The 54,393-nt window shown below is 55.9% G+C and carries 45 protein-coding genes (1 of these 45 cut by a window edge); 15 read left to right on the top strand and 30 right to left on the bottom strand.

The window, feature by feature from the left end:
- From GSQ94_RS04590 to GSQ94_RS04565, 6 genes are all read right to left on the bottom strand, one after another.
- Positions 1 to 201 (bottom strand): hypothetical protein (locus GSQ94_RS04590; RefSeq protein ID WP_158942137.1); only part of this gene is annotated, 201 nt, incomplete at its 3' end.
- A gap of 406 nt (positions 202 to 607) precedes the next feature.
- Positions 608 to 1,303 carry a hypothetical protein gene (locus GSQ94_RS04585; RefSeq protein WP_158942136.1) on the bottom strand — a complete coding sequence of 232 codons (696 nt, stop codon included), beginning with the start codon at positions 1,301 to 1,303 and terminating at the stop codon, positions 608 to 610.
- A gap of 1,577 nt (positions 1,304 to 2,880) precedes the next feature.
- Positions 2,881 to 3,879: a hypothetical protein gene (locus GSQ94_RS04580; protein ID WP_158942135.1), complete on the bottom strand. Its 999-nt coding sequence runs from the start codon at positions 3,877 to 3,879 to the stop codon at positions 2,881 to 2,883.
- 17 nt (positions 3,880 to 3,896) lie between these two features.
- Complete coding sequence (locus GSQ94_RS04575) at positions 3,897 to 5,003, bottom strand: adenylosuccinate synthetase (protein WP_158942134.1); 1,107 nt, start codon at positions 5,001 to 5,003, stop codon at positions 3,897 to 3,899.
- Positions 5,000 to 5,572, bottom strand: a complete 573-nt coding sequence (locus tag GSQ94_RS04570) for a hypothetical protein (protein ID WP_158942133.1) — start codon at positions 5,570 to 5,572, stop codon at positions 5,000 to 5,002. The genes GSQ94_RS04575 and GSQ94_RS04570 overlap by 4 nt, the downstream gene beginning before the upstream one ends.
- Before the next feature lie 12 nt (positions 5,573 to 5,584).
- Positions 5,585 to 7,159 carry a ribonuclease H-like domain-containing protein gene (locus GSQ94_RS04565; RefSeq protein WP_158942132.1) on the bottom strand — a complete coding sequence of 525 codons (1,575 nt, stop codon included), beginning with the start codon at positions 7,157 to 7,159 and terminating at the stop codon, positions 5,585 to 5,587.
- A gap of 91 nt (positions 7,160 to 7,250) precedes the next feature.
- On the opposite strand from GSQ94_RS04565, the gene GSQ94_RS04560 reads away from it, so the two are divergent.
- Positions 7,251 to 7,655 (top strand): helix-turn-helix domain-containing protein, encoded by a 405-nt coding sequence (locus tag GSQ94_RS04560; RefSeq protein WP_158942131.1) that lies wholly within the window; start codon positions 7,251 to 7,253, stop codon positions 7,653 to 7,655.
- A 358-nt stretch (positions 7,656 to 8,013) separates the two neighbouring features.
- Here GSQ94_RS04560 and GSQ94_RS21775 read toward each other — a convergent pair whose 3' ends face one another.
- Both GSQ94_RS21775 and GSQ94_RS04555 read right to left on the bottom strand, forming a co-directional pair.
- Positions 8,014 to 8,256 (bottom strand): SEC-C metal-binding domain-containing protein, encoded by a 243-nt coding sequence (locus tag GSQ94_RS21775; protein WP_371417440.1) that lies wholly within the window; start codon positions 8,254 to 8,256, stop codon positions 8,014 to 8,016.
- 593 nt (positions 8,257 to 8,849) lie between these two features.
- Entirely contained in the window at positions 8,850 to 9,212 is a 363-nt protein-coding gene (locus tag GSQ94_RS04555) for a DUF3892 domain-containing protein (RefSeq protein WP_158942130.1), read from the bottom strand.
- A gap of 365 nt (positions 9,213 to 9,577) precedes the next feature.
- Between GSQ94_RS04555 and GSQ94_RS04550 the strand changes: the two genes are divergently transcribed.
- A complete protein-coding gene (locus GSQ94_RS04550) occupies positions 9,578 to 9,982 on the top strand; it encodes a helix-turn-helix domain-containing protein (protein ID WP_216843010.1) in 405 nt (134 codons plus the stop codon).
- Positions 9,954 to 10,496: an ImmA/IrrE family metallo-endopeptidase gene (locus GSQ94_RS04545; RefSeq protein WP_158942128.1), complete on the top strand. Its 543-nt coding sequence runs from the start codon at positions 9,954 to 9,956 to the stop codon at positions 10,494 to 10,496. The genes GSQ94_RS04550 and GSQ94_RS04545 overlap by 29 nt, the downstream gene beginning before the upstream one ends.
- Before the next feature lie 871 nt (positions 10,497 to 11,367).
- Here GSQ94_RS04545 and GSQ94_RS04540 read toward each other — a convergent pair.
- Positions 11,368 to 11,625, bottom strand: a complete 258-nt coding sequence (locus GSQ94_RS04540) for a hypothetical protein (protein ID WP_158942127.1) — start codon at positions 11,623 to 11,625, stop codon at positions 11,368 to 11,370.
- Between the two features lie 161 nt (positions 11,626 to 11,786).
- Between GSQ94_RS04540 and GSQ94_RS04535 the strand changes: the two genes are divergently transcribed.
- The 4 genes from GSQ94_RS04535 (at position 11,787) to GSQ94_RS04520 (ending at position 20,121) form a co-directional block, all read left to right on the top strand.
- Positions 11,787 to 12,095 (top strand): hypothetical protein, encoded by a 309-nt coding sequence (locus tag GSQ94_RS04535; RefSeq protein WP_158942126.1) that lies wholly within the window; start codon positions 11,787 to 11,789, stop codon positions 12,093 to 12,095.
- A gap of 577 nt (positions 12,096 to 12,672) precedes the next feature.
- The gene (locus tag GSQ94_RS04530; RefSeq protein ID WP_158942125.1) at positions 12,673 to 16,797 is read left to right on the top strand and encodes a hypothetical protein; all 4,125 of its coding nucleotides are present in this window, start codon (positions 12,673 to 12,675) and stop codon (positions 16,795 to 16,797) included.
- 791 nt (positions 16,798 to 17,588) lie between these two features.
- Entirely contained in the window at positions 17,589 to 17,981 is a 393-nt protein-coding gene (locus GSQ94_RS04525) for a hypothetical protein (RefSeq protein WP_158942124.1), read from the top strand.
- Positions 17,982 to 18,354: 373 nt separating this feature from the next.
- Positions 18,355 to 20,121 (top strand): hypothetical protein, encoded by a 1,767-nt coding sequence (locus GSQ94_RS04520; RefSeq protein WP_158942123.1) that lies wholly within the window; start codon positions 18,355 to 18,357, stop codon positions 20,119 to 20,121.
- Positions 20,122 to 20,498: 377 nt separating this feature from the next.
- On the opposite strand, the gene GSQ94_RS04515 is transcribed toward GSQ94_RS04520, so the two are convergent.
- The 6 genes from GSQ94_RS04515 to mnmE form a co-directional block, all read right to left on the bottom strand.
- The gene (locus GSQ94_RS04515) at positions 20,499 to 21,755 is read right to left on the bottom strand and encodes a hypothetical protein (protein ID WP_158942122.1); all 1,257 of its coding nucleotides are present in this window, start codon (positions 21,753 to 21,755) and stop codon (positions 20,499 to 20,501) included.
- Positions 21,739 to 22,536 carry a ParA family protein gene (locus tag GSQ94_RS04510; protein ID WP_158942121.1) on the bottom strand — a complete coding sequence of 266 codons (798 nt, stop codon included), beginning with the start codon at positions 22,534 to 22,536 and terminating at the stop codon, positions 21,739 to 21,741. Before GSQ94_RS04510 ends, GSQ94_RS04515 begins: the two co-directional genes overlap by 17 nt.
- Positions 22,533 to 22,739 carry an AlpA family transcriptional regulator gene (locus GSQ94_RS04505; RefSeq protein WP_158942120.1) on the bottom strand — a complete coding sequence of 69 codons (207 nt, stop codon included), beginning with the start codon at positions 22,737 to 22,739 and terminating at the stop codon, positions 22,533 to 22,535. The genes GSQ94_RS04510 and GSQ94_RS04505 overlap by 4 nt, the downstream gene beginning before the upstream one ends.
- 71 nt (positions 22,740 to 22,810) lie before the next feature.
- Positions 22,811 to 23,773, bottom strand: a complete 963-nt coding sequence (locus GSQ94_RS04500) for a hypothetical protein (RefSeq protein WP_158942119.1) — start codon at positions 23,771 to 23,773, stop codon at positions 22,811 to 22,813.
- A 12-nt stretch (positions 23,774 to 23,785) separates the two neighbouring features.
- The gene (locus tag GSQ94_RS04495; RefSeq protein ID WP_158942118.1) at positions 23,786 to 24,964 is read right to left on the bottom strand and encodes an integrase arm-type DNA-binding domain-containing protein; all 1,179 of its coding nucleotides are present in this window, start codon (positions 24,962 to 24,964) and stop codon (positions 23,786 to 23,788) included.
- A gap of 184 nt (positions 24,965 to 25,148) precedes the next feature.
- The gene (mnmE, locus tag GSQ94_RS04490; protein ID WP_158942117.1) at positions 25,149 to 26,552 is read right to left on the bottom strand and encodes a tRNA uridine-5-carboxymethylaminomethyl(34) synthesis GTPase MnmE; all 1,404 of its coding nucleotides are present in this window, start codon (positions 26,550 to 26,552) and stop codon (positions 25,149 to 25,151) included.
- 622 nt (positions 26,553 to 27,174) lie between these two features.
- Here mnmE and GSQ94_RS04485 point away from each other — a divergent pair.
- The 4 genes from GSQ94_RS04485 (at position 27,175) to GSQ94_RS04470 (ending at position 34,953) form a co-directional block, all read left to right on the top strand.
- Positions 27,175 to 30,600: a carboxypeptidase regulatory-like domain-containing protein gene (locus GSQ94_RS04485; protein WP_158942116.1), complete on the top strand. Its 3,426-nt coding sequence runs from the start codon at positions 27,175 to 27,177 to the stop codon at positions 30,598 to 30,600.
- A gap of 104 nt (positions 30,601 to 30,704) precedes the next feature.
- Entirely contained in the window at positions 30,705 to 31,397 is a 693-nt protein-coding gene (locus GSQ94_RS04480) for a DUF2461 domain-containing protein (RefSeq protein WP_158942115.1), read from the top strand.
- Positions 31,398 to 31,518: 121 nt separating this feature from the next.
- On the top strand, positions 31,519 to 33,597 hold the full coding sequence (locus GSQ94_RS04475) for a S9 family peptidase (RefSeq protein ID WP_158942114.1): 2,079 nt from the start codon (positions 31,519 to 31,521) through the stop codon (positions 33,595 to 33,597).
- 6 nt (positions 33,598 to 33,603) lie between these two features.
- Positions 33,604 to 34,953, top strand: a complete 1,350-nt coding sequence (locus GSQ94_RS04470; RefSeq protein ID WP_158942113.1) for a hypothetical protein — start codon at positions 33,604 to 33,606, stop codon at positions 34,951 to 34,953.
- Positions 34,954 to 35,048: 95 nt separating this feature from the next.
- Here the strand turns inward: GSQ94_RS04470 and GSQ94_RS04465 are convergent, their stop codons facing one another.
- The 5 genes from GSQ94_RS04465 to GSQ94_RS04445 form a co-directional block, all read right to left on the bottom strand.
- Positions 35,049 to 35,957 carry a sugar phosphate isomerase/epimerase gene (locus GSQ94_RS04465; RefSeq protein ID WP_158942112.1) on the bottom strand — a complete coding sequence of 303 codons (909 nt, stop codon included), beginning with the start codon at positions 35,955 to 35,957 and terminating at the stop codon, positions 35,049 to 35,051.
- 167 nt (positions 35,958 to 36,124) lie between these two features.
- Complete coding sequence (locus GSQ94_RS04460; RefSeq protein ID WP_158942111.1) at positions 36,125 to 38,404, bottom strand: patatin-like phospholipase family protein; 2,280 nt, start codon at positions 38,402 to 38,404, stop codon at positions 36,125 to 36,127.
- Between the two features lie 220 nt (positions 38,405 to 38,624).
- Positions 38,625 to 39,677 carry an LLM class flavin-dependent oxidoreductase gene (locus GSQ94_RS04455; protein WP_158942110.1) on the bottom strand — a complete coding sequence of 351 codons (1,053 nt, stop codon included), beginning with the start codon at positions 39,675 to 39,677 and terminating at the stop codon, positions 38,625 to 38,627.
- Positions 39,678 to 39,900: 223 nt separating this feature from the next.
- Entirely contained in the window at positions 39,901 to 41,640 is a 1,740-nt protein-coding gene (locus GSQ94_RS04450; protein WP_158942109.1) for a peptide-N4-asparagine amidase, read from the bottom strand.
- A gap of 181 nt (positions 41,641 to 41,821) precedes the next feature.
- Positions 41,822 to 42,643 (bottom strand): alpha/beta fold hydrolase, encoded by an 822-nt coding sequence (locus GSQ94_RS04445; RefSeq protein ID WP_158942108.1) that lies wholly within the window; start codon positions 42,641 to 42,643, stop codon positions 41,822 to 41,824.
- Between the two features lie 56 nt (positions 42,644 to 42,699).
- On the opposite strand from GSQ94_RS04445, the gene GSQ94_RS04440 reads away from it, so the two are divergent.
- Positions 42,700 to 43,062, top strand: coding sequence for a hypothetical protein (locus tag GSQ94_RS04440; RefSeq protein WP_158942107.1), 363 nt, complete (start codon positions 42,700 to 42,702; stop codon positions 43,060 to 43,062).
- 47 nt (positions 43,063 to 43,109) lie between these two features.
- Entirely contained in the window at positions 43,110 to 43,406 is a 297-nt protein-coding gene (locus GSQ94_RS04435) for an HU family DNA-binding protein (RefSeq protein WP_158942106.1), read from the top strand.
- 223 nt (positions 43,407 to 43,629) lie between these two features.
- Here GSQ94_RS04435 and GSQ94_RS04430 read toward each other — a convergent pair whose 3' ends face one another.
- The 8 genes from GSQ94_RS04430 to GSQ94_RS04395 form a co-directional block, all read right to left on the bottom strand.
- Positions 43,630 to 44,346 (bottom strand): isoprenylcysteine carboxylmethyltransferase family protein, encoded by a 717-nt coding sequence (locus GSQ94_RS04430; RefSeq protein ID WP_158942105.1) that lies wholly within the window; start codon positions 44,344 to 44,346, stop codon positions 43,630 to 43,632.
- Between the two features lie 21 nt (positions 44,347 to 44,367).
- On the bottom strand, positions 44,368 to 45,669 hold the full coding sequence (locus GSQ94_RS04425; protein ID WP_158942104.1) for an amidohydrolase family protein: 1,302 nt from the start codon (positions 45,667 to 45,669) through the stop codon (positions 44,368 to 44,370).
- An 84-nt stretch (positions 45,670 to 45,753) separates the two neighbouring features.
- The gene (locus GSQ94_RS04420; RefSeq protein ID WP_158942103.1) at positions 45,754 to 46,668 is read right to left on the bottom strand and encodes a ParB/RepB/Spo0J family partition protein; all 915 of its coding nucleotides are present in this window, start codon (positions 46,666 to 46,668) and stop codon (positions 45,754 to 45,756) included.
- A 95-nt stretch (positions 46,669 to 46,763) separates the two neighbouring features.
- Positions 46,764 to 47,741 (bottom strand): ParA family protein, encoded by a 978-nt coding sequence (locus GSQ94_RS04415; protein WP_158942102.1) that lies wholly within the window; start codon positions 47,739 to 47,741, stop codon positions 46,764 to 46,766.
- Positions 47,742 to 47,916: 175 nt separating this feature from the next.
- Complete coding sequence (rsmG, locus tag GSQ94_RS04410; protein ID WP_158942101.1) at positions 47,917 to 48,519, bottom strand: 16S rRNA (guanine(527)-N(7))-methyltransferase RsmG; 603 nt, start codon at positions 48,517 to 48,519, stop codon at positions 47,917 to 47,919.
- Between the two features lie 87 nt (positions 48,520 to 48,606).
- Positions 48,607 to 49,386, bottom strand: a complete 780-nt coding sequence (locus GSQ94_RS04405; protein WP_158942100.1) for a gamma-glutamyl-gamma-aminobutyrate hydrolase family protein — start codon at positions 49,384 to 49,386, stop codon at positions 48,607 to 48,609.
- A gap of 73 nt (positions 49,387 to 49,459) precedes the next feature.
- The gene (locus GSQ94_RS04400; RefSeq protein WP_158942099.1) at positions 49,460 to 50,344 is read right to left on the bottom strand and encodes a 1-acyl-sn-glycerol-3-phosphate acyltransferase; all 885 of its coding nucleotides are present in this window, start codon (positions 50,342 to 50,344) and stop codon (positions 49,460 to 49,462) included.
- Positions 50,341 to 51,828: a folylpolyglutamate synthase/dihydrofolate synthase family protein gene (locus tag GSQ94_RS04395; protein WP_158942098.1), complete on the bottom strand. Its 1,488-nt coding sequence runs from the start codon at positions 51,826 to 51,828 to the stop codon at positions 50,341 to 50,343. Before GSQ94_RS04395 ends, GSQ94_RS04400 begins: the two co-directional genes overlap by 4 nt.
- A 236-nt stretch (positions 51,829 to 52,064) precedes the next feature.
- Between GSQ94_RS04395 and GSQ94_RS21620 the strand changes: the two genes are divergently transcribed.
- Positions 52,065 to 52,199, top strand: a complete 135-nt coding sequence (locus tag GSQ94_RS21620) for a hypothetical protein (RefSeq protein ID WP_256369961.1) — start codon at positions 52,065 to 52,067, stop codon at positions 52,197 to 52,199.
- A 191-nt stretch (positions 52,200 to 52,390) separates the two neighbouring features.
- Here GSQ94_RS21620 and GSQ94_RS04390 read toward each other — a convergent pair whose 3' ends face one another.
- Together GSQ94_RS04390 and GSQ94_RS04385 are read right to left on the bottom strand one after the other, a co-directional pair.
- Complete coding sequence (locus tag GSQ94_RS04390; RefSeq protein WP_158942097.1) at positions 52,391 to 53,017, bottom strand: FMN-dependent NADH-azoreductase; 627 nt, start codon at positions 53,015 to 53,017, stop codon at positions 52,391 to 52,393.
- Positions 53,018 to 53,163: 146 nt separating this feature from the next.
- A complete protein-coding gene (locus GSQ94_RS04385) occupies positions 53,164 to 53,493 on the bottom strand; it encodes a hypothetical protein (protein ID WP_158942096.1) in 330 nt (109 codons plus the stop codon).
- Between the two features lie 220 nt (positions 53,494 to 53,713).
- Between GSQ94_RS04385 and thrS the strand changes: the two genes are divergently transcribed.
- Positions 53,714 to 54,393, top strand: partial view of a threonine--tRNA ligase gene (gene thrS / locus GSQ94_RS04380; protein ID WP_158942502.1) — the beginning only. 1,339 nt of this gene lie beyond the right edge of the window; 680 of the gene's 2,019 nt are visible here — the first part of the coding sequence; its start codon is at positions 53,714 to 53,716; its stop codon lies beyond the right edge, outside the window.

The raw sequence follows: 54,393 nt of genomic DNA, 5'->3' as shown, positions 1-54,393 counted from the left end.
CGAGATGATCAAGGGAGGAATACCCAGACGTTCGACACCTTGGGTGTAGCCAGCGCCGCCGTTGGTGAGAGGGGTAAGAGGCATCTTCCACTGCGACTCGCCTGACATACCGTTGCCATGCACCAGCGCCAACTTCTCATCGAGAGTAAGTTGTTTTAGGACCAGCTCTGAACGTTCCCCTGGAGGCAGGTGTGAATCCATCCAGGGCCGGCTGGTTTCCTGAGCGGACGCGATGCCGGCTCCAATGACGACTGCTGCAACGACTAAAAGACAAAATTGTGACTTGCATCTCAGCATCGTGTCTCCAGGTCCCCCGGCGATGCTGCGCTGGCGAGAATCAAGGCCAGAAGAAATCGCGGCAGTGCGAAAAGGGCTACTCACGATTACAGAATCTAATATGAAGAAGGTGATGCAAAAGCTTCAACGGGTCGGAGCATGCCGCTCTTCCAATAACTGTCTATTTTGCTTGAAGTTGCCATCGGATTATTCGACCATCTTGGGCATGTATCATACGGCTCAATCACTGAGATCGACCCAAAGAATTGGCAGCAGACAACGCCGCAGACAACATGGAGTCATAGTGTTATCGATCGACAGTCCAGGAGACCTACCGCCAGGTCTCGACAGCGAGAACGGTGGGAGGACCAGCGTGGCCTTCGATGACATTCGTTTCGATCACCGCTTCCATGTTGAGTTGGTCCCAGTTCTTAGGCGCCTTCTTCAACATCTCATCGAGATACGCAGGCTTAAAAACAACCTCGCCGGCAGCTTCGGTGCCCTCCCCTAGAATCCCTGCGATGATAATGACAGGCTGGCCCGTTACGTTGTCATGAATCCTGGCGATGATGGCGTAGTCCTTTGCCAACTTCGTGTAAGGCACCTGCCATTGGAGGGTCCAGAATCTCTTCTCGGGACTCTTACGGTCTACGAGCCTCCGCACCTGCGAATCGTACTCGAATCCGAACGGTAGATCCTGAGTAATCCGCATAGTCCAAACGTTATCGAAGGCGCCAATGAGCACGACCGGACCTTCGCGTAGCTGGGCATAGCCGATCTCTGAATCGGAGACAATCCGAAAATCGCCGCCTTTCGGGACAAGAGGAACAATAGATCGCGCCAGCGTGATCACGTCCGAGACATCGAGATGGCCATACATGGGCATCCCGTTTGGTGTCGTGCGCTCTCGATCGACTGCATCTATCGGTTGCCCAAGGCAATAGGTAACCTTGCCGGAAGCCGCTGTCACCGGTTCCCAAAAGCGTTCCAGGTTCGACGGCTTCCGATGGATTTGGATACGGCCCATTCCGAATCCTGCGATCAGGGCAAACAACGATACTATTGAGATGGGTATCCATCGATGCCTGGTCCGCAATGTTGGAGGCGGGGCTGCTTCGGCAGATTTAAACTTGGTTGTGGGGGAATCCTGGGATGTCGGCCCGTTCCTCTGCGAGACCACCGATTCGGATTCGAGGTTCACGGAGGCCGTTGGATCACGGAACGAGGGAACGTATGAGCCTGCCGAAAGTTCGACTATCAGCTCTCCGAAATGATCCGTGTTGTAGTAGTACTGGATCAACCTCTTACGGACTTCGGCCGCTGTCGTACGGACCACTGGATCAAGGTTTACATCGTAGTTTGGCTCACGTCCAAAGGCCTCGACACCTATCGTCCGTTCCTTTAATTCGCTCGCATTGCCAAGCAACGTTTGCTCGACCGTGTAAGCCAGAAATACGGGATAGCGCTTGCTATTTGCGAATAGGGGGTGTGCAAGGAGCCGTTTCAGTTGATCGCGGACAGCACTGGCATCTGGCGCAAGACTATGTCCAGCCTCTTTTTCGGATTGTGGCAACAGCGGCATCGTGAGTTCTGCTGATTCTCTTCCTGCTTTTCCCGGTTTGACGACCTGGTTGCGTCCATCACGATGCGTCGCCGCGCAGAAGCAAGGACGGAGAACCGTCACCGACGGCCTAGAGCTAGGGACCAACGTCAACCCTCATTATTCCATATTGACAACTAGATTTTGGGGTATCACACATTCCTTTTAGATCAGTCGGTCACCAATGGTAAGTCTCTCAAATGGGTCAGCGACTGTAGGTGTAACGCTCAAGCTGGGCTACGACGGCTCTGTAGAGAAGGCCGGTACGGAGATGGGAAGAGTAGTAGACACAGAATCAACTCACGAATAAGGGAGTGAGTGAAATCCCGTTCAACAAAAGGAACTTTAACCAAATTCTGCTACTAGCTGCTGGTGGTAAGCAGTTCTTCTATAGTTCTTCTATTTCATCTAGTACCAAGGCTTCCGCCAAGTCCCAGGAACGACCCCGCTTCTTTCTGCTCCAACCGCAGAACAGCGATTTCCTTGAAGCGACAAGGAATCGCTATCATTTGCCGATGCAGAAGCTTATAAGAACAGATAAGTGTCTATTTTTTATATGTTTACTGCCCATGATGCCTCTGTGTGGACAACTTAGTGGACAGACTAACAGTTTATTTTCGAGTAACGGCTGTTCGCCCAGAGTGAACGCAGACCTCCGCGCGCCTTATTGAAAAGCTTGACAGCAATTTTTCGACGGAATCGAAGATGTCTACTTAGCAGTTTCAACATTAACCAGATGAGTTGTCCTAGTGCAAAAGACAGCGATGCGAGAAAGAGCAGCATCGTTAGCCAAAAAAGTCCTCGGTTTTCAAAGTCCGAATCTTGCAATCCTAAATAGAAATACCAGCTTTGAGGAGGATGCCCCATTAGCAAACTCATACACCAACCACCCAATGTACCGATTGCAGTATATCTAGCAACCTCACCTACATTCAGTGAAGGCCTGCGGGGCCAGACTGTGGCGATAGCATGTCGATACCAAGATACAAGCCGCTTGTGCGTCATCATTTCGGGTGAGCGTTCTTTGGCGATTTCCCCGCAGGGTTGACAGTCACAGGGGATGCGAGTTCATTTTGTTCGGCCTTCGCTCCAGTCAATTTCTCTTTCGTGAGCGCAAGATCGAGAGCGAGCTGATTCACTTGCTGGCTTGTGGTGCGCAGCTCTCTATAGAGGTTGTTCTGAAAATTGAGAAGGGTCAGAGCTAAGCTTATAAATGCAAGAGTTAGGCCTAGACCAATTGCTCTCCAACGTTTAACTTCATCCGAAAGCTGCACCAGCGAACTGATGATATCGTGATCAGGCAATAATTTTAGGGGAGGAAATTGCTTCTGTTTGAACAAAAGATATTTCTGATCACCGAATGCTATTTCGTCTACTTCTTCTAACGATTTCTTGCTGTCATGCACAATTTTCCAAGCAGAATCTCCGTCTCCAAGCTTGGCCCAAGCTTCGGGAGATCCCAGATTGCTTGTCCTCTCGAAATCGATAGTTGCGAATGCGTCGCCAAGCTTGATCTTGATCGCCCGATCTGTAAGGTTGAAAAGGGGACAAGACAACTTTCCTCTAAATCCAGGTTCCACCTGCGGCCCAGTTCCTAATAGAATTCCCTTATAAACCCACTTAACGCGAAGGTTGAACCGAGCAACAATGTAAAAGGGCAGGTCAAGCGATTCTTCAGTACTGACATAGACGATGGAATTGGGCTCCATATAAAACGAATTGTCTTTTTCCTTTGAGAGTTGCCGGATTTTGCCGGCACTATCTACGTATAGGGAGCCAATGGTCAGGGTATACGAAGCCGGCCTAAGATTGTCTCGCTTGTAGCCTTCTCCTATAAGCATTTGCCGCGTACAAAACCAGTCAATTTGATCTGATAGAAGTAGTCCTTTCCGATCCAATTCCTTCCGAAAAGGATCGTCGTACTTGAGACGGTCTGCAGCGAAGTCAGCAGCTGTGCTGATCGACTCGAAAACCTGTTGCAAGGGCTCTTGCTGATCGGGCATCGAACGGCCTTTCTCTGTTAGCTAATCCATCTACCTGCAAGATCGGGTGTGATGACACCGTTGAGATTCATCTGGATGCGACCCGGCTTTGCGACTACATCGCTTAGAAAGGGACTCGTTCCGAAGTATGTAACCGGTACACCAAATTGATCTTCCAGAGCCCTGATGAAGAGTTTTGCCTCAGGTGTCAGGGCCTCGGAATCTCGTTGTCGATAATTTGAATAATCAATTAAGTCCAATCCGTTGACGGCGATCGAGGTAGGCCTATTGGTAATGACGGCCCGTCTCACCATGTCCATGTCGAAGCGGCCAACCCTACGTAAACTCTTCGTTACCGTAGTGAATTCTGGAATCGGATGCGGATACGAACTCTCTCGCTGAACTGTGGCCCAGTCGATCTCGCCACGTAGGCTGCCCGCCTGAGCTCCAGAAACTCGGATCGGAAAGGTCCGTATGACAAGAACGATATCCGTTATCAGTCTGGGACTGAGGCCGACCTCGCTTATGAAGCCGGCGGCAGTTGTATCTCGCGAGGTGGCTTTCGGGTATTCATCTGCGTGATAGACCGAAAGGCCATAGCCTTGTGTGCCTTCGATCAAGATTTTCCTTCCAGCGTCAGACGCCGCGTTTAACTCAGCGGCGACGTTAACTATGTAAGGAGCTAACCAAGATCCTTTCGCTGCTGACGTTCCAGCTGTTTCGACGTTACCTCGCATGACCCGGCGTGCAACGGCAGCGCCCACCCCAGACAGGGTTGAACTAATGGCTTCTCTTAAACCCAAGGCTCTTTCTGATTCTCGATCGTGAGCGGTGATGATCACCGCATTCCGGTCGACCCCCACCCGGGCTGGGGTCAGACCGAGATCTGTGATCTCGCTCTTGAGGACTGCTTCGTCTATATATGCGCCGGCAGGTATGAGGAGACGCGTATGAGAAGACACAAAGCCCGTCGGCAATTGCCGAACGAGTTTTACTTCTCCAGAGTCTGCGACGAATGAATGACCAGAATTTGGTCCCCCGCATCGTACACAGAGTTCGATTCCCTCTTGGAGGGTGATCGCCGCGGCAATCTTACCTTTCCCTTCCGAGCCGAATTGGCCGCCTACAACTACCCAAACGCTCATTGTGCACCTCCCTGTTGCAGCGTTTCCAGCCATCGGTCAAGCTTGTCGTACAGATCCTGCAGAGAGCCGTCATTGTGAAGCGTCAAGCTAGAGACGGGTTCCAATTTATCAATGTAAGCTTCGACCTGCTGCGCATCTGCGTCGCGCAAGTTCGACAGGTTCTCAAATCTTGTCCGCAAGCGCGCAAAACGAGAAATTTCAGCTGAATCGATGAAGATCAAAAAAAAACGGGGGCTGAAGCCGCTGGAGAGGCTCTCAAAATCGAGAGGATGTCTCAGGCCATCAACCACTGTCGAACGACATCGATCAATCCGTGAGATTAGTCTCGCGTTCAATTCTAGCTGCATCCCGCCACCCATAACCTTCCAACCAACCTCCTGAAGCTGCTGCTTATTGGATGGGGAAGGAAGAGCCCATTCTTGAAGGACTTCGCTGTAGCGAATATACGCAAGCCCATACCGGGAAGCTAAATAACGAGAAGCAGAAGTTTTACCAGCTCCTATACGTCCCGTGAAGCCCACGAAGATCGGTTCAAACGGCAATGGCTGGAATGAGGTCTGATTTTCCACGTACTCCAGATTCTATTGCAGGTGTGTTGTTCCCAACGATGCGCAGATATGGATTTCGTCCAATCCTGAGCGAGCTAGAATCTCTGAGAGACGCGTGTAGTTGATCTGGGGTGACCTGGGAACGATCAGATAATCCTCACTCGGAGTTCCTAAAGCGATGTAATCGTCAGCAAGATAGAACAATCCGACCAAGGCAGACGTTATTGCATCGACTTCGTCGTGGGTCACTTTGTTCTTTAAATATGGCCCTTCGATGCCGGCGCGATTCAGACCCCATTTCAGCTCGGCCAAGCTGGAACCTTTTCTGGGAATGCCGAGAATATCCTGAGCCGCTCCGGGATAGCTCTCAATAACCTTTAGTCCATGACTCCTCAGCTCATCGGTCAGCCGCATACCTCTCATGGTGAGGGACTTCATGCTAGGCAAAAGGCACCAAAAAACTGAGATCCCCATCCGCTTCAAGGCCAACTCACACTTCCGATAGATTGGAGAATCCGCGACAAGCTGTTCTTGCGCACGATTCCATCCATCTGGGACCGACAGCGGCGAATCTATCGAAACAAGATCTGGTTTTGCGGCTATCGTTTCGCGGATGAGATCTTCGTCTGTGGAAATACTTTTGGTCTCAGCGTTGGAACCGACAAGAAGCGACCAGCCGGTAGCTCGACGCTCGCTCCCGGTAAGGTCTATACCGACGATTCTAGGTGTACTGATTGAGCTTCGCCGAAGGAGATCGTCAACCAGAGTTCCATTGCCCTTTGTAGATATCCGCTTCCGCGCTCTCGGAGTTTTGGGGAGCGAGTTGACTCCTTCGTAGATTTCTTTGCCCTTCCAGAGACCGCCCGAGGCCTGCAGGGCAAGGCGATCGTACGACATTTCCATGATCGCTTTCAGATGCACAACGTCTTCACTGTTATAGGTGATGAGTTGCTGCAAAGCATCTTTATCTCCCCGGAGGTGGCGCGACCAAAGCACGGTGGCATCATGGCCATCGATATCCTCAACTGACGAATCTCGGCAAATGCCAAAATCTTTTTCAATCACTTTCAGCCCACCCCGATGGCCGAGACGGCGAGTAACCCAACGCAAGTCGATATGAATCGGCGGGAGCTCAAGATCTTTGAAAGCCAGTTTAAGGAAGCGCAGGTCGAAACCGGATCCATTGAATGTCACCACGACCGAGTATTTCTTCAGTTGAGCCGGGAGGTCTTCAAGATTCTGGCCTTCGATGAAAGCTTGATACCGATTCCCTTCATAGAGACCAACCATAGTGACCTTGTCGAATACTGGTGATAAACCGGTTGTCTCAATGTCAAGAAAGACGCATTGATTTGCAAACTCAGGGAATAAGCGCCATCCTTCTCCGAGAGAGGACAGCCGGGTGAAGAAATGTGCATCCTTGCGCTGCATCGCGTCGATTGACTGAGGAATGTGCTCTTCGAGACGACGCCTTAGGCCGCGACTTATCGCTGCGGGTCTGGTAAAGAACCCATCGAGATCCTGCCAAGAGCGGATACCAGAGTGCCAGAGTTCAAGCTCAGTCTTCGCTCCAATACCTGGGATATGAAGGAATGTTTTTTCGAGCATCGTGTCAACTCCAGTTCGTCAACTTTAGTTTACGTCAACTTTTGTTGACAAAAACTGAAATATTTCATATCGTTTACGCTCCAGTGATCCAATGAAAAGTCCTGAAGACAAGGCGTTGAACGAGGCCTTCAAGAAGCGAGTGGCGATTGAGTTTGCGGCTGCTCGTGATCGTGCGCGCGCGAAAAATGTCTCAGTAGAGGATTTCGTAACGTCGCTTGGAGTGACTAGGGCCGCTTTGTGCAAATACGTGAACGGAAAAACCATTCCCAGCCTAAGGGTTTTACGAAGAGCGCGGCACTACTGGGGGGTTGATCTGAGCTATGGTGAACTGGGAGATGCCTATATAAAGCCTAGAAAGAAGAACTCCCGGCAGCTCGAATTTCAATTCTCAACGAGCGACATTACCAAGGACCAAATCGAGATCAGAAAGTTTTCTCCGAAGAGCGATGGCTCCGTGGAACTGTTGCTAAGAATTGACTTTTCAAGATCTGCATAACAGACATGATGCCTGCCATCGGTACATGATTCTGCGCGCCCCTTGTACGACGCTCTGAAGGAACATCTGGTAGCTGTATCGCTAGACGCTTGCTTGCTACTGATAAAGGTACTTCTGGAAGCCCGCGAAAATCATTCCAATCTCCTCAGGCTGCCCTAAATCAGCCAAGGCACCGGAATGGAAAGAGCCTAAGCAACGGGTGAGCCTGTCCTGATCCGCGTGTTGTCTACTGGCGAATTGAGTGCCAATGAAAGCTTTTGCTTTGCAGTTCTCTCCGCTCGGTTGGACTGAGGAACTGCATACGCAACGGAAGCCGAAGAATTGCCCCGTAAGACGCGTCAACCATGAGATCGATTCCTTATCGCGAGCTCAAATTTTGCTGGATAACATCGGCAGGACGATGACAAGAACCATAAGGAACGCCGCTTCCACACCAGCACTCTTCGTGAGGCTTGATCTTCTTGAGATGCGTTTCAGGGTTGAAGGCGGCAGCAGTTGGCCCTGGCCAATACCCGGCCCAATAGTCCCATGTCGGCTTCCCCTCTGCAACAGCCTGCTGGACCTGTACAGGTCTATCACTTATCAGTATCTCTCCGGGCATGAGTGGGCGAAGCGGAACGCCATGAGGTGGATAACCACGACAGAGCCTACGAGTTTTGAGCCAGATCAGATGGCGCGCGATATATAGGGTTACCTGTTCTAAGAATTGGCTCCTGCGTTCTCTGGCTGGGTCGTACCTAAACTCGGAGGCTGAATAGATACACAGCCCGGGAACTTTTTTACCGTCCCATGAAATCATCTGATCGAAGCGTGGATGCGGGTGTGTGGCAACATAATGTTCTGCAAAAAGTGGATTCAGCAGATACGCGCGAGGATGTGCAGGTAGAGGCTGTATGAGAATCAGCAACCTACATCGAATGTTCATACCAACGAGCAGAGGATCTGCCCAGTGGGACTGCCGAATAGGTTTTTCATCTCGAATCCTCCCAGCAGCTACCCAGATCTGAGAGCCCTTCTCAATTTGTCGCAGAAATGCTCGGGCGACTTCATCCGAGACAAAAGGCTGAACTTCTCCGATCCAAGCGCTCTCAGCATTTGAGCCCTCTGGTAGGAGCACAGGCGTGAATTGTGGGTAATCAGGGGACAGAGACGCCGCAACCTGCGGCGCCTCCTTGTATGGGTTCGCCCCAAACACTAGAGCAGCTCCCAGTTACCGTGCACACCATGAGAGCGCGCAGGTGCCACTGGCCGATATGGAGGGGGTACAACGATCGGCTTTGAAGCGCACTCGGGAAGTGCACCCAGGTTGTCTGTAACGAAGTGATCGCGCTTAGTAATCAGGAACTTGCGGCCATCCCGTTCCTCTACTTCGAGTACGGCCTCATGTCCCTTAGCGTCACGAACTATAAAACTAGCGAGTTTGGCCTCGATCTGATGAATTGCGTCAGCTTCAGTGAGCCGCACTTCAGTGTTGGTTGTGATGTCGATACAGCCGATTGACTCGATACGTCCATGCTGGACGTGCTTCTGCGTGCAATTCACCAGGAAGGTCTTCATCTAGTCCTCAGTTCTCGCCATTCCGTTATGGGCGAGGGTGTTACTTGTAGGGGGTTCCTCCCGTCACTGAGCCTGCGATGAAGACACGAATTATGGCATCATAGTTCGTAGCGGCACTTCATCACATGGAGTGGCTGGGTGAACCATTGGTTCGCCACCCGATGCCGGTTCGCTCGCAACGAGCCGGCATCCTCCCTTCCCTTACAGCAGTTCAACGGCACCGAAATAGGGGAAAGTGTCATCTTTCCAAAGCTATCAAGTCACGCCTGAATTTGTCAACCTATGACTAGAGTTTCCTCGAAAATGTAGGATATACCGACATAATTACGGAATTACTTGACATCGTGCGAGTCATTTGAGACGATATGGTTGTGAAGGATGTGAAAAAGAGGCCGGCTCTTGTGGATTACGCGGCTGGGGTCAATGTGGCATTCGGATCAAAACTTCGGCGCTTACGGCGCTCACAAGAAGTTTCTCAAGGGGAACTTGCTTCACGAGTTGGGCTATCTCGGGTAACCATCGCGACCATTGAGGGCGGCAAGCAAAACACACAGCTGCACCATATTTTTCTTTTTGCCAAGGCATTGGATGTCCCGCCTGAAACGCTTATGCCGACCCTACAAGAAGTGGAACAGCAACGCTCTTCGGATCAGCTCGCAGGTGGCATCCAGACATCGGATGTTTTGTTCCTCCAAGATGCGCGGGCTTTACTTCTTCAATTAAAGAAAGGAACTAATGAGAATGAAACAGCTAAACAGAAAGCAGATTGAGCAGCGGGTCCTTGATCTACTGGATGAGCATGACGTCACCTCAGTTCCTGTTCCGGTTGAGCGAATCGCCAGGTCAGTAGGACTTCCTATTGTTGAGACCGAGATGGACGCGGATGTGTCGGGGGCTCTTATCCGAAGTGGCAATCTTCAAGGAATTGCGGTTAACGCATCCCAGGCACCAGTGCGGAAGCGCTTTACCATCGCTCATGAGCTCGCCCATTTCTTGCTGAACCATGTCGATAAAGATCATGTTGATTGGCAATTTACGGTAATCCGACGTGATGGCCGCTCCTCTGAAGCAGAGGACGATCAGGAAATGGCTGCCAATTTCTTTGCAGCAAGTCTCCTTATGCCGAAGGACATATTGCGGCAGGATGTGGAGCTCCATCAACGGTTCGACGGAGAGATTCATCTTGATGACGCTGATATTGGACTTCTTGCCAAGAGATATAAAGTCAGTGAAGCAGCCATGAAATACCGATTGCAAAATTTGGGCTTTATGTCTTGGGCATGAGCAGGGTTCATGTTTCAAGCTGTGCTCGGGCTTTGGTTCGACTTAAGTAATTTCATTCCGCCGAATCCCGATGGCCATAAGACCGCCTGCGTCTACTAAGACATCGCTATCAGGTACGACTTCTTCGATGAAGTCCATACCGGGGCCAAACCAGATCTCAGCTTTTCGCCTCGGTTCGTGCTCGGATTCGTGTCTTATGCTGCTGCATCCTTACATTGGGGCGTAGCCAGAGCAGGTGGGCTATCAATGTTTTTGGGGGGACACCAACAAAAATCGCTGGAGCGAATCACAAACTCAACCTTACTGTGAGACAAGATCAAATACCGGAAACTTCCCAACTGAGAAGCGCAGCGGAACGACCCCGGAACCCACGCATGTGGCGCAAATGCACAGCATTTGAGGGGGTCGTTCCGGTATTTCGAGGTGTCGATTCACGCCACGAATGGCGAGCTAACCTACGGGAGGAAAACGCTTTAGTTATTGAAGACGCGGAACCGTACCCCGGAACCCTCATCGCGCGGCACGGTTCCGGTCCGTAACGGTGTCCCGTAACCCTCGGTGCGTGCGACCGTTACGCTTCAAGTCTTCACAAAAGGATCTGTAGCGGGAACTGAGTGCATGAATTACGTTCCAAAGAACCACAAAAGGAACAACCGGGAGAGAGAATAGCTGTCACGGATTCGTAAGTGCAATGGCGACATTTGTACAGATCGGCCTCATCCTCGGATCGCGCATTCGAGTGATCAATCACGTCCACGAACACATCTTGGGTATCAATTTTCAAAGACCGCGACGCTGTTCCGAAGTTTCGCGGACTCCCCCTTTACCGCATCGGCGCTGCCATTTCGCAGCTTCAGCGCGTTCACTTTAGCTACTTTTTCTCTGGCGTTTCGAGTCGTAACAATGCATCCCAGTCCCGCTCTTGGGCTGGTAGCTGTTCGCGATCAGCAAGAAAGTCTTTGGGGAAGCCAGCCTTATCGAGAGCGTCAAAGATTTCTTTCAACTCGTCCGCTTTTGTTTTTTCCATGTGCTTGTTTCCTTCCTGATGCTCGCGCTCCATTACCAAGTTGTCGTGTGGGCTGTCCTTCGCTACAGCTAAGAGCAATAGACGATTGCGTAGCCAAGTCATCGTGCGGTACTCGTTGGGATGCAGTCTCCGGCTATACATTAGACACCACTTCCGACGGATATTGGCACAGTCGGGTTTCATTGACGTCACCTTTGATGTCTGGCAAGACTACGTGCTACGGTCTTTGTAAATGTCGGCAGCGCAAAAATCAGGAGAACAGAATGACAAACGGAAGCGGATTTAATATTCCGGAAACGTTCAATTTCAATGATCTGGGAATCTCACGTAACCCGACAACGGGGAACTTGAACTGTCTGCATAAACCACTTGAAGAACTCCTTGCATACAACGGGATAGACGCTCGACGTTTCCGCGATAGGTCCTACTTCAAAATGATCTGTATGAGCGCGATTACTGAGTGTTACAAGATTCACCTCTCAAAAGGTGGCAAACCTAACCCCTTTATAGAGTCTTCCTATTTGGCACCGGCCAATAAGAAAGGTTTAGAAGAGGCTCCGCCTGTCGACTAGTCTGGTCTATCAATCGCAGATCTCCCAGCGGTTCAAGGACGCTTACCGTACCTATTTGGCAGCTTTAGAGGGAGGGGGCTACAACCCCTTCGACGACTTCATGGCCAATGTTACCGCGTCACCGTGACTCTGATGCTGGTTGCAATGGAATGCTGCCACTGAATGCAATGTGGCGGCATTCCAAATGCACTATTATCCTGCCGGCCGGTGCAATCCAATCTTGCCACTTGAATACGGTCTCGATTGCCAAATCCAGCGCTCCGCGACCGTTTGACTCCGGTCGGAGCAACAGGCAGTAAGGTGCGGGTTGTCCGTCACTCGGGCAAACCTGTTGCAATCATCTGTCCGAGAAGCCGATTATTCGGACATGTGCTCCGGATCTCAATGAGCGAGTTGGCGATTTGGCGCTTCTTGAGAACGAACTCTAGTAAACGCCAGCCTGTTTAGCTTTTACTAACGACAGGAAGAGTTGACATTCCATAAGCTTATTGCTATACATTCAGACCAGAATCTATTCTCATCGGCAATCTCCAGGTTTCCAATGTAGGGCTGTCCCATGCAGGTACGTTAAGGCTGCGTGTCTTGGGGTGCGATCGTGATCCGACATTTATTCTTATATTCCTCATTCATCTCCATAGCCTGTGGCTGTGCTCAAATTGCGGCCCAAGAATCAAGTGCCGCCACCCAAAAACTGACTGCTGCAGTCGAACTCACCACCGCTCAGAGTAACTTCGCAAGCCCTGCTAAGGCGGCGTCCGAAGCGGCAATGGATAACAAGGATCTCGAGTCCATCGGTAATTTGTCTCTGCCACTGCTGACGATTCATGGACAGCCTCGCCCGACTCTAACCAACGACGAGAAGGGGGCCCTAAGCAAGGACAAAGCGAACCTAAGCACGGAGGAGACGGTCCGAGCTAGAACGCAGACTGAACCGCTTTATTTCGCCTTCAATCCTACTAACCGGAATGTTACTGCCAGATACAAATTCCCCGGCGACTCAAATTCGACTCCCCTGAATCAGTATGACGCTACGTCCGCTCAAACACTCCATAGGCTTCCTGCCGACGTCAACATGATCTTGGTCGAGATCACATGGACCGATGGAAGTGGACCGAAAGGTATCTGCCTTCCAGCTCCGCCCATAAAATGCCCCTGCGATCCGCAGGGAAAACCCTTGCAAACCACGCCTCCCGCCAATAAACCGGCGACGGGTAATCAACCGCCAGACGCTGATCCTTGTTGCATCATCGATGCGATATTTCTTCGAGGCTTTACTGATGAGAATGGCAACATGATCCCCGCGGTAGTTCTGTCTCGATACAGAATGCTCGTATCTGAGGCCCTTATCCGCAAAATCCACGACAAACAATATTCCGATAGCTTCCCATCCTTCGTCATTGACGGCTTTCCTCTGAGTGAATATTTCCCGCAGAAAGCGACTGACGACCCGGTCGAGGCAGACTATACCGATCTTGGTGGATGGGCGTCGGGCGATTATTACTGCTTCCAGGCGTTCCCACCGTCAGATTCGTGCCGCCCGTACACCGAGAAACAGAAGGCGGTCTGTACTGCCAGACCGCAGGCCACCCGGATCAATAGAAAATGGCGGGACAATGGAATTCGTCCCGACCCGGTGAAAGTTTTCGATGTGTTCACGCTGAGACAGATGCTGGCAGCCACGGCCACGCAGTTGGCAGGCGTTTCCGGATTCAGTGCTGCCAGTATTACGTCCGCCTTCGGCAATATTCAGGGAATTACGAGTGATGTCTCTTACCTGAGTGCGCAGGCCACTACAGTCGCCACCCCGACTGTTTCATCTGTACTATCGAACGGAAACAGCCTGAGCAATACGCTTGGCGGCACAGCGGGCCAGACGGGTTCCTTGAGTTCTTCAGGATCGACGATTACTTGCCCGCCGGGTACCCTTCCTGGCGTCGGTAGCTCCGGCAATCCAGCATGTGTCCTAGTGACATCCTCGGTGAATCTGCAGAATAGCTCCGGCTCTGGCGGGACTGCTGGAACGACGGCCAATACCCAATCGACCGTCAATACCGCAGGCGCGGGGAACGTCAATGGAGGATCCAGCAACCTGGGAGGCTTTACCGCCAGCAATGGGTTCAACTCATCGGCTTCCCTAAACAACGTGCAGGGAGCAAATCAAAATAGTACTGTTACCACGAACAGCGGCGGACAGGCTGGAACAATCTCTTCCGTGCCAGTCTCCAACGCATTCTCTGCGCCAACCAATGTCGGCGTGTCCTCTCAGGACATCCTCGCTGAGCAGGTGCAGTTAAATTCTCAGATCACAAACCTCCGTTTAGCTTTACAAGGGGCGCTCTCTGATCAGTATCTGGTTAGGGGCGGGAAGACGATAAGTAGCCGCCAACAGACCACTCTCGGGCTCAACATCACTCTCGATCCCGTAGAGCGTTACCGTCACGCAGCGGCCGAGGTCAGGATTTGGGTCTATCCGGCACGGACTGATGACAGCATGAGCATCGTGAATTTGCTTCCGGCTGCAAAGACATACAACGTGGCGAAAATCACCAGCAGTCAGAAGGCATTTGGCGCTGGCGTGGTTGTGGATGCTGTGAACGTCGGGGCCGCAACGGGGAGGTCGAAGAACCGGCTCTATCTGGCGAAGGACACTGATACGGTGGCCCTAGAGTATTTCCCCAACAGCAACAAGGAGCAGCAGCACCCGTGGTCTGATTATGGAGCCGAACTGGTAGGACGCTCCGCACAAGAACATGCCTTCGATGTGGCGCGGGTGATGGAACTCTGGCAGGAAATAGACCCTTGCACAGACGATCCAGGTCCAGACCTTGAGAAGAGCGCCGTTGGCCGGAGTGCGATCCCCCTGGTCTTCGGCTGGCAATTTAGGCCTGTACTTGGTGCAGACTTCGTGCAAAGCGGTCAACGTCAGGTCTTCGCGCAGCTTGCGCTTCCTGTAGGCACGGGCGACCGATGGATGCCGCTTGTCTTCGTGCAGACCCGGTGGCGCGAATACGATTCAAAAAAACAGGTGATGGGGGCCACATACAAAGATAGCTGTTCGATAAAGCAGGACACTAACCCGGTCCTGGTCAACAGTCCACTCAAAGTGCATACGGTAAATGTGGACGATATGGGCGGTGGGATCGTGAAGGTCAGCGCCGAAGGGGAGTTTTTTCAGCAGGGATTCTCTGTTATGAGCGGACCGACCACCTTGGGCCCGGCTACCTTCGATGGCGAACATATCCAGTTTTTTGCCAATGCAGCGACTCTACTCACTACCGACGATCTGAAACTGGTTGCCGAAAATGGGCAAACTGCTGATCTTGGAGTGAAGCCAATTAAAAACGCGCAGGCGTGCGGAATTGTGTCAGCACACCTGACGGCCGTCCCGCGCCCCGATGGAAATTCTTGGGTGGAAGCAACGATCACTACGGGTCCTGCATTCAAAAAGAATCCTGATGTCGATCCGAATCCGTTGTTCCTTGCTGGTGGCCAGGTGTTTGGTCTTCACGAAACACCTTTCTTAAAGGATGCGCCGAATTCTTGCCAGATAGCTGCCGCGGGCGGCCTCACATGCACCTATAGGTTTTTAGCATCGACAAGCGCTCTTCGATCTGCGCAAACGTTCACAGCGAGAGACCTCTCCTGGATAGGATTCAAGAGCACCCAAAAAATAAACTTCGATCCTTCCTTCGGATCCCTTGTCGCGATGACATCCGATTCTTCGAGTGCAGGTGACGGTTCTTCTTCCAGTAAATCGCCAACCTTATTTACACTCACTGGAACGGATCTGCTCAATCTTCCTGGGCCTGCAAATTGGAGCTGTGGCGGGAATGGTTGTTTAGAGGTCTTCGAGGGAATGTCTCCGATCCAGCTCGGCATTGATAACTTTCAAGTGCCCTCTGCAACAACTGCAGTGATCGCCTTGGGTCCCAAGACCGCAATACCGGAAATCAGTTTTACCGGTAACAAGATTACGATTAGAGCTTCCGGTGCGGGAGCAAAGAAGAATCCTCCGGTTCCACTCGCATATCCTGCCGCACCCCCGCTTCCCGCACATGCGAACCCACCAAAAGACCCGACTCAGTTCTTCTATACAATCGGCGGAGCTGCGCCAGTAGTCGGACCGGCTGCGACACTCTATTCCGACGCGACCGGTATACCCACCGGAGGATTTGCTGTAGGGGCGAACATCATTGTGAAGGCGATGGCGACTGCCCCCAATCAGATGCCCTCGCCCGTTGCCGAAGCGAGATTCTACAAGACTGCCGCTAACAATCTTGTGCCGCAGTACGTGCTGAACGCTTCGTCCGGTAGCTACAAGTTCTACCGCTTCTTGTGGCACTCGACGATTGGAGTTCCGGTCGAATGGGATCTGAGCATCCCTATAGATGCTGCCAAGTCCGGAGTTATAGCATCGACCATTCTCAACGTTAGTGACAGTACGGAAGTGGAGTTTAGCGGGGTGAATGTGCTGCCGGATTCTCCGAATTCGCGAATTTCATTTCTCTATAACGACCAACTCGTGCCTAATGCGCTGTTCAGCTACGATGCCATCAAGAAAGTGCTGAAGTTGATGATTACGAGTGATATGACGGCGAAGCCCGGGCATAAGGAAATTGTTTTGAATGGCTTTTTGCAGGATACTGACGGAACCAGCAAAACGACGCAGATCCTTCTCCCCTTCGATGTAACTAAGAGATGACTCCTTAACACTCCAGGGTCTACGCGATGTTCTATGCAGATGCATACTCGTCGGCAGTGCCATGAAATCTCGGCTGCTGACTACAGGCCAATGCGCTCATTGTGTGATTTTGGCCTGTGGCTGTTATCACTAACCGACAGAAGGTCAAGCGAGCAACCTTCCGGTTTGCCGACAATCCATGCGGGACTGGTTTGTTAATCGTAACCCAGTTGTATGTTGCCAGCACACCCGATTTGATGGAAGAAATGGTTACTAATCCGGGCGTCCGACGCTACTGAAAGACAGGGACAACGCGACTTTCAGCTTGACACCATGCTCCTATGCAACCAACAATCGATTGTCGCGAAGGCAAAAGGCAAGCCTCGGAACGAAATGCAAGTCCTAAATTTGGCTCTTTAGATCACGCAGCAACGATCGGTAAGATTTCCGGCTGTTGCTGTTTTGTCGGAGGCGCGGTAATGATTGGATTGCTCAGTGGGGCGGCAATTGGTTCTGTTTGGGGCTGGCTCTTAGGATCCTGCGCATTTGCAAAGTTGCGTAGACCTATTTGGACTGGAGTCATAGGGTTAACGAGTGCATGTTTTATTGCCGTTCTGGTTGAAATTCTAGCAAGCCGATCGGCTTTGCTCCCATTCTTTGTTGCTATTGCCGTGATGTTGCCTATCCGCGCCGCTTATGGCAGATAATTGTTGCAAATTTAGCAAGGCCGATGCAGGATTGGCTTCCAGGTTTTCTTTGACGAAGAGCTCGAGACGGGCGTTCACTGAATCGTAACTGCGGAGGAGACACTTATGTCAGAACACACTTCCCTTCTTCAACTTCTTGGTGCCGGCGGCTTCGGCGCTATTATCGGTTGGTACGTCTATTACATCAATCGGTACCGCCGTGGAGACGTGCAACTGACCGACTTAGTGACCTTGGTGGGTGTGCTTGGCGGAGGAGCTGTCCTTGCCCTATTTCCCGCTCGCACAGACTTATTCGGAGCATATGGCATTGGACTGTTTGCTGGGTTCTTTGGTTATTTCCTCATTCTAGTAATACTGGTAGCCAACTCTTACAATTTCACCTTTGAGTGGTTTCTCGACGGACGACGACGTAAGCTCAGTGATGATTGGGAAATTCCGGGTGACGTCCGCGGAACTGTAGCGGCGATGGAAACACCAAAACCCGTCATCCGCAACTAGGTGTTCCGCGATGATGCATGCAAGCCTATCGGATCTATTGCTTTGGGGTGGAGTTCCCTTCCTCGGTCTTTGGGCTGGGCGGCTACTGTGGGCAGAAACTCCGCCGCGAGACGAGGTTCAACCTAGGAGCTTTGGCAGTTTCTTCTTTTTAGTGCTTGGTCTCGGTGCTTATATGGGACTCATGAGAGCCGATTGGCTCGGCCCTTACGGAATAGGGCTTTTTTGCGGATTCTTCAGTAAACTCCTCTCTACATTCGTACAAGTCGCCGCCTCCGACGTTCGCGGCCGAGAGTGGTTCCTTGATGGACGACAGCTCCGTCCGATGCGCACTGTTATGGCAGGCATACCCCCACCGGGCTCTGAGGGCACAACTATGCCCTTGTGGATCAGACCGGGTGATACCTACAAGTTATGGATCGAACTAGGTCCGTCGGTTAGGCCGGATGAGCAACCCATATCGACATCCAGTTATCCCAAATCAGTCATCCAGCTAAAGGTCGCGCTCTTCACGTTCGCCAATGAACTGCAGGTTTCCGGCGCAGATGTGAGCGAGTTCGATTTGGAGACAACAGAGTCCGAGTCCCCTCCCCGCGACCGGACAGCCTCTAGTCGAGGTCTCGTTCCATCGCGGCTTTTAGACAAGCGGGTTGCTTTCCTCGTTAAGGCACCTGCGCGAGCGGGCAAGCATCGCATTCGTTGCAATGTGTACTTCAATAATGCGCTCGTGCAGTCACGACTGATTTATGTGCGGGTCCGCAGGTTGCCGCTCATGATCGAGAGGTTTCTGCGTAGCATTGCTGATCCGCTGCGCGAACTGTCACACCGGCCGCGCATGGCGGCATCGCGTATCGACTTCAGCTTAAGCAGGACGCTCGACCCGCATCAACTCGAACCGTTAGGTTCGCCACGGCTCAGTATGATCCTGAACGACAACGAAGATGGAACACACACTTTGCGTTTACTTGGTAATAATTTCAAAGCTGATGCAAGCTTTGATGGTATGGAGCTTCAGGATCTCACTGACGGCTTGCGGGGGGTGCTCCGGCAGACTGCTTGGGGTAGTAGAGAACCGTGGAAAGCGGGATTTCAATATCGATACGCGGATCTCAACATTGAAAAGCTCGAGAGCGACCTCACGACGCTCGCCGTCAAGGGCTATCGCTTCTTCGATAACATCATCAATCGATTCATAGATGCTGATGAGATTAAAGAGTTCACGGATCTTATGAAAGAACCAGGCTTGGTCCAGTTAGCACTGAAGCACTCTGCTAGCCTGGTACTTCCCGCCGCTATGATCTACGACTATCCGCTGGATACTGGAGCACCCCGGCTTCGATTGTGCAACTTATTCCGCGCGAACATGTCGTCCAAAGATACCTTCTTGGGTGATACTCCCTGTTTCCGTGGATCATGCCCCAACCGCGACGACCTAGAGGTCGTTTGTCCAGGTGGATTCTGGGGATTCCGGCACAGTCTCGGCATGCCTCTCTCTGTGGCCAAAGGCACGAGCGCACCTTTGGTGCTTGAATGTGCTTCCGGGCCCCACCTTGCGATCGCAGTCTCAACGGATCCGCAGTTTACTATGCGGGCGCAGCATGAGATCGCGTTGAAGCGGCTCCTAGCAGATGATGGTTGGCACTATTGCGCAACCCGTAATTCTGTTCCACATTTACTGACGAATACGAGTGTGCACGTTGTTTATTTTTACTGTCATGGTGGAATGTCAGGGAGCACGCCGTTTCTCCTCGTTGGCCAACCTGGGGAAGCAGGCATTACTCGTGACAACCTGCGCTCATGGAAGGTCAATTGGGTAAAACCGCGACCACTTGTCTTCATCAATGGCTGCCACACTGCGGCGCTCGAACCGAAGACCGCTCTCAACTTTGTTAGCGGTTTCGTTGAAACTGCTAAAGCGGCGGGGGTAATAGGAACCGAAATTACGGTGTTCGAGCCGCTCGCCAGCGCCTTCGCGGAGGATTGTCTGCGACGATTCATACAGCGGGGAGATGAAATAGGTAAGGCAGTACGCGATGCCCGACTAACCCTACTGAAGGCAGGAAACCCACTTGGATTGGTATATATTCCATACGTAGTACCGACTCTGCGGCTTGGTGACTCAGTCGACAAACCAGAGTCCTAAATCCATTGCCGCTGGCGAAAAAGCCAATCTCCGTGATTATTTCAACACCTGTGTTCGGAGCGATATTTCGCGTAATAGAGGAATCATAGCTCTTCTTTCGCGGCACCTCTGCTGAAAATCAGCATCTAATTTGTGAATAACCGACTTCTCGGAGATGTGACAACAAATCTCGACATTGGTCAACTCCCGGTTTGTCGGCAAACCGCGCCTTACTCCCCAGCGCCTGACTCCGACTAGGTCCTCCTGAGCGAACCGCAGCTGCGCCACCGCACGCCTTCGGCGTGGATGAGATTTTGCACACCCTTTGTTGATCGCCGAAGGTGGCAGCATAACTTTGCACTTGGTGGCAGAATTGATTGCATTCAGCATCTGATGCCCTAGGCCCTGTCATCAGCGTAGGAGTTCAATGCAAATTGCACTTCAGAAAGTGCGCGCCGGGCTTCATCTTGCCGCTTTACCGATTGCTCGGGATTCTGAATGACCAGCTCCAGGCGATCCCTTTCCAGCAAGAGCCACTCGTACATCTCTCTTCGCTTTCTGTTTTCTTCTTGGTTGCGTTGTTCTGCGAGAGCGGTGGCCACTGCCTGATGTTGTCGATAACTTTTGATCCCATCTCCCTGGAAGACGGAGGCCACACTCGTGAGAAGAAACCCTAACGGATTACGAACATCTCGTCGCGATTGCATCACAGCACTCTTCTCCCGAATGATGCTCGCGATTTCATCGGTGCCGGCGTCGGGACAAGCGCTGCGGCAGGAATCAAGGAGTTGGTGTGCCGCCTGCTCGTCGGCTACGTAAACTTCTTTCGCCAACGTTTCCAGGATCAAGAGAACTTCATTCGTCGACGACGATTCATTCCTTTCTTCTATTCCTAAAATACTTCCTAATACTGGGGTCGTTTTGACCACAGTCCCTGGGGTTATATTGACCACAGTCCCTGGGGTCATTTTGTCCACTGTGTCTATCTTCACTGGGGTTGGAGCGACCACTGTGGTCGTTTTGTCAGCGAAACAAGCGCGTGGCTCCAATGGCGAACCATCCCTTTGGACGAAACGACGACCTCTGTCCCAAATTGCCCACTCCATACCAGCAGCCTTTCGTCTTTCCAGAGTTTTCGTAAATGAGTAAACACGGTAGGTACGTCCTGTTCTTGAGTGGACATTCTCTTTACCAATTTCTTCGAGGGCAAGCTTCTCGACAAGCAACGCAGTATTCCGTTTACAGTTTTTGTCCGTCATTCCGCAGAGTCTCTTCATTGTTCTCCACCCAGCCGTAATGGTTCTGATCTCAGGCGTCTCCGCTTTTCCATGAGCCCAGAGGGCTTGATAGAGGGTCGTTTCACCGAGGGATTGTCCGTGCTGCACAAGCGTGCAGCGATGCACTTTGTAAGGGCGAGTCCGTGACTTATTAGTAGCCTGATCTGCCACTGTGGCTGGTGCAACCACTGTGGTCGTTTTGTCGCTAAACGAGACGTCTATCCCGCGCTCAGCGAGTTCAGGAGGGACATCGTTCCTCCGAATGCTGACAATCTCGGCTGCTGATTTGAGAAAAGAGAAAGCCCCGTGGGTGTTCGGGGCTTTTTCCAACTCTTCCCAGTCCAATATCTTTTTGACGCGCTCACGCTGTTTTGACATTGATTGGTACTGCCTCCGCTTTTCCGAAGCGATTGATGAGGACGTCAGCCAATTGCTCGTAATCTTCTAGTGCTTTAGATTTCGGATCGTAGTCGGCGATGAACTGGCGATCAGCTGCGGCTCTCACTACGGACTGATCCGTTCGGATCGGCCCATAAACCGGAACTTCGCGTCGTTCGGAAATGGCGGCGAGAGTATCCAAGACCCTTTCTGTCACTGCCAGCCTTCGGTTTAATTTCACCGGCAACATTCCTAGCGTTCGGATATTTAAACCGCGCTCTAGCATTCGATTGAGTGTTTCGCAGGCATGAATAGTCGATGTGGCTCCCTGCACGCTCAGAATGTCCATATCCACAGGAACTAGGACGTTCTGCGTATAGACCATGGCGCACGTCTGGAAGAGGCTGATGGAGGGCGCTACGTCGATAAGCACAGCGTCGTAATTTCTCTCGCAATCCAACAGCATGTGACGAAACAGAAATTCACTTCCCGGCAAGCCCATGGTCTTAGTTTCTGCGTCCGTCGTGAAACGGTTGCCACAGACGATGTCGAGTCCTGGCCTAGCACTAACCACGCATTCACGGATCGCGAGCTTCTCCATCAGCAGATCATTCAGGAAGGCTGGAGGGCTTAGCCCCAAAATGACGGCCAATGAACCTTGTGGATCTGCGTCGATGACAAGAACACGCAGTCCTCTGTCGGCAAAGCAACGAGCAACGGTTGCAGTTGTAGTTGATTTGGCGGACCCGCCTCGCTGGTTGGCAATCACAATCCGGATCATGCCATTTGCTCCTGAGCGCGACGCGAAGCGGCGATTTGCTTCTCAATCCAAGCCTCTACATCAGCCTCAAGCCAACCCACAGTATTCGGTCCAAGTGAGAGTGCTGCCGGAAACGTGCCTTGTGAAGCGCGGGCATAGATCGTGCTGCGCGACAGCCCAGTTTTAGTCTTTACAGCTGGAAGCCTGAGTATTTTATTGGACATGTGAGAACCTCGATGGACATCTTGGTTCCACAATGCATCGAGAACGTTCCCTAACGATTCAATTGAAAAAATTAGACATCAATTGACTTTTCGACGCCGACCTGAGAGCGCGAGATAAGATCAAGTGCCTCTCGGAGCCATTTACGAACCGTATTAGCAGAAAGTCCACCGTCGATGTGTCTGGCTTTGCGTTCGACCTTGGAAACGAGTTCTTTATCCATTCCTTTATGCCCTTTCACTTCTAAAAGCGCAGCGAGGACGATCAGGATCGAATCCTGCTCTTTAGTATGCAAATGCCTAGGTTCATGCTGAGTTCGCGCTTCATTGAGCCGCTGCTTGAGGCCTTGGATATCATCGAGAGCTCGTGATACCGCGTCCTCCAGATCAGATCCGTGATCGTCCACGAGATCTCTACTTGCAACCCATTCGTTTGATGGCTTCCACTCGCTGGCGTCATATCCTTGCAGCTTTCGACGCACCAGAATGAGACGCTCGACCTCCTTTGCCAGCGCAAGCTCCGATGCTTCATACTCTTCAAATGCCAAGATGTCTGTCGGTAACATTCCGTCATCAAAGCCGCTGAAGACAAGCCAATTCAATAGGTCGCCATAGAAAACATAAGTGCGATCCGCTATTGGGGCTTCATCCCCATAGTCGATGAAGTCTTTGAGACTTCCCGTTTTGGTAATGGAGGGCAGGCGTCCTTTGGAGATTGCTTGCAGCATGTGGGCCTGAATCTTCCCGGCCAAATCAGCTTGAAGTTTGGTCGTGCGCTTTTCAAGCTGAGAAGCTGCGAGGTTCATTGAACGGAGTGTAGTAAAGGGATAGCGACCTTGCTTGTACAAATCTCTGACGATGAGGGAAGCTGCACGCGACACAGTGAGATACAAGATACCGAAGTGGGGAAGTGCTGGATATGGACGCGGCAACGAACTGTAACGGTAGTGGGTCATCGTTCCCACCCCTTCGGGCTCGAACTCCGAAACCGTCTGTTCTTCTTCCCACTCCATCGGAGTAAGAGCTGTATCGCTCATTTGTCGGGTCCTTTAGCTGTGAAGAGGAGTGTTTAGTCCTGAGATGTAATCCGCCCAGGTTTGAAGCATTGCTTTGCGCTGATCGGCATATTCGGCTCTGTTGTATACGCCTCGCACGCCACCAATCGTATGATTGAGAGCTTTCTCGACCACGTCCGAAGCGAACCCCTGCTCATGGAGGATTGTCGATCCAGTACGCCTTAGATCATGAATCGTGAAAGGTGGGATCGGAAAGCTCATTGCCCCCATTGCTTGATTTAGAGCATTGCCCGCGAACGGCCTTGTAAGGCTGCCGCGGCCAGGGAGAACCAGTTCGGAGTCGCCGGAAAGTTGCCGCAACTCCTTGAACATCTCTTTGACTTGAGCCGAGAGATATACCGTATGAGGTTTGCCGGTCTTTGACTGTGCTTCGGGTATCAACCATTCTCCAACCTCAAGATTTACGTTGATCCACCTCGCTTGCAGCAGCTCAGATTTGCGAACCAACGTCAGAAGAATGATGTGTAGGGTCAGTTTGAACTGACGGCGAATGTTGCTGCGATAGAGAACCTGAAGGTAGATCTTCAGTTCGTCCGGCGACAGGGAGCGAGTCCTGGGGCGAGCTCGCGTTATAAAGCGCATGGGGGTGGCGTGTGTTGGGTTCGCAGTTACGAGCCCGCAGACAATTGCATAATCGAAGATGCGCTTGAGTAGGTTACGAAGCTGGGCGGCGGCTGACTCGAAGCCATTATCGCGTTTCTTGAATACGAGCCGCTGAACGTCTTGCGCTGTGACATCTCTCAATGCCCAAGTTCCGAACGCCGGGTAAATTTCTTTTTCGAGATAGCGGCGAAGCTGCTTAGTGTCCTTTCGATCTCTCTCGATCACCTCTTTGAAGTAACGCTCACTGAAGTCGGCAACTGAGGTGGAGTTAGCTAATGCGAACTTCTCTAGCTGCTTTTGCTTTGCCGGAGACACGCCTTCATGAACTGCTTTCGCAAGCTCGTCGCGTTTCGATCTCGCAGCCTTCAGGCTCACATGGGGGTATTGGCCCAGCGAGACCTTCTCCGTCTTCCCCTTGAACTGATATCTGTATCGCCAGGATGCTGCGCCGGTCCGCATCATTTCAAGAGCGAGGCCCCTACCGTCGCTCACGGAATATCGAATCGCTTGGGGCTTGAGAGCTTTGATTTGGAGCTCAGTCAACGCCATCTGAGCCTCAGATTGTCCACAGACGTCAATTTTGGTAGCCACATGAGATCAGTGTACAGCCCTGTGGACAACTTTGAGAACGGCTCTCTAAGGCCTTGGTTGGACGCGATTGGTCACTAAAGTACTGTATATATTGTGATAATCGCGATGACATGGATTTCCTTGGAGCGCCAAGGAACCGCTCTCATTTGCCGATGCAGAACTTACTGAAGATGAGATTGAGGATGTCATCACTCGTTGTTGAGCCTGTAAATGCATCGAGAGCACGAAGCGCATCGTAGAGATCGATCAGAATCATCTCGTGGGGAATGTTCGCATCTGCAGCGTGTTTCGCTTTGGTTAGCGAGTGCAACGCTTCCAATATGGAGCGCTGCTGTCGCTGGTTTGTGAGTAGCGCGGACTCCATGGCGGGAGCCTCTCTGGTGATCAATTGGAGGATGGCTCGGCGTAGTTCGGGGATGCCGAATCCTGTCAAAGCGGACGTCTCTATCGTTGGAAGGGTGGGACGCATGGCCTTTGATTCAGGCGAGGCGAGGTCTTGCTTGTTGATAACAAAGAGGATGGGGCGGCCAGATAACGCCGCTGCGGTTGCTTCGTCTTCTTCGTGAAGTGGGGCGGTGGCGTCGAGGACGAGGAGGACTACGTCTGCTTCGGACATGGCTTCGCGGGATTTGGCGATGCCAAGCGATTCGGCTTCTTCGGTGGAGTCTCGCAGGCCTGCCGTGTCGATGAGTTGGACTGGAATACCTTCGATAGAGACTCGTTCGATGACGAGGTCGCGGGTTGTGCCTGGAGTTGCAGTGACGATGGCTCGGTCGCGCTGGACGAGGCAGTTGAAAAGAGAAGACTTACCGACGTTTGGACGACCGACCAAGGCGAGGGTGAAGCCATCGCGGACGATGCGGCCATAGGAGAAAGTCTGCTCCAGAGCTTGGAGCGGGGCTTGAACGGTGGCGATTTGGGCTGTGATTTGGTCGTTTGGGACGAGATCGATGTCGTCTTCGGCGAAGTCGATGCCAGCTTCCAATGCGGCGATGAGGCTTACAAGTTGTTGTTTTATTGGGGTTATCTGGCGGGAGAGAGAACCGCCCAGCTGCTGCGCGGCGATGCGGGCCTGGTGGAGGGTGGTGGCTTCTATAAGGTCGTGGACAGCTTCGGCCTGGGTGAGGTCGAGGCGGCCGGAGAGGAAAGCCCGCTGGGTGAATTCGCCTGGTTCGGCGAGGCGGGCACCGACGGCAACGCATTGGCGGAGGAGGTGATCGAGGAGGACTGGAGAGCTGTGGGCGGCGATCTCGACGACGTCCTCAGAGGTGTAGGAGTGGGGGGCCTGGAACCAGGTGACTACAGCTTCGTCGAGCGTTTGGGTAGTGGAATCCCCAGTGGAATCAAGGATCTCGGCGAAGCGGGCGTGACCGGGAGCGAGAGGGTGGCGGAGTTTGAGGAGGGGCTCTGCGATGGCGCGGGCGGCTGGGCCAGAGAGGCGCACGATGCCGATGCCGCCGCGACCGGGCGGGGTGGAGATGGCGACGATGGTGTCTTCAGCGTCTGATTCAGCGTTTGAGGCGGAGTTGTGGTTTAGGTCGCTCACGTGGATTTTTCCATGTTAGCGGGAGAAAAAATCTGACGTGGCGGTTGTGGTGTTTTTGCTGGGGTTTTTTGAAAAAACGGTATTCACGACGTGGTTTTTTGCTGGTGTGAGCGTGGTGTTTCGGTGGTGAGACGAGGTGTTTTAGCAACGCTTATTTGTGTAAGAAAAAATACGCCAATTTATGAAAATATATTTTTTGACGTAAGCGCTAAAGTTGCATCTAACGGTGCGACTGGCTGGGTGGTCCGGTCGCTTCAGGATGCAATTTCTCTCCTGACATTCTTTCGATAGATGAAATCGCCCTATTGGCGCGGGGAAGAGTCGCGCGATGGCTACGGGGGATGCAGCTGCGACTTGAGGGTTAGACGAGTGAGCCATCGGCTGGTGAGCCGGCCGCAGCAGGTGCGAAGCAAATTCGAATCGACCGCAGCAATTTGATTTTCCGTTTGATCAAAACGTCGATTTGCACCGATGGTAATCGTTCTACAATTCGAGTCGCGTTCGAGCTAAGGATTTGAGCAGTCTGAAGTTACAGACGCATCACCACCTGCGCGTTACGCGGGTAACTATGCAGTTATTTGTTTATTCCCCGTCTGCCTGTTTCTTTTTCCGAGGCTACAACATGAAGCGATATCTGTTCTCCCCCTTCGTCGCCCTCGTGGCGTTCGTCGCCTTTCTCACACCATCCCCACTCCTCGCCCAGTCCGATAGTTCGTCCGTCGCCGGTACTGTGACGGATGCCACCAACGCAGTGCTTCCCAACGCCAAAATTACGGTCCATAACAACGCGACCGGAAATGACAGGAGCATCACGACCAGCCAGAGCGGTACGTACACGCTAACGAACCTGCCTTCGGGGAACTACACGATCAAAGTGGAGGCCCAGGGGTTTGAGACGGCTACGCGATCCAACGTCCACCTGGACCCCAATATTGGCAGTCGCGTGGACCTGGCGATGACAGTGGGTAACACCAATTCCGTGGTGAACGTGGACTCCGACGCAAACACGATCCAGACCGAGAGCGCTTCGGTTGGTCAACTGGTGACGGAAGAGCAAGTGAAGTCCATTCAACTGAATGGACGTAATCCGTTCTACCTATCGCAGCTTGAGCCGGGAGTCGTTCGAAACAACGCAATCTCGGCGTTCAACTTCTCGCTGGACAATACTGTTTACATCAACGGCTCGCGTTCGGAGGAGAATCTGATGACGCTGGACGGCGCTCCGATGGTGCGGACGCGGTCTAACAATGACAGCACCGGCGTGGCGGATGTGGATGCGACCTCGCAGGTGCAGATTCTGACGACGAGTTATCCGGCAGAGTATGGCCGCACCTCCGGCGGTCAGATCCGCATCGTTCCCAAGAGTGGGACGAGCAACTTCCATGGAAGCGCGTTCGAGTATCTGCGCAACTCGATTCTGAATGCGAACACCTGGACGCGAAACTCCTCTACCGATCCGACCATCAACGGCAAACCACCAGCGTTCCGCTACAACCAGTTTGGATGGAACCTGAACGGGCCGGTGTATATTCCGGACCACTTCAACAAAGACCGCAAGAAGCTGTTCTTCCTGGCAGGTGAGGAGTGGGTACGGTATCGCCATGACGATACGGTGACAGGCAAGGTGCCGACCGCGCTGATGCGTACGGGCAACTTCAGCGAGCTGCTGAGTCCGAACATCTTTTACTCCACACCGCAGCAGATTGTGAATCCAGCTACCGGTGCACCTTACGTGGGCAACATTATTACGACGGGGTTGAGCCCGAACGGACTGGGCTTGCTGAACGCCTACCCAACGCCGAACGCGGATAACGTTGCGTATAACTGGATCGACTCTGCGCCGCTGCCGGAGAATCAACGCAAGGATACGCTGGTGCTGGACTATGTTCCGGCGGACGCTCATCACATCCGGTTCAGCTTGCTGAACTTCAACTACGACTACGACCAGCCACACGCGGGCAACTTCAACCGGACGCCGCAGATCTGGCATCGGCCTAACCAAGTAGCCGTGGTGCACTACACGTGGACGATCAGTCCGACGATCGTGAACGAGGCGATTGCCGCTGCCTCTGCCGACCATGTGTCGATCGGCGTGGATCTTTCGAGCGGGCGCTATGACCGTACCCAGTACGGGATCAACTATCCGTATCTTTATCCTGCGGATGAGAAGGAGATTCCAAACAAGATTCCGACGATTGAGATCGCGAACTTTACTACGCTTGATGGCGGTCCTTATCCTTCGCACTCTGGCGGCGTGGTCTACGACTTTGCCGATAACCTGACGAAGGTGTGGGGAAACCATACGCTGAAGTTTGGGATTCTGTTTGAGCGGTCAGGCGAGAACGACTTCGACCAGATCAGCGTGAGCAGCACGACGCCGGGCGCAACGAATAATCAGAACGGTCTGTTTACCTTCAGCGATACGCGCACGAATCATCCGACTTCGACGGTGGCAGCGGCCAATGCGGCGCTGGGCGCCTTCGATACGTATGGAGAGATCGGGCAGAGGTCGTATACGCTGTTCCGCGGCAATATGTGGGAGGGGTTCGCACAGGACCAGTGGCGCGCTACCCCGAAGCTTTTGATTGAGTATGGCGCGCGGTACAGCGTGATGCAGCCTTACTCCGCGGTGTGGGGCAACCAGGCGGTGTTCAGCCCGAAGGACTACACGCTTGCGGATGCGCCGAAGGTCGATCCGATTACGGGATATACGACCGGAGGCGATGCGTATGACGGCGTTGTGATTCCGGGCAGCCACTTTCCCAGCTCCGCGAACGGGCACGTGTCTGCCGATATTCTGGCGAACTTCAACCGGCTGTTTCGTGGATACAGCAGCGGCTACTCGAAGACGGAGTACTCGAACATTCAACCTCGGGTAGGGTTTGCGTATCAGCTTGGGCAGTCGGCTGTGATCCGTGGCGGCGCGGGACGTTACGTGCAGCGGCTGGGGATCAGCGACCAGGTTCACCTTGGCGGCAATGCACCGTTCCAGCCTTCGGCGACGGTGACTGCCGGCATCGCGGACAATCCCGGGGGCGTGGGCACGAACAGCCTGCCGCTCTCGTTTACCTCGCAGCCCTATGACTTTCCTAACCCAGAGGCATGGGGATGGAACATGACCTTCGAACAGGAGTTTCCGAAGGTTGCAACGCTTACGCTGAGCTATGTCGGGCGGCGCGGGCTTCACCTGCAGCAGCTTGGCAACCTCAATCAGCTGGAGCCGGGTACGGTGCAGGCGAATCCTGGCGTGAGCGCGACCGATGCGCTGCGTCCCTTTCAGGGGTTCTCTACGATTCTTGAGATTGAGAATCGCGGAAGCTCGACGTACCACTCGCTGCAGGCCAACCTGAAGCGGCGGCTCTCGAAGGGCTTCCTGTTCGGCGTGGCGTACACGTGGTCGAAGAGCATGGACTTCGGTTCGGACCAGAGCTTTGAGCTGCCGAACTACTATGACAAGTCGATCTCGTATGGTCCGAGTGACTTCGATGTGCGGAATGTTCTGGTCATCAATTATGTCTGGGATATTCCGTTTGGGACGAACTCTGCGTATCGGCTGGTGCGGGGGACGCTGGGCAACTGGCAGCTCTCGGGAACGACGCAGGCGCAGACGGGCGAGCCGTTTACGGTGTCGCAGGGCAATGACTATGCGGGCGTAGGGCCCGGTTCGGGAAACCAGCCATGGGTTATTACGCGGACTCCGCACGTCTCCAAGAAGTTCAGCGGAACGACGGGCCAGCAGTGGTTTCAAGGGAGCGTCTACCAGGCGCCTGCGGAGGGAACGTTCGCAGGACGGGGAACGCGCAATGCAGTGTATGGTCCTGGCTTCCAGAGCTGGAATGCAGCGCTGCAGAAGACGTTCCATGTGATTCCCAACCACGATAACCACTCGGTGGTGTTCAAGGCGGAGGCGTTCAACTTCGTCAACCACCCAAACCTGGATACGCCGGATACGAATCCTACGAGCGGAACCTTTGGCGAGGTGACGCAGAAGGGCAATACCTATGCGTCGGACCGGCAGTTCCAGTTCAGCCTTCGTTATGCGTTCTAGAGGCTCGTACTAAATGATGTGACGATGGTCCCCTGCTGTTCGAGAGAGCGGCAGGGGATTTTTTGGCTTTTTTGGAGACTGTGAAGGAGGTTTACGATTGAAGGATGGCGACACAGTTTTCGAATGAGGCTTTGAAGTTTTTGCGGGGGCTGAAGAAGAACAACGACCGTGAGTGGTTTGGGGCGCGGAAGGATGTCTATGAGAAGCAGCTGAAGGAGCCGATGCTGGCGCTGATCGGCGAGGTGAATGAGGCGATGGCGGAGTTTTCGCCGGAGCATCTGCGGCCCGCGAACAAGATTCTGATGCGGATCTATCGGGATATCCGGTTCAGCAAAGATAAGCGGCCGTATAAGCACCATGTGTCGGCGTGGTGGGCGAGGGATGGGTTGCAGAAGACTTCGGGTGGAGGGTTTTATCTGCAGGTGAGTTCGACCGACGTGCTGATTGCGGCTGGGGTGTATATGCCGGAGCGGGAGCAGCTGCTCGCGATTCGACGATACCTGGTGGATCATCACGTGGAGTTTCGCAAGATTATGGCGGGGAAGAAGCTGCGGTCGCTGATGAGCGAGACGGAGACGCTGTCGCTGACGCGGCCGCCGAAGGGTTTTGCGGCGGAGCATCCGGCGATCGACCTGATTATGTGCAAGCAGTGGGGCTTGTCGGCTACGCTGCCGGTGGAGCGAGCGACCTCGCCGGGATTGCTTAAGGATGTGGTGGAGCGGTTCAAGGTGGCGGCGCCGATGATACGGCTGCTGAATACGCCGTTGATAGGGAAGCCGAAGAGGCCGATGTTTTAGCTGGGTGTCGCGATGGCGAGGGTAGAGACGATGGCTGCGGTTGGTTCGCTTCGGCTGCGGCCAGAGTTCGATTGATAGTGCCGAGATCGGTGGGCGGTCGAAGTATATTGATGTCACCCTTATGAGATTTTTTACGGCTCGTCTGTTCGCCCTGATGTCCCTGGCTGTGGTTAGCTACGCGCAGGAGAAGCCTGTGATCACGCTCGATGAGTTTATGAACACGACGGATATTCGCGAGGCGCGGCTTTCGCCGGATGGAGCGGCGGTGGTGGTTGCGACGACTGCTCCGGACTGGCAGCGGAACCGGTTCCGTGAGGACCTGTGGCTGTGGACGCGAAGCAGCGGGGCATTGAGCGCGTTGACGCACTCGGGACACGACTCTTCGCCGGAGTGGTCTCCCGATGGGATGTACGTTGCGTTTCTTTCGGACAGGGCTGTGCCCGGCGCGGAGGGCGACGACAAGGATGAGACGAGCCGGGTTTGGCTGATTCCGACGCGCGGGGGCGAGGCTTTTCCGCTCTATAGCGAGAAGCTGGATGTGCATGGCTTCGCGTGGTCGCCTGATGGCAAGGCGATTGACTTCTCTGTAACCGAGCCACTGGCGAAGAGCGCAGAGGAGGTGCGGAAGGCGGAGTGGAAGGATGTGGTCCGGTGGCGGGAGCAGGAGCGTGGGGATGTGCTGCTGACGTTGCCGGTGGCGACGGTGATTCATGAGAGCGGCAAGATGCCGCAGGCGCATGGGGAAGCGAAGACGCCGGAGGACAGGCCTGCGTATCCGGATGCGGCGAAGGTGATTGCCCATAGCGACCGGGCGATTGAGACGATTTTGCCTGCGCCGGTGGGCGACCGCATCGCGTTTGAGACGAGGTCTGTTTCGCGGCGATTGGAGAACCCGGCGGATACCGAGATATTTCTGGTCGCGACGCAGGGCGGCGACGTGAAGCAGTTGACGCACAATGAGGGGCTGGAGAGCCATCTCACCTGGGCACCTTCGGGTAAGAGCCTCTACTTTCTGGTGAGCGCGGCGGCGGGTTCCATCGAAGGGCCCTACCAGGATGTGCAGGGGCGGGTGTATTCGCTGGATGTGGAGTCGGGGAAGGTGACACGGCTGGGTAGCGAGTTTCAGGGCTCGTGGGAGGACCTGACGGTGACGCGGGAGGGTAAGGTGCTTGCCGCGGGGTTGACTGGAATGGATCAGCATCTCTACCGGATCGACGACGCAAAGTTTGAGGCCGTGGGAACGCTGCCGGGGAGTTACGGCCATCTGAACAGCTCGCTGCAGAGTGGCGCGGTGTTGTTTACCCACTCGACCCTTACCGAGCCAGCGCAGGTGTACGTTGCGAGCGGGGGCGACAGATTCAATGAGGCGAAGGCGGTGACTGCACTGAACCCGATCTTTGCTGAACGGGCGCAGGTGAGCTGGCAACCGTATCGTTGGAGGTCGAGCGATGGGAGTTCGGTGGAGGGTGTGCTGATCTATCCTCCGGGGAAGAAGGGCGCGAAGAATCTGCGGATGCTGACGCTGATTCACGGCGGACCTGCGGATGCCGATGGCGACCGATTCGGCGCGGACTGGTACGACTGGGCGACGCTGGCGGCGGCGAAGGGATGGCTGGTATTTCGGCCGAACTATCGCGGATCGACCGGGTATGGAGATGTGTTTATGCAGGGCATCATGCCGCACCTGGTGTCGGTGCCGGGCGTGGACATACTGACGGGCGTGGATGCGCTGGTGAAAGATGGCATCGCCGACCCTGCGCATCTGGCTATCGGCGGCTACAGCTATGGCGGATACATGACCAACTGGTTGATTACGCAGACCACTCGGTTCAAGTCTGCAGTGACCGGAGCGGGCGCGGTGGAGCATGCCGCGAACTGGGGGTTTGACGACCTGACGCGCGATGATGCGTGGTATCTCTCCGGCACACCGTGGGAGAAGCCGGAGCTGTATGAGAGCGAGGCGGCGCTGTTTCGGATGGACAAGGTGAAGACGCCGACGCACCTGGTGGGCGGAGATGCGGACGATCGCGTGAGCTTCTTCGAGCAGATTGTGCTGGAGCGTGCGCTGGAGCGGCTTGATGTGCCGCATGCTCTGCTGATGTTTCCGGGTGAGAATCATCCGCTGGATAAGAATCCTTGGCACGGATACATCAAGGTTCGCGAAGAACTGAAGTGGCTGGAGAAGTACGATACACAATAGATTTGAATGGCGGGCCTGAAGCGCGCTGAAGGTGTCCTGGTGACGGCACTTAGAGAGACATGCCGGGTTGCTTGTGGGGGGCGATGGCTGTTGATAGCCCTTTGCCTGATGGGCGAGATTTTGCACGCTCAAAGTGCTACGAGGAATGCGGCTGTGGTAACGAGTTCGTCAGCTTCTGTCTCGTCGCCCTCCGAGACGAGCGGTGGCGATGCGAAGGAGGACCTCGACAGCTGCCGCGTTCATCGAGTGATGAGCTTTCCGGGAAGTCATAAGTTTGCGAGTGATTTTATCGAGGCGATTGCGAGCGATCCTGATCCGAATGCGGACGACCCTGATGTTGTCTGGGGTTTAACTGCTGACCTTAGCAGCGAGGTTCCAGCGCGCGATCGAGCTTTGTATATCTCGAAGTCAATCGATGCAGGTGCAACGTGGAGTGAGGTAGCGCGGGTGGATTCGAGATACTTTGACGCGAAGATTGGCGAAGGGCTGCGGAATGGCTTCAGCGTGACTCCAGGTGGAAGGTCGTTTGTGATCACCACGCAGCGGGGAGCGTTCGAGGTGTTTCCTCAGCCGAGTGGGACAGAGAGTCTGGTGAAGGCGATTGAAGGGCCGAAGGTTCCACCGTCACCACCCAAGATTCCGATTAATAAAAAGCCCGGCGATCCGGTAAGAGCGAACGTCGTCGAGATCACCGCCGATGGAAGACGGCTCTTAGTCGGGTATGGCTACTTCGACCTCACACCACAGCTCTTCAGTTATCGCAGAGATGAGGACGCCTCGTGGGTGGCAGAGGGGCCTGTGGCGCTTCCACCCACGGAGATGGACCTGCTCTCGATGGAGTTCGACGATCCGAAGAGGCCGCATCCGGGCTTTCTTTATCTGGGGACGGGGGACCAGGTCTATCTATTGAACATGCGCTCGATGAAGTGGAGCCGCGTCGAGGGAGTGGGTCCGGACTCTGCGATTCACGGAATGAGTGTCGTGGGTGGGCTGCACCTGGCGGCGTGCTGGGGAGTGTATAACCCGACGGGGCCGGGCTCGGTAAGACGAGTGACTGAGGCGCGATTCCTGATCCATCGGAGCTCCGATGAGGCGGGATCAAATGTACGGGCTTATAGCGTCGAGGTGGATCCGGCGAGGCCGAATCGGCAGGTGGTGACTGCGCTGACTGGCGTGTATACGAGCGAAGACAGCGGCGAAAGCTGGAGGAGGATTAATGATCTTCCCGAAGAGGAGTTTCGCACGGCGCACTTTGGTGGGGATGGCACGATTCTTGTCTCGGGGATTGCGGGCACGTACCTGGTCAATCCTTTTTCAGAGGGCTGCTCGCCTCGGCTTAAAGTTCATGGCAAATGAGGGTTGATAGCGATCTGCTGACGATCGCCCTGCGCGGGCGGCGGTCACTTCGTGACTTGTATATCCCTTCGGGTGGCGCTCCCGTTGGTCTACCTTCAGACGAGCGGGCGGAGTGTCTGATAGCTGATGCGAACGGCTTCGAGTGAGGTCATGCCGGCGATAGGCGGATCCTGCTCGACGAAGATGTGCTGGACGCCAGATCTTTCGGCAGCAGCGATGATGGACTTATAGTCGATGTGGCCGCGGCCGATCTCAGTGGGTGGATGTTTGGGATCGACGCCCAGAGTGGTGTTGACGGGTGTGTCCGCAGGAAAATCTTTTGCGTGCATGAGCGGATAGCGGCCGGGATACTTTGTGAAGTACTCGATGGGGTTGTGACCTGATGTCGTCATCCAGCCGCAGTCGAGCTCGAATTTGACAAGCTCAGGATCGGTCTCCGCAAGCAGTGTCTCGTAGCCGGTGTGGCCACCGAAGTCGCGGAACTCGAAGTTGTGGTTGTGATACGCGTACTGCAAGCCAGCCTTTTTGGCTTGCGCGCCAATCTCGTTCGCCTTCGCTGCAACTTTTTTGAAGTCGTCGAGTGTGAACGCGTTGAGCATACCAAGCATCTTCGGAAGGTCCGCTGCCTGGAGTTGAGCGTAGTGAAGGATCGAGCTAACGGCGTAGTGAGCGCCGAGGACGTTTGCCTGTTCGAGGAGTTGCGAGGTTTCAGACAGACCGAAGAAGAGATGAGCGCTGGGGCATTTCAGCCCGGCGTCGTCGAGCATCTTTCGTAACTGAACGGGTGACACACTCTGGAGAGGAAAGGATTCGACCTCGCGATAGCCGATGCCGGCGAGTGCTTTGAGGGTTGCGGCTGGGTCTTTCTTGAGCTCGTCCTGCACGGTATAGAGCTGCACGCCGATGGGGCGGGTGGTCTCTGCAAATGCGGGGCGGAAGGGAAAGATGGAGGAGAGACCAATGGCGGCGGACTGCTGCAGAAACATACGGCGAGACGGATTCATGCTTCACCTGATCTTTCGGGAATGGTGCCTTGGCTGATAGGCAAGTCTACTTGTAGCTTGTGAAGGGATGTCAAGAAGAATAAGGGCAGGTTCGCCCTGCGCGGGCGGCGGTCACTTCGTGACTTGTATACCGGCTTCACCATGGGGTAGCGAAATTTTAGATAAAGCTAGAAGACGTGGCCGAGGCCGAACCACCACTTGCGGTGATCGTTGTCGCCAGCGGCTCCGCCGATGTAGATGGGGCCGAGCGCGGTCCGGGTAACGAGGACGAAGCTGCCATCCCAGGCTTCGGATTCGAGCTCGTCGGCTGCGTTGAGGTTGTTGTAGACCTTGCCTCCTTCGAAGAAGCCGACGGCGTAGACGCCTTCGCCGAGGAGTGGTGGGAGCTGGAAGATCTTGCGCTCGTAACCCCCTTGAAAGAGCCAGTACTGAGTGCCAAGCAGCTCGTTGCGTCCGTAGGAGCCGAGGCGGAAGGGGCCGCCGAGAGAGAAGCCCTGAAGGTCAGTGACGTCGGGAGGTGCGCCGAATGCAGTGCCTCCGTTCGCGGTGAGGAAGACGCTGCTCTTTGCGCCAAGCGGAATGTAGCCAGCTACGCGGGCTTCGGCGAGAGTGAAGGGATCGTTGCCTTTGGAGGGCTCGTGGCGTTCGACGCGGACGGAGGTGTTGACGCCGCGGAAGGGCAGTACGGAGTTGTCAGTGTTGTAGGAGTTGAAGCGGAGAGAGCTGACGCTCTGCTGTTGCGGCGGGATGGAGAGGTTGTCGAAGTCGACACGCTTGGTGACGGAGTACCAGTACTCGTCCTGACCGAAGCGAAGCTCTGCGTTACGTCGCCAGGTGTATCCGGCATCGAAGCCGACGCCGCTCTGGTTGACCTGGTACTGCGAGGTCTTGCTACCGTTGTTGTAGAAGTCGAAGCGAGTGCTGGTGGCGTAGGCGCGGGGCGCATAGAAGAACTGGCTGTGCGGCGTGAAGGGACGATAGTACTCGCTGCGGACGCCGTAGGAGTAGCCGAAGAAGAGATCAGTGCGCCACTCGGAGCGGAAGCCGCCGAGGTTCTGAAAGATGATGCGGCCTGACATGCCGAAGAGGACGTCTTCAGTGTCGGAGCCGTCGATGTTGATACCGAGATCGAGGAAGGGCGGGCCGTTGTAGCGCGGGTAGGTGTTGACTGCTAGCCCAGGGGTGCCGTCGCGATCGACCATGGTGTACCCGGCTGCGTTGAGGGTGCCGTAGCCGACGTAGCGCGTCATCTCCTGGTCGAGGAATTTGGTGTCGACGGGCTTGTTGAGGATGCCGCGCAGGCTGCGCTCGATCTCAATTGCGGCAGGCGTACTTACACCTGCCACGGTTACATATTGTGGATCGGGCGTTTCGGTCTTGCGGCGGGAGTTGCGTTGGGCTACATAAGCGGCCCACTCGTCATCGCTGACGGAGAAGCGATCGAGGAGTTTCGCCTTGGCATCGGCGGCTTCGGCTCCTTTAGGGATGATGTCGTTGAATTTGGTGAACATGGTGCTGGTGAAGCCCTGGAGTTGGGAGCTGATGAGGATGTCGGCGGCCTGAAGGCTGCGCATCTCATTGGCCGCGATGGCGATGCTGACGAAGTTTCCCGTAGTGGCGATGAAGGAGCCAGGGGTAGTCTGCGGACCTCCGTTGGTGTCGAGATAGCTGGCGATGATGATGTCGGCGCCATTGGCTTTGGCGACGTCGACGGGGAGATTGTCTACGGCGGCGCCGTCGGTGTAGGTGACGCCGTCGATGACGACGGGGACGAAGAGGGCGGGGATGGACATGGTGGCTCGGAGAGCGCGAGGGAGTGATCCGTTATCGAAGACATGGGCGCGGCCGGTGTTCATGTTGGTGGCGACGCAGCGGAAGGGAATGGGGAGATCGTCGAAGGATTTGAGGTTGTAGTCGGAGAGGGTGGCGGCGTCGAGGATGAGGCCGACCTGGTGGCCGGAGTTGAGGCCCTCAGGCAGGGAGAGGCCGTGGCGCAGCCCAAACTCGAGGCGGTTGGGATACTCGACGCGATCCTGCTTGCGGCGATAGGAGAGGTCGGGAAACGGAGTACGGCCACCGATGGCCCTGTTCCAGTCGATGTTCTGGATGAGGTCGCGGATCTCGTCGGGGCTGCGGCCGGTGGCGTAAAGACCACCGACGAGGCCGCCCATGCTGGTGCCGACGACGAGGTCGACGGGAATGTGGTGCTGCTCGAGGTACTGGAGCACACCGATGTGAGCGAAGCCGAGGGCGCCGCCGCCTTCAAGGACGAGGGCTACGCGCGGGCGATGTTTGGTGGCATCCTGCGACTGATTTTTCGGGGGGGCAGTTGTCGAAGCGGCTTCGGGTTGCGCGGGTGTCTGGGTTCGCGCGGTGCCGGTGGAGAGGAGAGACGCGAGACCGAGGAGCAGGGCGCAGGTAGTTTTTCGCTGCAGGGACAATACCACGGGTCCTCCGACGTCGACAGCAACTTACGTTTGAGCGGAATGAGTTCTGCTACGGAGCTCTCCGACGATTCTATGTTGCCCGACGCTTGTTCTGTCCAAGATGAATTGCGGGCGCACCACGTCCGCTTCTACCGTCTTCCTTTATTTCGGTGCGCGTCTCTTTTTTGATGCGGTTAACTGGGGTGGGTATGTCTTACTGGACGAGCCGACCTCCGGCGACTTATTCGATGGTGGCGGGTTCGGGGAGAGCTTTGCGAATGATCGGCGCTACTTTGGTGCCGAGGAGTTCGATGGCGTGCAGAAGCCGGTCGTGGCGCAGGGCGGCGACGCTCATCTGGAAGCTGATGCGGGAGATGCCGCCGAGGGCTTCGTTCATCTGCAGAAGCTTGCTGGCGACGGCCTCCGGATCGCTGACCATGAGCGCTCCGGTAGGACGGCGAAGGGCTTCGAACTGGCCGCGCGTGACGGGAGGCCAGCCGCGCTCTTTGCCGATCTTGGTAAAAGCTTCGGCGTAGCCGGGGAAGAAGTCGTCGGAGGCCTGTTGGTCTGTGTCGGCTACGTAACCGAGTGCGTGAATGCCGACCTTGAGCGACTCCGGCGCGTGGCCGGAGCGTTTGCCTGCTTCGCGGTAGAGGTCGATGAGGGGACGAAAGCGATGAGGCTCGCCACCGATGATAGCGACCATGAGAGGAAGGCCGAGCATGCCGGCGCGAGCGAAGGACTCCGGCGTGCCACCTACGCCGAGCCAGACGGGAAGCGGGTTTTGCAGCGGTCGCGGGAAGACTCCCTGGCCTGTGAGCGGGGCGCGATGTTTGCCGGACCAGCGGATGTGGTTGCTCTCGCGCAGGGCGAGGAGGAGGTCGAGCTTTTCGGCGAAGAGGTCATCGTAGTCTTCGAGCTTGAGGCCGAAGAGAGGGAACGACTCGATGAAGGAGCCGCGGCCAGCGACGATCTCTGCACGGCCGCCGGAGACGAGGTCGAGGGTAGCGAACTCCTGGAAGACGCGAACGGGATCAGCCGCGCTGAGGACGGTGACGGCAGAGGTGAGGCGAATGTTCTTGGTGATGGAGGCGGCTGCGGCGAGGATGACTGCGGGAGCAGAGTCGAGGTACTCGCTGCGGTGATGTTCGCCGAGGCCGAAGTGGTCGAGGCCTACCTTGTCGGCGAGCACGATCTCCTCAAGCAGATGCGCGATGCGCTGCTGCGCGGTGACAGTGGCGCCGGTGATGGGGTCAGGTACGAGTGCCGCGAAGCTGTCGATGCCGATCTGCATGCTTTCCTCTGGCTTTGATTGTAGAGGTTGAAGCATCAGCAGTGAATTCGGTGCGGTGAAAGTTCGCCCTGCGCGGGCTGCGGTCACTTCGTGACTTCTATACCGGCTTCGCCGCGGCCTCCCGTTGGTCGGCGGAAGATATCTTCATGCCACCAATGGGAGGGTCATTCGAAGAGGTATACGCGTCACGAAGTGACCGCCCCGCGCGCAGCGGAGCTTTGGGTTAGAACCAGTGGTCGTGATCGTGGCAGCCCTTGCCGTCGGTGACGGAGGTCAGCTTCTGATCGGCTGCGGTGAGGGAGCGACTATAGCAGTCGCCGAGCGAGTCGTTGCTGCGGTAGGACGCGCTGGAGCTGCCGACGCCTGGAGCCGTGACATTGAAGTTGGCATCGAACTGCAACACGTCCTTCGAGACAACCTGCTCCTGCGAGTTGGACTGAAAGATCGAGAAGCTGTTGAGCGACTTCGCGTCTGTGTGAAGGTCCTGCTGGTTGGAGGAGACGGTCTGGGTGAAGGTGCCGTCGGGGTTGTTGATGAAGGCATAGTCGAGCGTGAGCGGGAAGGAGATGTGCTTCGACACCTTCTCGACGAGGAAGCCGTCGCGGGTTGTGGTCTCGGAGTCTACGGTGCTGGTCTGGACGAGGTTCTGAAGCTCGGGACCATTCGCCACGTTGACGTCGAAGCGTTGCGCGCTGAGGAAGTCCACCTTCTGCGCGACGGTGGTTTCGATACGGCCGTGCGAGGTATTGACGTAGCCGGTGATGGAGAAGGTGCGGTTGGAGCCGACGTTCACTGTGCCGGTGGTTGTGCCAGTCGCATCTGTAGAGAGGTTCTGTGTGACCTCGGGGGTTGGCGCAGCGCTCAGCGTGTTGCTGAGGACGCCTCCGTTGACTTCGCGGCTGCCGTGGTCGGTGTAGACCAGCATGTTTCCCGTGGAGAGGAAGTAGCCGTTGGCGTTAAAGACACTGACAGCGACGGTGTGCTGGCTGCCATCGCCGAGGAGTCCGGCGAAGGGTGTGAGATCGACTCGGTAGGGTTTGAAGTCGAGGGTCTGGACGCCGGTGATGGGCTCCCAGAGATAGGGATCGAGGCCGCCGGTAAAGATCCAGGGATAGACGGGAGCGACGCCTGCGGGTTTGCCGTCGATGGAGATCTCTGTCTCGCGGAATGCGGTGTTGCCGCAGGTCTCGAGTTCGCCCGCTACAGCAGTGGGGACACAGAGGTACCAGAACTCATCGCCGATCTGGCTCTGCGAGATGACGTCTAAGTAGACCTTCTCGACGTTGCGTGGGAGGTTGAGGGTCGCGGTGGCCTGGTCGGTTGTGGTGTTGAGGGTGACGGGACCGTTGCCGGAGCTGATGGGTACGACGATGTCCGGCGTGACGGGTGCGGGCGCGCGCCAGGAGGCAGGGTAGAACTCAAGCGATGCACTGGCGTAGATGATGCCGGTGTAGGTGGAGTCAACGACGTTGCCGATAGAGGCGAGGCCGGTCTGCGGAGTTTTGAAGAGCGCGGTGAGGTCGGTGAGGTCACGCTCGATGTGCCAGGAGGGGCTGAGCGCGGCGCGCGGCTCGGCGGTGGTGCCGTAGAAGATGTTGGTGTCGCCGAGGTAGAACCAGGCGGAGCGGTCGAACTGGCGGCCGGCGGTGACGGTGAAGTCGGCGGTGAGAACTACCTTCGCCCATGGACCGGGGCATGCTGCCGGCGGCGTGTAGGTGAGCGGCGAGCCGTTGAAGTTTTCGAAGGCCGCGTTGGTGAGCAGAGGCACAACGCAGGGCTTGGTGACGGGGCGCGGCACGAGCGGCTCCGCGGTGACTGGATTCGAAGAGCCTACCTGCGGAGTGGAAGGGACGGTGACGACCTGAGCGGAGGCAGTGGCGATCGCGAGGGAGGCGAGAAGGAAGATCTTCGAGATTGCGGAGACGGGTTCGGCAACGCGCGTGAGGGCAACTGCTTTAGGCATGAGGGGAGACTCCTGGGTGGACTGCGAAGCAAGATATCACAACGAATATTGAGCTGAATATTAGAGCGGAGCTTTTGCGGGGAAAGTTTTTCCACGAACCCGAGGCGCTGCGTGACAGCGAAAGAACGCCGGGGTGGAGTAACGGCACACAAGCCCTTCCACACCAGCGATTTTTACGACGCTAAGATTTGATGAAGACGAGAAGATCGGCGTTGATCTCGTCGGCGTGGATGATCGGCATACCGTGCGGATAGCCCGGGTAGACCTTGAGGGTCGCGTTCTTCAAAATTTTGGCTGAGGCGCGTCCGGCGGCGTCGATCGGGACGATCTGGTCATCGTCGCCATGGAGAACGAGGACGGGGATGTCGATCTTTTTGAGATCGTCGGTAAAGTCTGTCTCGGAGAACGCCTTGACGGTGTCGTACTCACTCTTGTGCGAGCCGAGCATGCCCTGAAGCCAGAAGCTATCCCGGACGCCCTGAGATTCCTTCACGCCGGAGCGGTTGTACCCGAAGAAGGGCAGGGTGAGGTCTTTGAAGAACTGCGAGCGATCGGCGACCATTGCAGAACGGATGCCGTCGAACGCGGAGACGGGTAAGCCGCCGGGGTTCTTTTCTGTCTTGAGCATCAGCGGTGGCACAGCGCTGATGAGGACCGCCTTGTCGACCCGCCCCGCGCCATGACGTGCGAGGTAGCGAGTGACCTCACCGCCGCCGGTGGAGTGGCCGACCATGATCGTGTTCTTGAGGTCGAGGAAGTCCATCAGCTCGGCGAGATCGTCGGCAAAGTGGTCCATGTCGTTACCGTCCCACGGCTGGCTGGAGCGGCCGTTACCGCGGCGGTCGTGCGCGATGACACGATAGCCTTCCTGGCCAAAGAAGAGCATCTGCGCGTCCCAGGCATCTGCGGTAAGCGGCCAGCCGTGCGAGAAGGTGATGGGCTGGCCGGTGCCCCAGTCCTTGTAGTAGATGGAGGTGCCATCTTTGGTCGTGATGGTGGGCATGGAAGACTCTCCTTTAATTGTCGAGGGAAGAATGCGCGAGGAGATGATGCTCAGTCTTGCCGTCGCTGAGGGATGGATGCGGCACGGCGTGGAACGGATGTAAATTTCGTAAGAAGACGGAAACAAGCGTTTCCGTGATATCCCGGCGGGGAGTTTTTTTGTTTACGGGAATGCTCTACAACTTTGGCGCAGTCTTCGAAAAGCAGCGTTTTTCCTGCTATTTCAGGAGAAAAATGTACCTGTTTTCGAACAAAACCGAAGAAAGCCTGAAAAAACCTGTGGAAACCGAAGAAAGGGAGTTGACAAAGCGCTCGGAAAGGCTGAAGGTGAATTGCGGTACGGTTCTCCGCACCCGCATGAACATTGATGATTTCGCATTGCAAAATTGGATGCGCGTTATGAAATCTTTATACGGGTAAGGCGAGCGGACCTTAGACTCTATATCGAACGCAAGAAGGAGCAACACATGGCAAAGGGAATGACGAAGACAGCGCTGGTTCGCCACATGGCGGAGAAGCTCGAACTCACCAACAAGCAGACCGCGGCCTTCCTCGAGGCATTGGCAGAGACCGCAGTGAAAGAGACCAAGAAGAATGGCGAGTTCACCATTCCTGGTATCGGCAAGCTGGTAAAGGCAGAGCGCAAGGCGCGTCTTGGCCGCAACCCCCAGACGGGTGAAACCATCAAGATCAAGGCCAAGACCGTGGTGAAGTTCCGCGTGGCCAAGGTTGCAAAGGACACCATCGCACCGGTGAAGAAGTAGTTCGACTGCGACGCTGAACGCGCCGCATGAGAGATGCCCTCCCCCGATAGTGCGCCTCAGAGTTTGCTGAAGCGCGAATCACCAAAACCCGCTGTGCCCGCGACTTTCTTGTGTGGGTACGGCGGGTTTTTATTTTTTTAGCTTGAAGGACCAAAAGCAAAAGCGTGCTGCGCGCACGGGGCGATCTGCCGTCGAGGCTGAAGCGCCTTCGGCGCCGTCTCGCCTAGCGTTTGGGCAGAAAGGCGCGGACGATGAGCGAGAGGCCGAAGGAGATAAGCACTCCCTTGATGATGAGGACGGAGTTGTAGCGCCAGCCGAGCGTGGCGAAGGAGATAACGACTCCCCACATGTAGATCTCAGCGAAGAACGCTGCGAGCCATGTGGGATGCGTGCTGGAGGCCGGAACCCTCGGCGTGAATGCCGGGAAGAGACGCGGGACTTTGGCGCAGTAGTCGCGATACGGAGCGCCCAGCTTTGGAGTGAGAAAGGCCTCTTCGCCGAAGATCAGACGTAGCTGGAAGAAGCCGATGGTGAGGATACAGAAGATGGCTCCGCTGGGCGGCATAAGGAGAGCCAGCGCGAAGGTGTGGAGGAAGGTGCCGAGGTAGAGCGGGTTGCGGAGATAGCGGTACGGTCCGGCTGCAACCATGCTGTCTCCGTGCATGCTCGAGTCCTGCACGATGGAAGGGCCAAGGTAAGCTGCGCCCCACGTACGCAGCGCTGCTCCCAGTAGCGAAAAGAGGATACCGAGGGACAGGACGGCAATGGTAGCCGCACTGAAGCCAAGCCAGCCGCTGCGTGCAGGCCATGCTGCGAGGAACTGCCAGGTGCGAATCGAGTCCAGGTGCACCAGGCTGTTCCACGGGGCGATAAAGCCAAGTACGTACAGCACGGCGTGGATAAGGTAACGGAGACGGAACTCCAGAGCGGTCGCTTTCATGCTGGCTGGTGAGCCCCTTCTTTATTGCTTGTGAGTTTCGTCTTTGTAGACCACGCCGGACTTCATCACGAAGTTGACGTGCTGAAGGATTTTGACGTCTTTGAGCGGGTCGCCGTCGATGGCGATGATGTCGGCCCACTTGCCGGGCTCAATGGAGCCGACGCGGTCGGTCCAGGACATCAGGTCCGCTGCGTTGAGGGTGCCGGTCTGAATCGCGGCGAGCGGAGACATGCCGAACTGATTGACGTACACGTCGAGTTCATGCGCGTTAAGGCCGTGTGGATAGACCGCTGCATCAGTGCCCAATGCAATCTTGACGCCGGCCTTGATGGCTTTGATTGCGTTTTGCTTTTCGACCGCGCTGACATCCTTCATCTTCTGCTGATAGATCGGCGGCAAATTGCCGTACTGCTGCATCCAGTCGATGAGGTACGCCGTGGGCACGAGATAGGTGCCATGCTTCTTCATCAGCGCGATGCCCTCATCGTTGAGGTACGAGCCGTGCTCGATAGAGTCGACGCCCGCTTCGGTGGCGAAGATGATGCCCTGCGCTCCATGGGCGTGGGCGGCGACCTTGCGGCCCAGGCGATGCGCGTCGGCGACGATGGCCTGCATCTCTTCGAGCGTGTACTGGCTGGCCTGCGGGTCGTCTCCTTTCGAAAGAACGCCGCCGGTGGCTCCGATCTTGATGAGGTCTGCGCCGTACTTGATGTTTTCGCGAACCTTATGCTGGACGGCTGCGATGCCATCGGCTACGCCTTCTGCGTGGACGTGGTACTCGTACGGCAGAAGGTTCTCGTCCATGTGTCCGCCGGTGATGCCGAGAGGTGGGCCGGAGACCTGCATGTGCGGGCCGGGGATGTGGCCGGCGTTGATCTCATCACGAAGGGCTACATCGGTGAAGTCGTTGGCGCCGACGTTGCGCACGGTGGTAAACCCGGCTTCGAGCGTGACCTTCGCGTTTTCGACGCCAATGATCGCCTCTTTGCCCGGAGTCATCGACAGCTCAAAGTAGGGATCGAAGTTGTTGGCGTTGGTGAGATGGGTGTGGACATCGATGAGGCCAGGCATGACGGTGTAGCGGGAGAGGTCGATCTCGGTATCGCCTGGCTGTTTCGGCGTGGAGGCCGTTGGCGCGATGGCGGTGATGCGATCCCCGGTAACGATAATCGTCTGGGCTGCAGGCTCGGCCCCGGTCTTCACGTCGAGCAGATGTCCGGTGCGGACGAGGGTGCGAGTCGTTGTTTGAGCCATAGCCGCGATGGCTACAATTTGTAACATAATGAGGAACATAAAGAGTTTCACGTGATTCGCGTGACGCATATGCCGTCTCCTGGACTTGTCTTTGAGATCTCTGAGATTCTTAATGTTCTACTGCGTGGCTGAAGTGTTTCGGCGATTCAGAATCTACTGGCCGCCGAGTGCGGTGAGGATGGAGTCGAAGTCTTCGAGGCCGGAGTACTCGATGATGACGCGACCTTTGCCTTTCTTGTCTTCAATGCGAACCTTGAGGCCGAGGGTGCGGCGAAGGCGATCCTGAGCCTCGCGAACGTTGGGATCTTCGGGCTGCGCGTCGGCCTTGGACTCCTTCTTCTCCTTGGCCTCCGGGTTGATGAGTCCCTGCACGTAGCTCTCGGTCTGACGAACAGACAACGACAGCGCCATAACCTTCTGGGCCGCAGCCGTGATGGCTTCGGGCGACTCCAGAGCCAGCAGGGTGCGGGCGTGGCCGAAGGAGAGATCGCCGGACTCCACCTTTTGCTGGATAGAATCAGGTAAACGTAACAAACGAAGGAAGTTAGAGACGCTCGCCCGCTCTTTGCCAGTGCGGATGGCCATCTGCTCCTGGGTCATCTTGAAGTCGCTGCTGAGGCGCTGGTAGGCGCGAGCCTGCTCGATCGGGTTGAGGTCGGCACGCTGAAGGTTCTCGACGATGGTCATCTCGAGGGTCTGCTCGTCCGAAACCTGACGCACGATGGCCGGGATGGTGGTCTTGTTTGCCTTCTTGCTGGCCAGCCAGCGGCGTTCGCCGGTGATGAGCTGGTAGCGGCCGCCGGAGAGCGGTCTGACGACGATGGGCTGCACCACGCCTGAAGCAGCGATGGACTGCGCCAGCTCCCCGAGTTTGGCCTCGTCGAACTGCGTGCGCGTCTGGAAGGGGTTGCGGTCGATCTGGTCGAGGGGGATCTCGAGAGGCTTGCCGGTCGCCTCTGCTGCTTGCTGTGGCGGGGGAGGTGCTGGAGCGGCTGGACGCTGTGGGAGGAGAGACTCGAGGCCCTTGCCCAGGGCGCGGCGTTTTGGATCGACTGTTGCGGTTGGCATGGTTTGCGGCTTTCTTCTTCGAATGAATTGATCTGGATAAAGTTGTTGTCCTGCCGGACGAGCCCACTGCGCGTGGAGCGGCCTCTCCGTGGCGTTTAACTTTGCTTCGATTGCCAGAAGCGCGTCTTCTTCTCTGGCTTGTTGAAGGACTTCAAAGCGCTCGCTGCGGCGGCGGCGGAGGCTTTGCGGCGCTTTTCTTCAGGGCTGGCCATGTTGTTTCTACTGAGAAGCTCCAACGCCAGCTCGCGATAGGCTTCGGAACCGCGGGATTTGGGATCGTAGAGGGAGACGGGTTTGCCGTGGCTTGGGGCCTCTGCAAGGCGGATATTGCGAGGGATGGTGGTCTTGAGCAGCTTTTCGGTGAAGAAGGCCTGCAGATTCTCCGAGACCTGCTGCGAGAGGTTGGTGCGGTCGTCGTACATGGTCAGCAGGACGCCTTCGAGCGCGAGGCCGGGATTGAAGGCCTGCCCAACGCGGTCGAGCGTGCTCATCAGCTCGGAGATGCCTTCGAGGGCGAAGTATTCGGCCTGCATGGGTACCAGCAAGGTGTCGGCGGCGACGAGCGAGTTCAGGGTGAGCAGGTCAAGCGCCGGGGGGCAGTCGAGAAGGATAAACGGGTAATCGGCGCGGATGGGCTCAATGGCGTCGCGAAGCCGGTACTCGCGGCGGTCGAGACCGATCAACTCAATTGTGGCTCCGATAAGGTTCTTGCTGCTAGGAATGAGCTTGAGGGTGTCGATCTCCGTGCTGAGAAGAGCCTCGGCGATGGTGGTCTGTCCGACGAGGATGTCGTAGATGCTGAGGCGGGCCTCCTCGCCGTCCTTGGCGCGAGCAAAGCCGAGACCGCCAGTGGAGTTTGCCTGGGGATCGCAGTCGATCAGCAGGGTATTGAGGCCTTCGAGAGACAGGGCCGCTGCAAGATTGATCGCGGTGGTCGTCTTGCCGACGCCCCCCTTTTGGTTGACGACAGCAATGACCTTGGAGGTCTTGGGGGTGAATTTGGAGTTAGATTTCGGGTCGGCGGGTGTGGTGGCTGCGTCTTCAAGCTTAGGAGTGGACTGTTCGGTCGTCATTGCGGTAGTTGAAGGGTATCGGGAGCAGAAGATGCTGGCAATGGCGTTGGACTGTGCAGAACGGGCAGAGGCTGTGGAGAACTTGTGGGATACGTGTTTCGGGGGCCTGAATGAAGGGGTTCCGGGAGGAGTGATGTGGAAATCTTTGTTCCACGTGGAACATTAGCTACAGCGGCTACTCCCGGATAGCGCGTAGAAGAATGCTGGATTGCGTGGTGGGTATCGGTATTGGTGGCAGAAAGGTGAATCCGGAGGGAGTGGGAGGTTGAGAGCCGGCAAGGAGCAGAAGTTGATGGCTCGCCCGGGGGGTGGCTGCGGCAAGTGCCGCATCCATATTGTCGACCGCACGGAGGGTCACGGTATGGAATGTTCGAACCGAAGCCATGGATTCAACCCGCGCAGCCCAAATCTCGACCGGGAGACCGAGGGTTCGCACGACCTCCCGTAGGAAAGTGGCCTTTTTATTCTGAGATTCGGCCAGGGTGACGGAGACCTTGGGGCGCCACAGCGCGATAGGCAGACCAGGAAAGCCCGCTCCTGAGCCGAAGTCGAGCAGGGTATCGGCATCAGGGGCCAAATGCAGTCCAGCGAAGAGGCTCTCGCCGAAGTGACGCTGCACGATCTCGCTCGGGTCGCGAATCGCGGTGAGATTGGTGCGAGCGTTCCATTTGAGGAGTAGTTCGAGATAAACGGAGAGCTGCGAGAGGATAACTGGTTCCGTAGCAGGAAGATACGGCACAAGCAAGGATGCGATCTCGGTCTCTGAGAGTGTTGGCATGGAGGTATCAGTATCTCAGAGGACTCTGAGCCTGTGCTCTCTTGGGATGTTCCACGTGGAACATCCCAGCCGTGATCAGTGGTCGAATCACGCTATTGAGGTATGGATCGGACGAGGTGCCCATACCGAAGCTTGGGCCACGAACCGGTCAAAGAGGGACCGGGAGCTCGAACTGATGTCATAGCTGCGCTCGGGATGCCACTGGACACCCAAAACGAAATGGGAGCTGGCACCTTCGCTGGCTTGGCCGCCTTCGACAGACTCGACAACCCCGTCCTGAGGGCAGCGAGCTGCGACGCGAAGTCCATCCCCGGGGATGCCGATGGCCTGATGATGGCTGGAGTTGATGGGGAGCCGCAGAAAGTCGTCCTGCAGCGGAGCTTCGACCGTTTCGAGCAACGATCCAAGCAGCGAGTCGGGAGCGATCGCCGCAGTATGCGCAACGGCTACGCTTCTCCCAGCCGCATGATTCACCGGGAGTATCGACAGATCCTGCACCAGAGTCCCCCCACGCCAGACATTAAGAAACTGAAGGCCGAAGCAGATGGCGAAGATGGGCTTATAGAGGTTATGAGCGTCCTGAATCAGGAGTTCGTCCACGTTTTCGCGGGCGTTATCCGCAGGTGCGCACTCCGGGACCGGCTCCTGCCCGTATTTTTGCGGGTTGACGTCGGCGGGGCTACCGGGCAGCAGGACGGCCTGGCAGGTGTTGATTAGATCCGCGACGGCGGAGGGCGAAGCGGTAAGCGGCACCTCAACCGGGATACCACCGCTACGTTCCACTGCCGCAGCGTACTGTGACCAGGAGCGCTGGTTGTAGGCAAGGTCTGTGCTGGTAGGGACGGGAATGGCGATCCGTGGCTTCATAACGTTTTAATCATACGACGCGGCCTTAATGTTCCACGTGGAACATCAAAATCCACTTCCCATTCGTATTCAGCTAGCGGTTAGCTGTATGAAGGAGGTAGGTCGCAGAGATGGCGTCATACAGCTGCTTGGTCAGCGCATCGGCGTCGCGACCGATAAGCCCTGCGGTAGGGATCGGGTCGCCCACCACGATCAAAATAGGCCGCGGATGCAGCGCGTAGACGTGAATCGGCAAAAGTTCGTAGGTCCCGATCAACGTCAGCGGAATCAGAGGAACTTGGGCCTTGATCGCCATATACGCGCAGCCGGACATCATCGCCTGGAGCTCACCAGTAGCCGCCCGTCCGCCCTCTGGAAACAGGACCAGCGGCAGGTTCTGTTTCAGGGTAGCCACGCCACGGTTCAAGCTTGCGATCATGGAGCGAGGGCTGTTCGAATCTACCGGCACCTGTCCCGAGCGGTTGAGGTACCAGCCGATGAACGGAACCTTCCACAGCGACTGCTTGGCCAGGATGCGGAACTGGAAGGGAAGCTTGGCAAAGAGGACCGGGGTATCCATATAGCTGAGGTGGTTTGAGGCGTAAACCGCAGTCTCATGCTCGTGAAGCTTCTCGCGTCCGACGATCTTGACCGGAGAGAGGCTGATGAGAAGCAGGGTTCGCGCCCAGACGTGAGCGATGGCGTGCTGCTGCCGACCCGATTTGTCCCACAGACCGGCGAGCAGGGAGATGCAGCCAAAGCCTGCGGTGGCAAGACCAAGAAGCGGGATGAAAATAAGATAGGAGAGCCAGCGCAGAAGGAAGGGCGGTTGCTTCGGGACGAGAGGAACTGCCGCGCTCGGCTCGTCTACCTCCTCTACAGAGAGAACGGATTGGCCAGCGGACGTCGGTTCGGTTGAGCCCGTGGCTTGGTTCTCCCTCTTCTCGGTCGCGCTGTCAGCCAGGGGAGAGTCGTTCATAGCTCTCCCGCCAGCTGGCGGATCTCACCCACGAGGTAGACAGAGCCGGTGGCAATGATCAGGCCGTCGGGAGGTGTTACCGCGCGGGCCTGGGCGAGGGCGGCGGCGAGGTGTGGGGCGGCATGGGCGGGAATCTCCAGCGCATGGGCGGCAGCCAGCAGATTATCGACCGACGCGGCGCGGGGATTGTCGATGGGAGCGAGTACGATGTGGTCCCTACTGCGCTCCGGGTCGCCCGAGGACGAGTCAAAAAGAGGAAAGATGATCTGCGCCATCTCGCTCAGGTCTTTGTCGCGGAGGCAGCTGAAGAGCAGCGTACGGGGTTGCGCCTGAGGGAGTTGTGCGATGGCAGCACGAAGGGTCCAGGCGCCGGCGGGGTTGTGCGCGACGTCGAGCAGGAGATGCGGGCCATGGGCAAACGTGAACAGTTCGAGACGGCCAGGCCACTGCGTACTGCGAATACCTGCTTCTATGTTGGCGTTTGTTATCTTGTAACCTTCACGGTTACTATTTGAAATAGCCAGACCATATTTGTAACTGTCTGTGTTGCGTAACTCTGTCGCTGCCGCTATGGCCAGGGCGATGTTCCTCTGTTGATGGTGTCCAGCTAGAGGCGAATCGACCTCCACCGGCTCGCCACCCACTGTGACGCTGTACCGATTGGCCGGGAGCACACGTGACAATTCGTTGCCCGGTTCGCCTGCGTCCATGCGGGGAACGCCGGGAGTCTGCCGGGGGATATACTCTGCGGCGTTGATAGCCCGCAGGTTCAACGTGGCAGCGGCCTCGCCGATGGCCTGATTCGCTTCTGGATGTTGAGGAAGGATGATCAGCGTGCCGCCGGGACGCAGGATGCCGGCCTTCTCGCGGGTGATCTCGGAGATGGTGTTGCCAAGGTAGTCCTGATGATCCAGCGCGATGTCAGTGAGGAGGGAGAGGATGGGATCGACGATATTGGTAGCATCGAGACGGCCTCCCAGGCCCACCTCGAGGATCGCGATATCTACAGCAGTCTCGTCTGGGGGCACCGTGTCCGCCTGCGCCGCCCGGTGGCCGGCGAAGTAAAGGAAGGCTACTGCGGTAAGAACCTCGAAGAAACTGGGCGGGTGCGGAAGGACGGCGGACTCGACAAGACGGCGGGCGGCCTCGTCCACCTGGAAGTAGAGGCGGGCAAAGTCCTCATCAGAGATCTGGCGTCCATCGATCTGGATGCGCTCGTTGACGCGAATCAGGTGGGGGGACGTATAGAGGCCAGTCCGGTAACCGGCGGCAGTAAGAATGCTGCTCAACGTGGCTGCCGTGGAGCCTTTGCCATTGGTCCCGGCGATCAAAACCGAGGGGAAGGTAGCCTGCGGGTCACCCAGGGCCGCGGCCAACACGCGCATGTGGGCGAGGTCGAACTTGCGGCGTGGAGCGCTTGGCGTTGCAGGGGCAAGCTCATGGCCCAGAGCGTAGAGGTGGTCGACCGCAGCAGCATAAGACATGCGGCTATTTTAGGCGATGACGGGGGTTTGGGTCAGGGCGGCGGCATCGTGGATCCTGCCTGGGATATCCCATTACACCGTCGTACCGCGACTAACACCAAGGTGGGATATCGAGCATGGTTCGACGGGCCGATAGTGAGGTATCAACAGTTGCAACATGCAATGTTTTGCAAACTAATCTGCCGGTTCAAACCCTGGAAGGGTCTCTAAACCCTGAGGGAAAAAAGGAGAAGTTTATGCACGTAGCTTTAGGTATCGCGTTTGGAATGATCGCCGTGGCACCGTTTTTCGGTCGGTGGAGGGCGAATGTGTGGTTGAAGAATCATATGCCTGCGGAACAGACCATGAAGAGCGTTCCGGAGATCGCTTAACCAAACTGTCAACAGTTACTAGTTGAATAATAGGACCGCTGTCAGCATTGGCGCGGTCCTTTCCTTTTGCGCTCGCACAGCTTCCTCTACGAAAAATCGCCTGGCACTCCACGGTCCAGGATTGACAGTATTTTGGGCAAACAAATGGCGGACAGCTGCTGGGCTGTCCGCCGTTTCCTGCGATCTTCGAGTTATTTGGAGGCTGCGAGATCAACCTCGTGAATGAACTTCTCGATGAAGACCGGTTCGGTGACCTTGCCCTGGGCGACCTGGTTGGTACCACCGGCGTGAACGATCGTGAGATCAGTGATGCCTATGAAGCCCAGCACCACGCGGAAGTACGGACCTTCGAGGTTGTAGGACTCCATCGGGGATCCTGCGGTGTACTCGCTGCCGCTGGCGATGATGACAGTGACCTTCTTGCCGCCAGCGAGACCCTTGAGACCCTCTGGACCGAAGGCGAAGGTCTTGTTCAGGCGGACGATGTGATCGATCCAGGCCTTGAGAACCGCCGGAATGCCGAAGTTATACATCGGTGTCGTGATCAGGACCTCGTCAGCGCCTAGAAACTCCGCGATGAACTCGTCAGAGAGCTTGAGGGCAGCCTTGTGCTCGGAGGTGTGCTGATCGGGAGTGGAGAAGGCACCAGCGATCCACGGCAAGTCAACGTAAGGGATCTTCGTGGTGGCAAGGTCCCGAGTGGTGATCTCGCCGCCGACGTGATTAGACTGCCACTCGGTCGCAAAGTGGTTGCCAAGTTTGCGGGAGATGGAGTGATCACCGCGGGGGCTGACGTCGATCTTTAGAAGAGTTGCCATGTGTTTCCTCAATCAGTTTGAAGTTAGCCACAGGTAACCTGGGCCACTACCAAATAGATGTGAGGAAACAGAGACGGATGCACGCGGCCCTGTTTTTACGGGAAAGATTAGCTTCTGAAGGGGACTACTCAACCCGCGTAGATACGTTATCGCACCTGTTCGGCGCGCCGGGAGATCATGACCACCTTCGAGATATTGCTGTGAGCCTTGACCGGGCCTGCAAGCATCGACGCACGGGAGAACTGCGGCGCCCCTGCCCAGCCCGGCAGCCGGAAGAGGTCGAACGGATGCGCTGCCGCAGTCTTTTCGCCACCCTGCTCCGTGGAGTGGTGATCGCGAAGTTCGCCGAGGACGATGGAGCGCATCGTGGCGCGCTCGGGAGAGGACGCAAGCTCCCAGTAGAGGCGGAAGCCCTGACCGCAAACGGGACAGTGAATGTCTTGCCGGTACTCTGATCTTCGAAGCAAAACCTGCATAGTGTCGTCCTGGGCCGGTTGGCCGTATCTGGGGACCGTCGAACCTCTTCACCGTAGCTGCAGTCGGCCAAACCGGCCATCCCACACTCGTGCAAACGAATACTCCCGTAGTAACTCTCTCCTCCGTGACCAAAGGTGAGGGGCGTCACCCGGGGTGAAAGGGACGCAGTCTCGACGCGATTTGCGGCAACCATCTATTCTTGAAGATGTGAGCGAGCAGATGATCAGGATTCAGCTTCCGGACGGTTCAGTGCGCGAGGTTTCGCGCGGTACGACAGCACATGACGTAGCGATGAGCATCTCGCCCCGGCTGGCTGCAGCAGTAGTGGTGGCGCGGATCCGTCCGCTGACGCCGGTGGCCGCGGGAGCAGCCGAAACCGAGGAGGCCTCAGAGGCCGCCATGTACGGCGGCGCCACCAGCGGGGAGCGCCTGGTAGATCTCTCAGCTCCTCTTACAGAAGACGTTGCCCTCGAGCTGCTGAAGGAAAACGACGAAGCTGCACTGAAGGTGGTGCGTCACTCCGCCGCACACGTCATGGCGACGGCGATCCTCGAGCTCTTTCCCGAGACCAAACTTGGCCACGGCCCGGCGACCGACTCCGGCTTCTTCTATGACGTCTACCGCGAGACACCCTTCAGCGACGAGGACCTCGCCGCGATCGAAGCACGCATGGCCGAGGTCGTCGCGCGCGATGAGACGTTCCTTCGCGAAGAGGAGTCGCGAGAGATGGGCTTGAAGGACTACGCCGAGCAGGGCGAGTTCATGAAGGTTCACTTCATCGAAAAGTTTACCCAGCCGGGCGACGAGATCTCGCTCTATCGCAACGGCAAGTTTGTCGACTTCTGCCGTGGTCCTCATGTACCTTCGACGGGCCGTGTCAAGGCGTTCAAGGTCACCTC

The organism is Granulicella sp. S190 (assembly GCF_009766095.1).
In the GTDB taxonomy this organism is placed as follows: Bacteria; Acidobacteriota; Terriglobia; order Terriglobales; family Acidobacteriaceae; genus Edaphobacter.
This window is presented reverse-complemented; position numbering and strand designations above follow the sequence as displayed.

Excerpts from the sequence above, each read along its gene's own strand:
- GSQ94_RS04585 (WP_158942136.1), bottom strand. The coding sequence starts at position 1,303 with ATGGGCCGTATCCAAATCCATCGGAAGCCGTCGAACCTGGAACGCTTT.
- GSQ94_RS04580 (WP_158942135.1), bottom strand. The coding sequence starts at position 3,879 with ATGCCCGATCAGCAAGAGCCCTTGCAACAGGTTTTCGAGTCGATCAGC.
- GSQ94_RS04575 (WP_158942134.1), bottom strand. The coding sequence starts at position 5,003 with ATGAGCGTTTGGGTAGTTGTAGGCGGCCAATTCGGCTCGGAAGGGAAA.
- GSQ94_RS04565 (WP_158942132.1), bottom strand. The coding sequence starts at position 7,159 with ATGCTCGAAAAAACATTCCTTCATATCCCAGGTATTGGAGCGAAGACT.
- GSQ94_RS04560 (WP_158942131.1), top strand. The coding sequence starts at position 7,251 with ATGAAAAGTCCTGAAGACAAGGCGTTGAACGAGGCCTTCAAGAAGCGA.
- GSQ94_RS21775 (WP_371417440.1), bottom strand. The coding sequence starts at position 8,256 with ATGCCCGGAGAGATACTGATAAGTGATAGACCTGTACAGGTCCAGCAG.
- GSQ94_RS04555 (WP_158942130.1), bottom strand. The coding sequence starts at position 9,212 with ATGAAGACCTTCCTGGTGAATTGCACGCAGAAGCACGTCCAGCATGGA.
- GSQ94_RS04550 (WP_216843010.1), top strand. The coding sequence starts at position 9,578 with ATGGTTGTGAAGGATGTGAAAAAGAGGCCGGCTCTTGTGGATTACGCG.
- GSQ94_RS04545 (WP_158942128.1), top strand. The coding sequence starts at position 9,954 with ATGAAACAGCTAAACAGAAAGCAGATTGAGCAGCGGGTCCTTGATCTA.
- GSQ94_RS04540 (WP_158942127.1), bottom strand. The coding sequence starts at position 11,625 with ATGACTTGGCTACGCAATCGTCTATTGCTCTTAGCTGTAGCGAAGGAC.
- GSQ94_RS04535 (WP_158942126.1), top strand. The coding sequence starts at position 11,787 with ATGACAAACGGAAGCGGATTTAATATTCCGGAAACGTTCAATTTCAAT.
- GSQ94_RS04525 (WP_158942124.1), top strand. The coding sequence starts at position 17,589 with ATGTCAGAACACACTTCCCTTCTTCAACTTCTTGGTGCCGGCGGCTTC.
- GSQ94_RS04520 (WP_158942123.1), top strand. The coding sequence starts at position 18,355 with ATGCCCTTGTGGATCAGACCGGGTGATACCTACAAGTTATGGATCGAA.
- GSQ94_RS04515 (WP_158942122.1), bottom strand. The coding sequence starts at position 21,755 with ATGTCAAAACAGCGTGAGCGCGTCAAAAAGATATTGGACTGGGAAGAG.
- GSQ94_RS04510 (WP_158942121.1), bottom strand. The coding sequence starts at position 22,536 with ATGATCCGGATTGTGATTGCCAACCAGCGAGGCGGGTCCGCCAAATCA.
- GSQ94_RS04505 (WP_158942120.1), bottom strand. The coding sequence starts at position 22,739 with ATGTCCAATAAAATACTCAGGCTTCCAGCTGTAAAGACTAAAACTGGG.
- GSQ94_RS04500 (WP_158942119.1), bottom strand. The coding sequence starts at position 23,773 with ATGAGCGATACAGCTCTTACTCCGATGGAGTGGGAAGAAGAACAGACG.
- GSQ94_RS04495 (WP_158942118.1), bottom strand. The coding sequence starts at position 24,964 with ATGGCGTTGACTGAGCTCCAAATCAAAGCTCTCAAGCCCCAAGCGATT.
- GSQ94_RS04485 (WP_158942116.1), top strand. The coding sequence starts at position 27,175 with ATGAAGCGATATCTGTTCTCCCCCTTCGTCGCCCTCGTGGCGTTCGTC.
- GSQ94_RS04480 (WP_158942115.1), top strand. The coding sequence starts at position 30,705 with ATGGCGACACAGTTTTCGAATGAGGCTTTGAAGTTTTTGCGGGGGCTG.
- GSQ94_RS04475 (WP_158942114.1), top strand. The coding sequence starts at position 31,519 with ATGAGATTTTTTACGGCTCGTCTGTTCGCCCTGATGTCCCTGGCTGTG.
- GSQ94_RS04470 (WP_158942113.1), top strand. The coding sequence starts at position 33,604 with ATGGCGGGCCTGAAGCGCGCTGAAGGTGTCCTGGTGACGGCACTTAGA.
- GSQ94_RS04465 (WP_158942112.1), bottom strand. The coding sequence starts at position 35,957 with ATGAATCCGTCTCGCCGTATGTTTCTGCAGCAGTCCGCCGCCATTGGT.
- GSQ94_RS04455 (WP_158942110.1), bottom strand. The coding sequence starts at position 39,677 with ATGCAGATCGGCATCGACAGCTTCGCGGCACTCGTACCTGACCCCATC.
- GSQ94_RS04450 (WP_158942109.1), bottom strand. The coding sequence starts at position 41,640 with ATGCCTAAAGCAGTTGCCCTCACGCGCGTTGCCGAACCCGTCTCCGCA.
- GSQ94_RS04445 (WP_158942108.1), bottom strand. The coding sequence starts at position 42,643 with ATGCCCACCATCACGACCAAAGATGGCACCTCCATCTACTACAAGGAC.
- GSQ94_RS04435 (WP_158942106.1), top strand. The coding sequence starts at position 43,110 with ATGGCAAAGGGAATGACGAAGACAGCGCTGGTTCGCCACATGGCGGAG.
- GSQ94_RS04430 (WP_158942105.1), bottom strand. The coding sequence starts at position 44,346 with ATGAAAGCGACCGCTCTGGAGTTCCGTCTCCGTTACCTTATCCACGCC.
- GSQ94_RS04425 (WP_158942104.1), bottom strand. The coding sequence starts at position 45,669 with ATGCGTCACGCGAATCACGTGAAACTCTTTATGTTCCTCATTATGTTA.
- GSQ94_RS04420 (WP_158942103.1), bottom strand. The coding sequence starts at position 46,668 with ATGCCAACCGCAACAGTCGATCCAAAACGCCGCGCCCTGGGCAAGGGC.
- GSQ94_RS04415 (WP_158942102.1), bottom strand. The coding sequence starts at position 47,741 with ATGACGACCGAACAGTCCACTCCTAAGCTTGAAGACGCAGCCACCACA.
- rsmG (WP_158942101.1), bottom strand. The coding sequence starts at position 48,519 with ATGCCAACACTCTCAGAGACCGAGATCGCATCCTTGCTTGTGCCGTAT.
- GSQ94_RS04405 (WP_158942100.1), bottom strand. The coding sequence starts at position 49,386 with ATGAAGCCACGGATCGCCATTCCCGTCCCTACCAGCACAGACCTTGCC.
- GSQ94_RS04400 (WP_158942099.1), bottom strand. The coding sequence starts at position 50,344 with ATGAACGACTCTCCCCTGGCTGACAGCGCGACCGAGAAGAGGGAGAAC.
- GSQ94_RS04395 (WP_158942098.1), bottom strand. The coding sequence starts at position 51,828 with ATGTCTTATGCTGCTGCGGTCGACCACCTCTACGCTCTGGGCCATGAG.
- GSQ94_RS21620 (WP_256369961.1), top strand. The coding sequence starts at position 52,065 with ATGCACGTAGCTTTAGGTATCGCGTTTGGAATGATCGCCGTGGCACCG.
- GSQ94_RS04390 (WP_158942097.1), bottom strand. The coding sequence starts at position 53,017 with ATGGCAACTCTTCTAAAGATCGACGTCAGCCCCCGCGGTGATCACTCC.
- GSQ94_RS04385 (WP_158942096.1), bottom strand. The coding sequence starts at position 53,493 with ATGCAGGTTTTGCTTCGAAGATCAGAGTACCGGCAAGACATTCACTGT.